We start from the raw sequence: 54,105 nt of genomic DNA, 5'->3' as shown, positions 1-54,105 counted from the left end.
GCGCGCAGCGCTTCGAGCGTCGTCGCGGTGCCGAAGGTCGCGACGAGCAGATGCTCGCCGGGGTACGCGGCGCGCGCGCCGATCATTCCGCACCAGCGGTCGCTGCCGAGGCGCGACGGTTCGGCATAACCGTTGACCACGCCGCATTGCTCGGCCTTCGCGCGCACGACGGTGCGCGGCAGAGCAGCCCAGCGCGCGTCGATCAGGCGCTGGATGCGGTTTTGCACCGGCATGCCCGCAACGTTCGAAATCCATGCGCTCGCCGGCGTCGCCAGATCCGACCAGGCCTCGAGCGCGGCGTCGTCGGCGGCGCTCGAATGGTGAGCGTGCTCGAATGCGCCGTTCGCCAGCGCGGCGCCGTCTTCATCGACGAGCGACCACTTGATGCGGCTGTTGCCCGCGTCGATCAGCAGATACCGTGTATCGCTCACGGACGCTCCCTGGCCAGCCGCAGCGTCAGTTCGCCGCTCGCGATGGTGCGCGGGCCCTCGGGGGCGTCGATCAGCAACTGGCCGCTGTCGTCGACACCCGACGCGATGCCGTGCGTCACTTCCCTGCCTTGATCGAGCAGCGCGACTTCGCGTCCGGCCCAGGCGTGCGCGTCGAGCCAGCGCTGGCGGAATGGCTTGAAGCCCTCGGTTTCGAAGCGCGGGAGCGCGGTGTCGAGCGCGTTGAGCAGCGCGGCGAGCGTGTCGGTGAGATTCGCATCGGGCCACGCGCGCGCGAGCGCGGCGGGCGCGGCGCCCGGCGCGGACGACGCGGCCAGCCGGTTCGCATCGTCGACCCGGGCGGCAAGCTGCTCCGCGCCATGCAGGTTCATGCCGATGCCGATTACCACGGCCGTCGCATTCGGCGTGTTCCACGCGGTCTCGATGAGGATGCCGGCGAGCTTGCCGTCGTCGAGCAGGACGTCGTTCGGCCATTTCAGCGCGGGCCGCGCGGACGGCGTGAGCGGCAGGCGCGCGAGCGCATCGAGCACGGCGGTGCCGATGGCGAGGCTCAGGCCCGACAGCCCTTCGATGGGCCGCTTCAGCACGCACCCGACCGACATCAGCAGCGCGTTGCCGGGCTCGGCGAACCAGGCGCGGCCGCGTCGTCCGCGTCCGGCGGTTTGCGAATACGCGATGCGGACCGTGGGCGCGGCGGCGCTGTCACGCGGCAGGGCGCGCAGTTGCTCCACCAGGTCGGCGTTGGTGGAGCCCGTCTCGTCGACGATGTCGATGGTCCAGTCGCGCGCGGGACGCTCGGCGAGTGTCACGAGCCGCGTGCGGTCGATGCGCCAGGGGGCGTCGGGGGCGAAGGGAGAGGGTGGGTTCATGGCGGGTATTGTAGCGGCGCGATGAGCATCGCTACCTCCGCGAGAATGTCACACGAACGCGATGCGCAGCGTCTTGCCGCAAGCCGTAGCGTATCTGTCGAGGATATCGAGCGATGGCGAATGCTTCTCGCTGGTGATCGACTGTTCAATCTGGTTCACCGCGGAGGTGGTCATACGTCGTTGTCCGTTGGATAACGACGCCGCGCGTGCAACACATTAAGAACGATGATGCGATCAGTCACGCGGTAAATCACGAGGTAGTTTGGATGAACAATCATCTCCCGGGTGTTCGAAACGCGTCCGCGTCGGTAGATGTACGGGTTTTCCGCCAGTGTCGTGACTGCTTCCCTGATTAAACCGACCAGATTTTCAGCTGCCTGTGGGTCACGTTCTTCGATGTACTCGTAGATTTCCTTGAGCCGCCTACGTGCACGCGGCCGCCAGTCAACGAGCATTTCTCGCCTTGCGTTTTGCTGCGATCAGCGCATCCATTTCAGCAAACACTTGATCGTGTGCGATGGATGGTGCAGGGTCCGACAGGGACGCTTCCACCTCGGCCCGAAACCATTTGTCATAGCGATCTGCGTCTTCCAGGGTGTCGAACTCGTGAATCAGAGGATCCAGTCTTGCGTCCATTGCTTTCGCACCAGAATTGTTGGATTCATCATAGCGCAACGACTTGAATGCAGCGCAAGGCGGAAATTCCTATCTTGGATCTTGGATCTTGGAACTTCGGAATGATTTCCGCTCGTCCCGCCATCCCCCGCCCCCAAACCAACCTTCGCTACAATGTCCTTTCCCCTTTAACCGCGTCTCACCGCGCCATCGATCCTTGGACTTCGACACGCCGCCGCGCCTAAGAGTGGAAGCCGGTCAGCAGGGCAAGGTGGTCCGGCTCTCGGGCCAGTGGACCGCGCTCGCGCTCGCCCGCGACCGCGCCAAGAGCGGCGTCACGCGACGGCTGCGCGCCATCGGGCGCGAGGCGATCGGCCAGTGGGATCTGCTTTCCGTCGAGCGGCTCGATCACGTCGGCGGCCAGGCGCTGTGGCGCGTCTGGGGACGGAAGATGCCCGCAACCATCGCGCTTTCCGATACGCAGCGCGAAATCTTCGAGCGCGTCGCGCTGCTCGATGCCGAGCGCGAGGAGCCCGAGCCCGTCGATCGCGTCGATCCGGTCACGCGCCTGGGCCAGCTGATCTTCACGTTCTTCGATCATCTCTACGGCGGCCTCGCGATGTTCGGCGGCTTCATGCTCGATCTCTTCGGGCTCGTGCGGCGTCCGACGCGCATTCCCTGGACCGAGATCTCCGCCAACATCTATAGCGCCGGCGCGCAGGCGCTCGCGATCACCGCGCTCGTCGCGTTTCTGATCGGCATCGTGCTGAGCTACCTGTCCGCGCAGCAGTTGCGCGTGTTCGGCGCGAACCAGTACATCGTGAACATCCTCGGGCTGTCGGTGATCCGCGAGCTCGGGCCGGTGCTCTCCGCGATTCTCGTGGCCGGGCGCTCGGGCTCCGCCATCACCGCGCAGATCGGCGTGATGCGCGTCACCGAGGAGCTCGACGCGATGCAGGTCATGGGCATCCCGCACGGCCTTCGGCTCGTGCTGCCGCGCGTGATCGCGCTCGGCATCGCGATGCCGCTGCTCGTCATGTGGACCAACATCATCGCGTTGACGGGCGGCGCGCTCGCGGCGAAGCTCGTGTTGTCCATCGACATGAATTTCTTCATCCGCTCGCTGCCGTCGGTCGTGCCGATCGCGAATCTCTGGATCGGGCTCGGCAAGGGCGTCGTGTTCGGCATGCTGATCGCGCTCGCCGCGTGTCACTTCGGCTTTCGCATCAAGGCGAATTCGCAGAGCCTCGGCGAAGGCACGACGACGTCCGTCGTTACGTCGATCACCATCGTGATTCTGGCGGACGCGGTGTTCGCGATCCTGTTCCAGAACGTGGGGCTATAAACGAATGTCGACCACGCTCGCCACCGCCGTTCGCCACCAGCCGCCGCCCGTCATCGCGGAGCCGGTGATCGAGGTACGCGATCTGACGAAGCGCTACGGACGCACGGTGATCCACGAGCATCTGAATCTCGACGTGCGGCGCGGCGAGATCGTCGCGTTGCTGGGCGGCTCGGGTTCGGGCAAGACGACGCTCGTGCGGCAGATTCTCGGGCTCGAATCGCCGACTTCCGGCACCATTCGCGTGCTCGGCGAGGAATGGGCGCGCATGGACGACGAAACCGCGAAGATGCTGCGCACGCGCTCCGGCATGATGTTCCAGCAAGGCGCGCTGTTCTCGTCGCTGACTGTGTACGACAACATCGCGCAGCCGTTTCGCGAGCTCGGCAAGATTCCCGAGGACCTGATCCGCGAGTTCGTGATGCTCAAGCTCGAGATGGTCGGCCTGTCGTGCAAGCACGCGAGCAAGATGCCTTCGGCGCTGTCGGGCGGCATGGTCAAGCGCGTGGGCATCGCGCGGGCGATCGCGCTCGAGCCCGAGCTGCTGTTTCTCGACGAGCCCACGGCCGGCCTCGATCCGAAGGCCTCCGACGAGTTCGTCGATCTGATCGCCACGCTGCATCGCGCGCTCGGCCTGACCGTCGTGCTGGTCACGCACGATCTCGATACGATGGTCGCGCTTTCCACGCGCGTCGCCGTGCTGGCGGAGAAGCGCGTGCTCGTCGCGGCGCCGGTGGAGGAGGCCTGCGCGGTGGATCATCCGTTCATTCGCGAGTATTTTCTCGGGCGGCGCGGACGCCGCGCGCTGCAGGCGTTGCCGCCCGAGCGCCGCGCGAAGCTGCCCGCGGCCGCGCTCGAGGACGCGCCGATCGCCGTCAACAAGTAGCCGCGTCACGCGGCCCGGGGCCGACGCTGCCGGGAAGTCAAAGGAACCTGCCGATGGAAAACAAATCACATGCGTTCTGGACCGGGCTTTTCACGATCGTCCTCGTGCTGGCCATCGCGTTCGCCGTGTTCTTCTTCAACGTGGATCGCACCGTGCGCGTGCCTTACGACCTGATCGCGCGCACCAACGTCACCGGGCTCTTCACGGACGCCGCCGTGCGCTATCGCGGTCTGGGCGTCGGCAAGGTGGAATCGATCCGCTTCGATCGCGCCCATCCAGGGCAGATCCGCATCCGCATTCTCGTCGACCAGAACGCGCCGATGACGCACTCGACCTTCGCGACGCTCGGCTTTCAGGGCGTGACCGGCATCGCGTTCGTGCAGCTCGACGACACCGGCAGCAACCCCAGCCCGCTCGCGTCGTCGCCACAGCACGTCGCCGAGGTGCCGATGCGTCCGGGCCTGTTCGAGCAACTGCAGCAGCGCGGCGACATCATCCTGAAAAAGTTCGAGCGCCTGTCCGACGACGCCGACAAGTTCCTCTCCGATGACGTGCGCGATCAACTCATGGAAACGACGAAGAGCCTGAAGGGCGCGGCGGACGGCATCGCGACGCTCGCGAGCCAGGTCCAGCCCGCGACGGCGCAATTGCCGCAGACGCTGAAGCAGATCAACACCACCCTCGCATCGACCAATCAGCTCGTGCAGAACCTGAATCGTCCGGACGGCCCGTTCGTCACCAATCTGAACAAGGCGGGCAAGGCCGCGGAGGACGCGAGCGCGGCGCTCTCGGACATGAACGAATCGCTGCGCTTCGTGACGGCGCGCGTGGGCTTCGAGGCGCTGCCGCGCTTCTATTCGTTCAGCGACGACGTGAGCGCCGCCGCGCGCTCGATCGACCGCGCCGCCGACGCGTTCAGCACCAATCCGCGCAGCGTGCTGTTCGGCGCGCCGCAGCAGGCGCCCGGGCCGGGCGAGCCGGGTTTCGCATGGCCCGCGCAGCCGGCGCATTGATCGAGAAAACGACATGGCAAACTTCGATTTGAAACTAGGAATCGCGGCGTGCGCGCTCGCCTGCGTCACGCTGCTCGCAGGCTGCGGATCGACGCCGAGCGCGATGCCCAACGCGCACTACGACCTGGGCGCGCCGCCCGCCGCGAACGCGACGGCCAGCGCCTTGCCGATGCCGCCGGTGAAAGTGCTGGCCGTGGCCGCGCCGCGCAGCCTCGAAACCGATGCCTTCGCGTATCGCCTGAGCTACGTGGACGCGCAGCGCACCGGCAGCTATTCGAACAGCCACTGGACGATGCCGCCCGCGCAACTGCTGACACAGCGCCTGCGCGAGGCGCTCGCGGCGCGCGGCCCGATCCTGTCGGGCGCCGATCCGGTGCGCGCCGTGCCGCTGCTCGAAGTCGAACTGACGAGCTTCGAGCAGGTCTTCGATGCGCCCGAGCAGAGCCACGGCCTCGTGTCCGTGCGCGTGACGCTCACGCAGCAGGGGCGCGTGGTCGGCCAGCGCAGCTTCGCCGCGAGCGCGCCCGCGCCGACCGGCGACGCATCCGGCGGGGCGCGGGCGCTCGCCGCCGCATCGGACGACGTCATCGCTCAACTCAGCGCGTGGCTCGCCGCGCAACCGCTTTCCGCGTCCCGATGATATTGGGTTGTTTTACCATCCGCACAGGGCGGAGGCGTCCGGGCGGCTCATGACGATCAAGCAATGGCAGCGCCGCCCGTCGGCGTTTTCCCGGCAGGCGCTCGGCGCATACGCGGCGCTCGTCGTCTATGGATCGCTGTATCCGTTTTCCGGCTGGCGCTCGCTCGGGCTCAGCCCGTTCGCGTATCTCACCGATCCGCTGCCGCAATATCTGACGGTCTTCGATGTCGTCACCAACGTGCTCGGCTACATGCCGCTCGGCGCGCTGATCGTGCTCGCGCTTTATCCGCGCTTTCGCGGCACGCCCGCCGTGGGCGCGGCGCTGCTCGGCGGCGCGCTGCTTTCCGGCACGATGGAGGCAATCCAGACTTATCTGCCGACGCGCGTCGCCTCGAATCTCGATCTCGCCGCGAATGCGTTCGGCGCCCTTGTCGGCGGCGTGCTGATCGCGCCCGCGACCAGCGCGCTGCTCGACAGAGGCTTGCTCAGGCGCATCCGCTTCACGTGGTTCGAGCGCGACGCGGCGTATGTCATCGGCCTGTCGGCGCTGTGGCCCTTCGCGACGATGTTCCCCGCGCCCTATCTCTTCGGCGGCGGCGACCTGCCGCGTGCGCTGTGGGACGGGCTCGATCCAGCGATGCAGGACGCGATCCTCGCGTGGACGCCCGCCGCGTGGGACGTCGAAAGCTGGCCGGACCGGCTCGGCGCGCTCCTGCCCGACGACGCGTGGGAAGCGCTCATCACGTCGAGCAGCCTGTTCGCCGCGCTCGTGCTCGCGACGCTGCTCACGCGCAGGCGCGCACCGCGCATCCGGCTGATGCTCGGCCTGATCGCGATGACGCTCTTCGCGAAAGCGGGCGCCGCGTTCCTGCAATCGCGCGCGGGCCTGACCTTCGACTGGGCCACGGACGGCGCGCTGGAAGGCATCGGCATCGCTACGGTGGCGGGCGTGCTGTCGGTGTCGCTGCCGCGCGGGCTGCGCGCGGCCCTCGCGGGCGCCGCGCTCGTGCTGTCGCTCGCGCTCGTCAATCTGCTGCCGGTGAATCCGTACTTCGACATCGTGCTCGCCGACTGGCGACAGGGGCGCTATCTGCACTTCAACGGGCTCGCGCACTGGCTCTCGTGGGTGTGGCCCTATGCGGCGCTCGGCTGGCTCGCATCGGCGGCGGAGCATGCCTGGCTCGCGCGCCGGCGCGCCCGGCGCTCCGCGTGAAACCGGGGCAAAGCGCCGAAGCGCCCACTCTGGTCGCAGCGGGCACGAACATCGCTCGCTATAATCGACCGACACTCTCATCGCATCGCGCTCATGGATTCCTTCTACAAGTATCACGTGTTCTTCTGCCTGAACCAGCGTGACGCCGACGCGCCGCGCCCGAGCTGCGCGAACTGCAACGCGCAGGCCATGCAGGAGCACGCGAAAAAGCGCGTGAAGCAGCTGGGCCTCGCGGGCGAGGGCAAGGTGCGCATCAACAAGGCGGGATGTCTCGACCGCTGTGAGCTGGGGCCGGTCGTGGTCGTGTATCCGGAAGGCACGTGGTACACGTATGTCGATGAAACCGACATCGACGAGATCGTCGATTCGCATCTGGTCAACGGCAAGGTCGTCGAACGTCTCCTCATCGATCAACCGGCATGAACGCGCAAACCGAAAAATTCCTGATCGACGGTCCCGTCGGCAAGATCGAAGTCGCGCTGGATCGCACGGAAGGCGCGCCGCGGGGCATCGCGCTCGTCGCGCATCCACACCCGCTGTTCGGCGGCACGATGGACAACAAGGTCGCGCAGACGCTCGCGCGCACCTTCGTGCAGCTCGGCTACACGACTTACCGCTCGAATTTCCGCGGCGTCGGGCAGACCGCGGGCGAGCACGACAACGGCACCGGCGAACAGGACGACCTGCTCGCGGTGATCGACCACATGCGCGCGCAGCCGGGCCAAGCCGACGTGCCGATCGTGCTCGCGGGCTTTTCGTTCGGCACGTTCGTGCTGTCGCATGTCGCGAAGCGCATGCACGAGGCGGGCAAGCCGATCGAGCGCATGGTGTTCGTCGGCACGGCGGCGAGCCGCTGGGACGTCGTGCCCGTGCCCGAGACCACGCTCGTGATTCACGGCGAAGTGGACGACACCGTGCCCATCCAGTCCGTGTACGACTGGGCGCGGCCGCAGGAACTACCGGTCGTCGTGATTCCGGGCGGCGAGCACTTCTTCCACCGCAAGCTGCATATCCTGAAGCGCGTGATCGTCGATGCGTGGCGCTGACGCGTCATCGACTCGTTCCCGAGCATTCCCCGCGGCGCAAGGCTTTCGAAGGCTTGCGCCGCGTTGCTTTCGACGTACCGAAAAGCATCGATTCGCGCGACATGTAGGCAGATTCGCAGGAATCCGGCGGCGCGCGACGCGTATAATGGCGCAGAATTTTTTCGCCGCAGCCTTTGTTTCGCTCGAGCGGCGTCGCGCGATGCGTCGTTCGACGCCGATGCGCCGGCCCCGAGCGCCGGTCCACGCGACGAACGCCCAAGCCAAACGTTTGAGAACCGTTTGAGAACCGATAGCGCGGCCGTCTGTCGAATGAGCGCTTCTTCGCCGCGGCACCGCGCGTGCCGCCCTTCTGGCGAAGTGCGCGGACGGCATCGACGGTCCGCCTGTTCAACCCGCGTTTCGCCGACCCAGATCCCCGATCATCGACGAAGCGCCGATGCTTTTTCTGCCGATCGATCCTATGCGCTTTCTCCCTTCCGGCCTGTCTGTTCCTGCTGTTTCCATGTCCACTGCTTCCGCCATTCATCGCCGCGCCTTCAAGGCCGCACTCGTGCTGCCCGCCGTACTGGCAGCCGCAAGTGCGTTCGCGCAAGTCCCGCCGCCCGACGTGACGGCGCGCTCGTGGGTGCTCGTCGATGCAACCAGCAATCAGGTGCTCGCATCGGGCAATCCCGATGAGCGCGTCGAGCCGGCATCGCTCACGAAGCTGATGACCGCGTATCTCGTCTTCGACGCGCTGAAGACGAAGAAGATCAACATGGATCAGACCGTCATGCCGAGCGAGGCCGTGCGCCGCGTGAGGACGGACGAGTCGCGCATGTTCATCGAGGCGAACAAGCCGGTCACGGTGCACGACCTGGTGTACGGCATGATCGTGCAGTCGGGCAACGACGCGGCCATCGCGCTCGCGGAACTCGTCGGCGGCAGCGAAGGCAACTTCGTGCAGCTGATGAACGCGGCGGCGAAGCGCATCGGCATGAAGAACACCAACTTCGCCGATGTCAACGGCATGCCCGATCCGCAGCATTACACGACCGCCGGCGACCTCGCCGTGCTGTCGACGCGCCTGATTCGCGACTTCCCCGAGTACTACGGCATCTTCTCGGTGAAGGACTTCACGTACAACAAGATCAAGCAGCCGAACCGCAACCGCCTGCTGTGGCTCGATCCGACCGTCGACGGCCTGAAGACCGGCCACACGAAGGCCGCCGGCTATTGCCTGATCGCGACCGCCAAGCGCTCGCTCGTCGGCGTGCCCGACGCGAGCCGCCGTCTCGTCGCCGTGATGATGGGCGAGCCGAAAGAGCACAACCGCGTGCAGGACAGCCTGAAGATGCTGAACTACGGCTACACCGCGTACGACGCGCTGCGCCTCTACAAGGCCAATCAGGTGATCGACTCGCCGCGCGTGTACAAGGGCGCGACCAACAACGTGCAGGCCGGCGTCACGACCGATCAGTACATCACCGTGCCGAAGGGCCTGGGCGACAAGGTCAAGCCGACGGTCACGCACAACGACCTGCTCGTCGCGCCGATCAAGAAGGGCCAGCAGATCGGCACCGTCAAGATGATGGCGGACGGCAAGGAAATCGCTCAGTTCCCGCTCGTCGCGCTGCAGGATGTGCCGGAGGCGGGCCTGTTCGGTCGCCTGTGGGATTCGGCGCTGCTGATGTGGCAAAAGCGCAGCAAGTAACCGATGGTCTGAAAAAGGAGCGGTCTCGATGAGCCAAGCCGAAGTGTTCGATCCGACGGTCTATCTGAACGGTGAGTGGGGGCCGCTTTCCGAAGCGCGCATTCCCGTGCTCGACCGCGGGTTCATCTTCGGCGATGGCGTGTATGAAGTCGTGCCGCTCTACGCGCAAGCCGATGGCGCGCGCCTGCCGTTCCGGCTGAAGCAGCATCTCGCGCGGCTCGATCGCAGCCTCGGCAAGATTCGCATCGACAATCCATTCGACGACGCCGGCTGGCGCGCACTGATCGATCGCGCGATCCGCGAAAACGCGGGCGAGGGCGACGCGCTCGTCTACATCCAGGTGACGCGCGGCGTCGCGAAGCGTCGCGGGCACGCGTTTCCGGCGGACATCACGCCGACCGTGTTCATCATGATCAGCAAGCTCGTCTTCCCGAGCGTGGAAGAGCGCTCGCGCGGCGCGGTGGCCGTGACCGCGGAGGACAAGCGCTGGCTGCATTGCGACATCAAGTCGGTGTCGCTGCTCGGCAACGTGCTGATGGCGCAGCACGCCGTCGAAAACGAGGCGCTGGAAACCATCCAGTTGCGCGACGGCTTGCTTACCGAGGGTTCGTCCTCAAATGTGTGGGTCGTGAAGAACGGCACGCTGCTGGGCGCGCCGCGCGGGCCGCGCATTCTGGAAGGCATCCGCTACGGTCTGGTCGAGGAACTGGCGCAGGAGGCCGGCATCCGGTTCGAGGAGCGCGACATCACCGAAGCCGAATTGCGCTCGGCCGACGAAATCATGATCAGCTCCGCGACCAAGGAAGTCATGCCGATTACCACGCTCGACGGCAAAAGCGTCGGCGACGGCCGACCCGGTCCGGTCTATGCTGCACTGTACGACGCCTACCAGCAAGCCAAGGCGCGGGAGTTCACCGAAGAGGCGAAACGCGCGAAGTGAAGGAGAAAACCATGTCCGATTCCAAATCCGACTCGAAAGCTGACTCCAAGCCGCAATCCACCGATCCGACCGACGCCGCCGCGCACAGCGCCGACGAGCTGTTCGAGTTCCCCTGCGATTTCCCGATCAAGGTGATGGGCAAGTCGCATCCGGACTTCCACGACACGATCGTCAATGTGCTCAAGGAGTTCGACAAGGATTTCGACGTGTCGCGCGTCGAGACGCGTCCGTCTTCCGGCGGCAACTACACGGGGCTCACCTGCACCGTGCGCGCGCAGAATCGCGCTCATCTCGACGACATCTACCGCGCGCTCACCGGCCATCCGATGGTCAAGGTAGTGCTTTGATCCTGCCCGCGGGCGCATCGCACACCGCCGGCGTGCGCTCGTAGAGCAACCTGAACTGCTCGGCCTCGCCGACGATCCACTCCCTGAATGCCTGCACGCGCGCTGTTTCGAGCAGCGCGGGCGGGCACACGAAGTAGTACTTCCACGGGCTCGGCCCGTCGACGTTGAATAGCCGCACGAGGCGCCCCGCGAGAATCTCCTGCATCGCGAGCGAGCGCCGCACGAGCGCGATTCCCTGGCCGTCCATGGCCGCCTGGAGCAGGTTCGACGAATCCTCATACAAGACGCCGCGCTTCGGTTCCGCCAAATCCGTGAGCCCGGCCGCGTCGAACCATGGCCGCCACAATTCCTCGTCCGAGCGCAAGAGCGGCACGTTCGCCAGATCTTGCGGCACGCGCGGCAGTTCGCCGCCCCGGAAATTCGGCGAGCACGCCGGAAAGAACACTTCGTCCAGCAGTTCCTCGGTATGCAGGCCGGCGTACTTGCCGTAGCCGAAACGGATTGCGACATCCACGTCGTCGCGATTGAAGTCGGTGAGCGCGTTGGTCGACAGCAATTCGAGGTCGATTTCCGGATGCTTCTCGATGAACCGCCCCACGCGCGGCGTCAGCCACCGCGCCGAGAACGACGACAGCATCGACACGATCAGCCGCCGGTCGCGATCGCCCGAGCGGATGCGGCGCGTCGATTCCGCCAGCGCCACGAGCGCCGCGCGCACCTCGGCGGCGTACTGCCTGCCGCGATCGGTCAAGCGCACCCGCTTGCCGTCGCGCGCGAAAAGCGACACGCCGAGCTCCGCCTCCAGCGCGCGAATCTGATGACTGACCGCGCCGTGCGTGACGAACAGTTCGTCGGCGGCGCGGGAGAAGCTTTCGTGACGGGCGGCGGCCTCGAAGGCGCGCAGCGCGTTAAGGGCAGGAAGCTGGCGGAGGTCCATATGGATGGTCGCGGGTGTGGTTGTCAATACAGCTCACATAGCGGTGAAAATTGATCGTTTTGCCCAATGCCTTGCCACGCCTAGGATTGTAGTCACCGAAACGTTCCCTTGGCGGAGTGGATCATGCGAGAAATATCAACAAGTGTCACCTTCGAAATCAAGCCCGGCGAAACCGTGCCGATGCGCATTGCCCGCGGCACGCGCCTGACGGTGCACGGCAACCCCGTCTGGGCGACACGCAGCAACGACATCGAGGATTACTGGCTCGCGCCCGGCGACGATCTGAAGCTGCGCGAGCGCGAGCGGCTGTGGCTTTCGGTCGAAGGCGACCGGCCGGCGTACGTCGTCTTCACGATCCTGCCGCGTTGCGACGAACGCGCGATGCGCTGGCTCTCGACGCGCATCGAGCGTCTCGGGCAGCGCTTGCGCTCCGGATGGCGGACGGTCTGACGCAACTATTCGAATTTGCCATCGACAGCATGCGAATTCACCATCGGCGGGCATGGGTCGATTTCGGTAAACTACCGGGACCATGCCCGCCACACCGCTCGCACTCCCACAAGACATCGACGACGCGCCCGACACTGTGCTCAGTTCCGGTGACTATCCGGTCGCGTTGCGCTGGCGAGGCCTCGAACCCTATCAGCAAAGCTTCGACGCGATGCGCGCGTTCACCGACGCCCGCACGGCCGACACGCCCGACGAAATCTGGCTCGTCGAACATCCGCGCGTTTTCACGCTCGGCTTGGCGGGCGATCCCGCGCATTTGCTGCTGGCTGACAGCGGCATCCCGCTCGTCAAGGTGGATCGCGGCGGGCAGATCACGTATCACGGACCGGGGCAGATCGTTGCTTATCTGCTGATCGACCTGCGTCGCCGCAAGCTGATGGTGCGCGAGCTGGTGCGGCGCATCGAAGAGGCTGTGATCGAAACGCTCGCATCGTATAATCTCGCCACCGATCGCAAGGCTGGCGCCCCCGGCATTTATGTCGCGCAGCCCTCGGCGCAGCAGGTGCAAGAAGGCGCGAACGTTCGTTTGCACGGCCTGCATCTGGGCGCGAAGATCGCCGCGCTCGGGCTCAAGATTCGCAACGGCTGCAGCTATCACGGCGTGAGTCTCAATGTGAGCATGGACTTGCAGCCGTTTCTCGCAATCAACCCGTGCGGCTACGCGGGACTCGAAACGGTCGACATGGCGACGCTCGGCGTCGCGGCCGGCTGGCGCGACGTAGCCCTCCTGCTGGCCGAACGGCTGGCACATCAAATCGGTGGCCTCCCCGCAAGCGCCGCTCAACCGCAAGACGGCACGACGGTGGAAGACCGTCCCGCTGCAACAACCGGATCGACCGAATGACTGACGCAACCGCAAACCTGGCTGGCGATACCGCTCCCGTCTCGTCGACTTCATCGGCTACGCCCGCTGCTTCCTACGACGCCACCGCGAAGCAGAAGGCGCAGGCGAAGACCTCGCGCATTCCGATCAAGGTCATCCCGATCGAGAAGCTCAAGAAGCCGGACTGGATTCGCGTGCGCACGGCGACGGGCAACTCGCGCTTTTACGAGATCAAGCAGATCCTGCGCGAGCACAACCTGCATACGGTGTGCGAGGAGGCGAGCTGCCCGAACATCGGCGAATGCTTCGGCAAGGGTACGGCGACGTTCATGATCATGGGCGACAAGTGCACGCGCCGCTGCCCGTTCTGTGATGTCGGACACGGCCGCCCCGATCCGCTCGATGCGGACGAGCCGCTGAACCTCGCGCGCACGATCGGCGCGCTGAAGCTGAAATACGTGGTGATCACGTCCGTCGACCGCGACGACCTGCGCGACGGCGGCGCGGCGCACTTCGTCGAGTGCATCCGGCAGGTTCGCGAGCATTCGCCGGAAACGCGCATCGAGATTCTGACGCCGGACTTCCGCGGCCGGCTGGACCGCGCGATCGGCATTCTGACCGCCGCGCCGCCGGACGTGATGAACCACAACCTCGAAACGGTGCCGCGTCTGTACAAGGAAGCGCGTCCGGGGTCGGATTATCACCATTCGCTCAAGCTCCTGAAGGACTTCAAGGCGCTGCATCCGGAAGTCGCGACGAAGTCGGGCCTGATGGTCGGCCTCGGCGAGACGGAAGAGGAAATTCTCCAGGTGATGCGCGATCTGCGCGCGCACGACGTCGACATGCTGACGATCGGCCAGTATCTGCAGCCGTCGGAGCACCATCTGCCGGTACGGGCTTACGTGCATCCGGATACGTTCAAGATGTACGAGGAAGAAGCGTACAAGATGGGCTTCACGCACGCGGCCGTCGGCGCGATGGTGCGGTCGAGCTATCACGCGGACCTGCAGGCGCATGGGGCGGGCGTGGTTTGAGCGCTTCCTGCTCTTGCGCGACGAAAACCCGCGGGCGACCGTGGGTTTTTTTTCGGACGTCGTGCAGCCAATTCGAACCTGCCAGCAACGCTTGATAGTTGGCGAAAGCCGGTATGCAAGCAAGACTTGACCTCTGCCCCGGATGAGCGGGCCTTCCAGATCGCCGGACGCCCGAATTCCGGATTTCCGGAAAGTCGGATTCCGCCTAAGCGTTCGACCAAAAATATCCCATCGAATCAATGGTCTGCAATCGAATAAAACTGGCATCGCCCTTGCAATAAGAAAGCCACGGCCTGCGAGCCGCCCATAAAAGTCAAGGAGACAAGCCGATGACCCCTCTCGCATCCAAACGTCCCTGAATCCGTCGACGAAGCGGCTATCGCTTACGCGGCGCGATTCGACGTGCGCATCCCACGGACTCACCGCGCACCACAACGCTCCCACGCGTCAAGGCCTGCCGCTGGCTGTACCTTTGCCAACTGCTTGTTATCGCCTGGAACCATCGTGAAAAAACCTATCCATAAAGTCCTGTACGTGCAGGTGATCATCGCGATCATCATCGGCATCGCGCTCGGGCATTTCTATCCCTCGCTCGCCACGGACATGAAGCCGCTCGGCGACGGGTTCATCAAACTCATCAAGATGGTGATCGGGCCGATCATCTTCTGTACCGTCGTGACCGGCATCGCCGGCATGGAGGACATGAAGAAGGTCGGGCGCGTCGGCGGCAAGGCGCTCCTGTATTTCGAAATCGTCTCGACGTTCGCGCTGATCCTCGGCCTCGCCGCGACGCACATTCTCAAGCCCGGCGTCGGCTTCAACGTCGATCCGGCCACGCTCGACCACAAGGCCGTCGATTCCTTCGCGACCAAGGCGCACGGCCAGAGCACGGTCGATTTCTTCCTGCACATCATTCCGGACACGCTGGTTTCGGCGTTCGCGCAGGGTGAAATCCTCCAGATTCTGCTGATCGCGCTGCTGTTCGGCGCAGTGCTCGCGCACATCGGCGAGCGCGGCCGCGTGGTGACGACGTTCATCGAAGGCCTGTCGAGCATTCTGTTCGGCATGGTGGGCATCATCACGAAGCTCGCGCCGATCGGTGCGTTCGGCGCGATGGCGTTCACCATCGGCAAGTACGGCATCGGCTCGCTCCTGCCGATGCTCAAGCTGATCGGCACGTTCTATCTCACGTCGATCGTGTTCGTCGTCGTGGTGCTCGGCGCGATCGCACGCATGGTCGGCTTCTCGATCCTGCGCTTCGTCGCCTACATCAAGGAAGAAATGCTGATCGTGCTCGGTACGAGCTCCTCGGAAGCCGCGCTCCCGCAACTGATGCTCAAGCTCGAAAAGCTCGGCTGCTCGCGCTCGGTCGTGGGCCTCGTCGTGCCGACGGGCTACTCGTTCAACCTCGACGGCACCAACATCTACATGACGATGGCGGTGCTCTTCATCGCGCAGGCGACCAACACCGACCTCACGTGGGGCCAGCAGCTGACGCTGCTCGCGGTGACGATGCTCACGTCGAAGGGCGCGAGCGGCGTGACCGGCGCGGGCTTCATCACGCTCGCGGCGACGCTCGCCGTGGTGCCGACCATTCCGCTCGCCGGCATGGTGCTGATCCTCGGCATCGACCGATTCATGAGCGAGTGCCGCGCGCTGACGAACATCGTCGGCAACGGCGTGGCGACGGTGGTCGTGTCGGCGTGGGAGCATGAGCTGGACCGCGCGAAGCTGAAAGCGGCGTTGTCGCGCGAAGTCGACGTGACTGACACCGAAGAAGTGAAGTCCGTCTAAGCAACGTCACCATCCGGAAGCGATCATGCAAGCGGCGAAGCCTCAGTCTGCGAGCGCTTCGCCGCAGTCGTTTCCGGCCGCTTCCCAGCCTTACCCGGAAGGCGCGTATGCCACAATGACAGATCCTCATTCGCGGGAATCTGCTCACGTGACGCGCCGCATCCTCGTGTTCTTCGCGCTCTTCGCCGCGCTCGTGGCGTGCTGCGCGCTCACCTGGCACGTCGCGTGGCAGCGCGGCATCGACGAATTGCGGCTCAATGCCGCGAGCCGCGTCGATCGCACGACGAGCACGCTCAAGAGCACGCTCGACCGTTACGAATATCTGCCGTATCTGCTCTCGCATCATCCGGTCGTGCAGAACGTGCTCGACCATCCCGATCGGGCCAACGTCGATCGCGCGAACCGTTACCTGGAAGATCTCAATGCGCGCGCGCACGCCACGGTCACGTATCTGATCCGCGCGAAGGGCATCTGCGTGGCCGCGAGCAACTGGAACGGCGCGGACAGCTTCGTCGGCGTGGACTACAGCTTCAGGCCATATTTCGTCGATGCCGTGAACGGCGGCGTGGGCCGGTTCTTCGGGATCGGGACGATCTCGACCGAACCCGGCTATTACATCTCGCAGCCCGTGTATCGCGAAGGCACGCACGAGATCCTCGGCGTGGCGGTGGTGAAGCTCAATCTCGAATGGCTGCAAGGCGCCGATGCGTCCGAGCCGCTCATCGTCACCGACGATCACGGCGTGATTTTCCTGTCGTCGGTGCCCGCGTGGAAATATCACACGGTGCGGCCGCTGCCGCAGAACATCGAGGCGTCCGTCTATGCGACGCGCCAGTACGCGCAGCAAGCCATCACGCCCTTGCCGATGACCATCGTCAAGACGCTCGAAGGCGGTGCGCAGATCGTGCGCGTCGGCGGCGGGCGCAATGCGCCGGCGTTTCTCGCGACGCATCGCGCGATCGGCGAGCCGGACTGGCAGCTCATCACGATGGCGCCGCTCGATCCCGTCGAAAGCGCCGCGCAGAACGCGGTGATCGTGACGGCGCTCGTGTTCGTGTCGCTGTGCCTGCTCGCGTTCTACTGGCGCATGCGGCGCGCGCGCGTGCGCGAGATGATCCGCAGCCGCGAGCTGCTGCAAACGGCCTATGCCGAGCTGAATCAGCGCGTCGCGGAGCGCACGGCGGATCTGTCGGAGGCGAACGCGCAGCTCACGAGGGAAGTGAACGAACGCACGCGCGCCGAACAGGATCTGCGCGCCGCGCACGACGAGCTCATCCAGGCGAGCAAGCTCGCGGCGCTCGGCCAGATGGCGGCGGGCATCACGCACGAACTGAATCAGCCGCTCGCCGCCTTGCGCAGTTTCTCCGACAACACGCGCGTCCTGATCGAACGCGGCGATCAGGCGGCGGCGCGCGAAAATCTCGAAGCAATTGCGTCGCTGACCGAGCGCATGGGCAACATCACGAACCAGCTCAAGCTGTTCGTCACGAAGGCGCGGCCGAAGAACGCGCGCGCGGACGTCGCGCGGGCGCTGCGCAACGTGTTCTCGATGCTGCGTCCGCGCATGAGGAATGTCGTGGTCGACATCGCGCCCGAGCTCATGGGCGATAGCGCGCCCCTCTACGCGCGCTGCGAGGACTTGCGGCTGGAGCAGGTGCTGATCAACCTGGTCGGTAACGCGCTCGATGCGGTCGCTTCGTGCGACAAGCCGCGCATCGTCATCGAACTGGATGCGCGCGCGGACGCCATCGAGCTCATCGTGCGCGACAATGGTCCGGGCATTCCCGCCGACGCGCTGCCGCGCCTTTTCGAGCCGTTCTTCACGACGAAGGAAATGGGCCACGGACTGGGTCTGGGACTTGCGATTTCATCGGCGATCGCGCGCGACTACGGCGGCACGCTCGTCGCGCGCAATCGCGAGGCGCCGATCGTCGCGGACGGGCCCGAAGGCGGCACGCAGGCCGACGCCGATCACTCTCATGGCGCGGAGTTCGTGCTGACGCTGCGTCGCGCGTAAAACATAGTCGAGGCAAGACCATGACCACCGGTTTGCAGGTGATCTTCATCGAAGACGACGAACTCGTGCGGCGCGCGAGCGTGCAGAGCCTGCAGCTCGCCGGCTTCGACGTGACCGGCCACGGCAGCGTCGAATCCGCCGAGCGCGCGATCGACGCGAGTTTTCCGGGCGTTATCGTGAGCGACATCCGCCTGCCGGGCGCGAGCGGCCTCGATCTGCTCGCGCAGTGCCGCGAGCGCGCGTCCGAAGTGCCGGTGATTCTCGTCACGGGCCACGGCGATATCTCGATGGCCGTGCAGGCGATGCGCGACGGCGCGTACGACTTCATCGAGAAGCCGTTCGCATCCGAGCGGCTGATCGAAGCCGTGCGCCGCGCGCTGGAGCGCCGCAAGCTCGTGCTGGAGAATCAGGCGCTCAGGCGCGAGCTGGCGGAACAGAGCAGCGTCGCGCCGCGCATCATCGGGCGCAGTCCGGCCATCGAGCAGGTGCGGCGGCTGATCGCCAATGTCGCGCCGACGGACGCGTCCGTCCTCGTCAACGGCGATACCGGCGCGGGCAAGGAGCTGATCGCGCGCAGCCTGCATGAAATGTCGCCGCGTCGCGACAAGCCGTTCATCGCGGTGAATTGCGGCGCGCTGCCGGAGCAGATGTTCGAGTCGGAAATGTTCGGCTACGAGGCGGGCGCGTTCACCGGCGCTCAGAAGCGGCGCATCGGCAGGCTGGAGGCCGCCTCGGGCGGCACGCTCTTTCTGGACGAAATCGAGAGCATGCCGCTCTCGTTGCAGGTGAAGCTGTTGCGTGTATTGCAGGACGGCGTGCTGGAGCGGCTCGGCTCGAATCAGCCGGTACGCGCGAACCTGCGCGTCGTCGCCGCCGCGAAGGGCGACATGAACGAGCACGTCGCCGATGGCACGTTCCGGCGCGACCTGCTGTACCGGCTGAACGTCGTGACCATCACGCTGCCGCCGCTCAATGAGCGCCGCGAGGACATCGTGCCGCTCTTCGAGCACTTCCTGCTCGATGCCGCCGTGCGCTACGAGCGCCCCGCGCCGCTCATCACGGACCGCCAGCGCGTGGAGCTGATGCAGCGCGACTGGCCCGGCAACGTGCGCGAGCTGCGCAACGCCGCGGATCGCATGGTGCTCGGCATTCTCGATGACGGCGGCGCTGCGTCGCTCGACACGTCGACGCAATCGCTCAAGGAACGCGTCGAGCAGTTCGAGCGCGCGGTGATCGGCGAGACCCTCGAGCAGTGCGGCGGCGCGGTCGCGGTGGCGGCGGATCGCATGCAGCTCGGCAAGGCGACGCTGTACGAGAAGATCAAGCGGTATGGAATCGTCGTGAAAGGCGATTCGTCCGAGCGCTAAAGCAAAACGCCCGCTGGAATCAGCGGGCGTTTGGTTTGATCGGCCTTCGGCGCTTATGCCGAGCCTAGCGCCTTGTCGAGCAGTTGATCCAGTTCGGCGAACGTCGGCTCGCCGACATAGCGCTTCAGGATCTTGCCTTTCCTGTCGATGACGAAGGTCGTCGGCGTCAGCTGCACGTTGCCGAACTGCTTGGCGGCGCTGCCGTCATCCATCGCGACCTTGAACGGCAGGTTGCGCGTCTGTGCGTAGTTGCTGACGTACATCGGCGCGTCGTAGTTCATCGCGACCGCGACGAACTCCAGGCCGCGGCCCTTGAACTTGTTGTACGTGTTGATCATCTCGGGCATTTCCTTCATGCAGGTCTCGCAGCTCGTTGCCCAGAAGTTGACGAGATACACCTTGCCTTTCAGATCGCTCGCGGTGGAAATCTTCTGTCCCGACAGCAGCGTGAATGTCGCGTCCGGCACTTTCTGCTGGCCGCCGAAGGCGAAGTAGCCGGTGCAGGCGATCACGCCGGCGACGAGCGCCGTCACGATATAGCGCAGCGGGCTCTTGGCGCGCGTGGATGTTTCTTGCGTGGCTTGGGACATGTGAAACCTCGGATTGCCGGGCCGGCGCGGCGAATGGGCGCAACCGCACGGGTAAGTGCTGCACATTTTAGCGCCGTTTTCGGGATGAAGTCGTGACGCGCTGATAAGGCCGGCATTGCAGCGCGATAATGATGGTTTTCACGCAGTGGTCCCTCATGAAGCGCGCTTTCTCTTTCTCCCCCAGACCTTTCGTCAGGTGTTTTCGTCCGATCAATGCTTTATCCGCCGCCGTGCTGCGCGCGGGAGTGTGCGCATCCGTCGCATGCGGCGCGCTGCTGGCATGCACGCCTGCTTACGACTGGCGCACCGTGATGAACAACGACGACGGCTACGAAGTGACGCTGCCCGCCAAGCCGCGTTCGGACGAACGCAAGATCGAGATCGCCGGCCAGCCGATGACGATGCGCATGCAGACCGCGGAAGCCGGCGATGCCGTGTTCGCCGTCGGCACGGTGGTGCTGCCGAGCGCCGATCCGGCCTTGCAGCGCGCGACGCTCGAGTTTCTGCAACATGGTCTCGCGCGCAACGTGAACGCGAAGCCCGAGGCGCGCGAGACGCAGATCGACCTGGCGGCGGGCGGACGGGTGCCGGGCAGCGAGATCGAGGTGAAGGGGCAAGGCGGAGAGAAGCGGGAGTCGCGGACCATTCACGCGCGGTTCGTCGCGCGGGGGACGCATGTCTATCAGCTCGCGATCGTGTCGGACAAGATGCCGCCGCCGGAGCAGGCAGACCAGTTCTTCGCGTCCTTCAAACTCTTTTAGAGGAAGTCCTCGAATTCTGCGAGTATTGACTTAAGAAACACCTTAGTCGCGCTTGAGGACTAAAAGTTCCTTCGCAGGTTGCGCGGCTAATCCACGGATTCATATAGACTTTTTTCACTATCCACAATGTCTGTGGATAACTATGTGGAAAAGAGTGTGTGGCAGCGCGCAAAAGCCCAGTTCATGCGGTTTACGTTAGTTTGCCTGCGTTCGCGGCAAGTTAAATAATCTAATAAAATCAATGGTCTGCGAAATAACGCTGGATCAGGGGTTTGATCGGATGAAAAAGCGCCCCGGATCGTCTCAGTGTGCATAAGTCAAGTCTTGACAAGCATTTTTCCGCCTAGCAGGGCGTGGACCACGCCCGAGTCAGGCCGCGTTCACGCACCCGGGAGCGCCCGGCGATACTGCACGGCCTCGGCCACGTGAGATACCTGGGGTGTTTCGGCGCCCGCGAGATCGGCGATGGTCCGCACGACCTTGAGCACGCGGTAGTACGCGCGCGCCGACCAGCCGAAGCGCTCGCCCGCCGCGCGCAGCAACGCCTCGCCTGCCGAATCCGGGCGGCAGACGTCGTCGGCCTCGCGGCCGTCGAGTTCGCGATTGGTCTTGCCCTGACGCTGCGTCTGAATGTCGCGGGCTGCCGCGACGCGAGCCGCGACCACCGCGCTCGACTCGCCGCGCTCCGCGCCCCGCGCCGACAATTCCGCGGGCGTGAGCGCGGGCAGTTCGATCTGAATGTCGATGCGATCCACCAACGGCCCCGACAGCTTGCGCAGATACCGTGTCGCGATATCGGGGGAGCAGCGGCAGCGCCCGCCCGGATCGCCGCGCCAGCCGCACGGGCATGGGTTCATCGCCGCGACCAGCTGGCACGCCGCGGGAAAATCCGCCTGCTGCGCGGCGCGCGAGATCGTGATGTGCCCGACTTCGAGCGGTTCGCGCAGGGTCTCGAGAACCTTGCGGTCGAACTCCGGGAGTTCGTCGAGAAAGAGCACGCCGAGATGCGCGAGCGTGATCTCGCCCGGCTGCGGCGGATTGCGGCCGCCGACGAGCGCCGCCGGGCTCGACGAGTGATGCGGCGCGCGAAAAGGCCGCCGGCGCCATTGCTCGGGCGTAAAGCCGATCGAACTGGCGGAGAGAATCGCGGCCGAGGTGAGCGCTTCGTCGTCGCTCATCGGCGGAAGAAGGCCCGGCAGGCGCGCCGCGAGCGTCGATTTGCCCGCGCCGGGCGGCCCGACCATCAGCAGATGGTGCCCGCCCGCCGCCGCCACTTCGAGCGCCCGTCGCGCGGCGGGATGGCCGATGACGTCGGCGAGATCGGGGGACGATACGGCCATGCGGGGAAGGGCCACGGCGTGCACCGGTTTGAGGCGCGCGTCGGGTACGCCGTTCAGATGCGCGCAGAGCGCCGGCAAGTTCGCCGCGCCGAATACGTCAATGCCCGGCACGAGCGCCGCTTCCGCCGCGCTCGCGAGCGGCACGTAGATCTCCGGCACGCGCTGGCCACGTTCGCTTGCCGACGCGTAGTGGCGCGCCGCGCCGCACACCATAGCGAAGGCGCCGCGCATCGGACGCAGCGCGCCGGTGAGCGAAAGCTCGCCCGCGAACTCCCGATGCTCGAGTGATTCGGCCGGAATCTGTCCGCTCGCGGCGAGGATGCCGAGCGCGATCGGCAGGTCGAAACGGCCGGACTCCTTCGGCAGGTCGGCGGGCGCGAGGTTGACGGTGATCCGGCGGACAGGAAAGTCGAAGCCGCAGTTCTGCAGCGCGGCGCGCACGCGCTCGCGGCTTTCGCGGACTTCGAGATCGGGCAGGCCGACGATGGAAAACGACGGCAGCCCGTTGGCGAGATGAACTTCGACGACGACTTCGGGCGCGCGCCCAGGAGCGGGCGCGCGGCTGCGTACCACGGCAAGCGACATGATTTCACCTGAAACGGCGCGGGATGGCGCCGGCAACAAAACCAGAAACTCACGGCTCGCTAGCCGAGGTAGACGATAGGGCGGTTCGGAACCTTAGTCTTGCGCGGCGCCGGCTCCGCCCGCGAGACGTTGCTCCAGCTGCACGACGCGCTTCTCGAGTTCTTCCAGGCGGGCGCGGGTGCGCACGAGCACCTGCGTCTGCGTGTCGAACTCCTCGCGCGTGACGAGATCGAGCTTCGAGAAGCCCTGCGCCAGCATCGCCTTCATGTTCCGTTCGACGTCTTTCGCGGGCGAGTTCTTGAAGAGATCGCTCATCTTCTGCTGCAGATCGTTGAAAACGTCGTTGGGCTGCTTCATCGTTTCTCCCTTCTTGCACAAAAAAAGTGCATTCGTTGTTAGGTCAGTGCCACGAATTATCGAATGTTCGATATTGGTGCGCGCCGGCGGCGACGCCGACGCACCTCGAAGCACCTTTGAGGCGCCGCGATTTTAGCGCCGCCGCGCCCTCGCGTTTTCTGCCCATGCCCCTTTTTGCGGGACCTTGCGAGCACTCTAGCAACGAACCCAACCCGGCGCCAGCGGGCGTGGCGCACGTTGGCCGTTCGGCAGACCCTTTGCGCGAAGGTTTCACGAAATCGCGCAGACCCGCATGAACACTCGCATGGCATACGAGTTGCATAACAGGCGCGCACCTTTTCTGCACGCTTCTTTGAGCGGCCCGGCAGGGCGGACATGGCGGTAGCACCCAGCGCATCCCGCTTTAGAAGGCATCGAAGGATCAGCACACCACAGCGAGGGATACATGAAGCTCATTACCGCAATCATCAAGCCGTTCAAGCTGGACGAAGCGCGCGAAGCGCTGTCGGCCATCGGCGTCTCGGGCATCACCGTGACCGAGGTGAAAGGCTTCGGCCGGCAGAAGGGGCACACCGAGCTCTATCGGGGCGCGGAGTACGTCGTCGACTTCCTGCCGAAGGTGAAGATCGAGGCCGCCGTGTCGGACGACATCGTCGATCAGGCGATCGAGGCCGTCGAGCGCGCCGCGCGCACGGGCAAGATCGGCGACGGAAAGATCTTCGTCACCGCGATCGAGCAGGTCATTCGCATTCGCACCGGGGAGACCGGCGCGGACGCTCTTTAAGAAGAAATTTGCTAAGTAATTGGCGATAAGAGGAACCAGAAGAATGCGCAACTTTTTGATGTCACTGATGGTAGCCGCCGCGCTGACAGGCGCGAATGTCGGCACAGCCCTCGCTCAGGACGCGTCCGCTCCGGCCGCGGCCTCCGCACCGGCGCCCGACGCCGCTGCTTCCACATCGGCAAGCGCACCTGCCAGCGCCAACACGGCGATGGCGTCTTCGGCTGAAGCCGCGTCGGCGGCCGCGGCTTCGGGCGCGTCGGAAGCCGCGCCCGCTGCGCCGACCGAGCCGGTCATGGTCGATTCGTCGAAGATCAGCGCGGGCGACACCGCCTGGATGCTGACCTCCGTCGCCCTTGTGCTGTTCATGACGATTCCGGGTCTCGCGCTCTTCTACGCCGGCATGGTCCGCAAGAAGAACGTGCTCGCCACGGCCATGCAGAGCTTCGCGATCTGCTGTCTCGTGACGATTCTCTGGACGGTGGTCGGCTACAGCATCGCGTTCACGCCGGGCGGTTCGTTCATCGGCGGCTTCTCGCGCGTGTTCCTGCACGGCCTGGCCTACATCAAGGGCGACAAGGCGACCACGCTCACCGTGAGCCACCTCGCCACGACGATTCCGGAGTCGGTCTACTTCGCGTTCCAGCTGACCTTTGCGATCATCACCCCGGCGCTCATCACCGGCGCGTTTGCTGACCGCATGAAGTTCTCGGCGATGCTCGTGTTCATGGCGCTCTGGTCGCTGATCGTCTACTCGCCGATCGCGCACATGGTCTGGGAACCGACCGGCTGGCTGGCGTCGGCTGGCGTGCTCGACTTCGCGGGCGGCACGGTGGTTCATATCAACGCCGGTATCGCGGGCCTGATGTGCTGTCTCGTGCTTGGCAAGCGCGTCGGCTATGGCCGCGAAGTGATGGCGCCGCACAACCTCGTGCTCTCGCTGATCGGCGCATCGATGCTGTGGGTGGGCTGGTTCGGCTTCAACGCGGGCTCGGCGGTCGCCGCCGACGGCCGCGCCGGCTTCGCGATGCTCACGACGCAGATCGCCACCGCGTTCGCCGCGTTCGGCTGGATGTTCGCGGAGTGGATCACCAAGGGCAAGCCGTCGGTGCTCGGCATCATCTCGGGCGCGGTCGCGGGTCTCGTGGCCGTGACGCCGGCTTCGGGCTTCGTCGGCGTGACGGGTGCGATCGTGATCGGCATCGTCGCGGGCGTGGTCTGCTTCTGGTCGGCCACCTGGCTCAAGCACAAGTTCAACTACGACGACTCGCTCGACGCGTTCGGCGTGCACGGCGTGGGCGGGATCATCGGCGCGCTGCTGACGGGCGTATTCGCGGTGAAGGACATCGGCGGCTTCGACGGCAGCGTGCTCGTGCAGGCGAAGGGCGTGCTCGTCACGCTGGTCTACAGCGGCGTCGTGAGCTTCGTCCTGCTCAAGGTCATCGACATGGTCATCGGCCTGCGCGTCACGGAAGAGCAGGAGCGCGAGGGCCTCGACGTCACGCTGCACGGCGAGCACGTCGAATGAGGTTTCGCCGCAGCCGGGGCGCCGCGAGAGGGCGCTTCGGCGCGGCGTGAAGAACGAGCGCAGCGACTTTGCCCGCCTCCAAGGCGGGCATTTTTTTAGCTGCTGCGTTTTCGTCGTGCTTTCGTCCAGCGTGCGTCGCGGCTGCTGCATGACTCGCGCGGACCCTATCGGACCGATAGACGATATTGAACGCAGGGCCCGTGCGGCAAGGCCCGGGAAACCTTGGTAATTGGCGGTTCATCCCCAATTAGGCAAAGCAATTGCTCTACAATCTTTCCTCCCAGTCCGCGAGAAATCAATGGTTCCGCACCTAGTTACGGCGTTAAGTGGTCCGCTGCTCGACCTCGAGCGGAAAATTCTCGAGGCCATGCCTGCCATCGAACGGTGGTTCCGTCTCGAATGGCAAGAGCACACGCCGCCGTTCTACTGTTCAGTCGATCTGCGCAACGCGGGGTTCAAGCTCGCGCCCGTCGACGCCAATCTCTTCCCGGGCGGCTTCAACAACCTGCCGCAGGAAGTGCTTCCGCTCGCGGTGCAGGCGGCGATGGCGTCCATCGAGAAAATCTGTCCCGATGCGAAGAATCTGCTCGTCATTCCCGAGCGCCACACGCGCAACGCGTTCTACCTCGAGAATGTCGCGCGGCTCGCGCTGATCATGCGGCAGGCCGGACTCAACGTCCGCTTCGGCACGCTCGACGAGAACATTCACGGCCCCGTGACCATCGCGCTCGCCGACGGCCAGAAGATCGTGCTCGAGCCGCTCGAACGCACGCCGCGGCGTCTGGGCCTGAAGAACTTCGATCCGTGCTCGATCCTGCTCAACAATGATCTTTCTGCGGGCATTCCGCCCGTGCTGGAGAATCTGCACGAGCAGTATCTGCTGCCGCCGCTGCACGCGGGCTGGGCTGTGCGCCGCAAGTCGACGCACTTCTCCTGCTATGACGACGTCGCGAAGAAGTTCGCGAAGCTCGTCGAGATCGACCCGTGGATGGTGAATCCGTATTTTGCGCACGTCGAAGGCGTCGATTACGAAGCGCGCACCGGCGAGGAAGCGCTCGCCGAGGCCATCGACGGCGTGCTCAGGAAGATCGCGAAGAAATATCGCGAGTACGGCATCAGCGAGAAGCCGTATGTCGTCATCAAGGCGGATGCCGGCACTTACGGCAAGGGCGTGATGACCGTGCACGACGCGAGCGAGGTCGCGGCGCTGACCAAGCGCGAGCGCACGAAGATGAACGATGCGAAGGAAGGCCTGCAGGTGCACGACGTGATCGTGCAGGAAGGCGTGCACACTTTCGAGCGCGTGGAGAATGCGGTCGCCGAGCCGGTGGTGTACATGATCGACCGGTATGTCGTCGGCGGCTTCTATCGCGTGCACGAGTCGCGCGAGCGCGATCAGAACCTCAACGCGCCGGGCATGCACTTCGTGCCGCTCGGCTTCGAGCACACGGCGCTTCCGGACACGCACGCGAAGCCGGGCGCGGCGCCGCCGAACCGGTTCTACATGTACGGCGTGGTGGCGCGGCTCGCGCTTCTGGCCGCATCGGTCGAGCTCGAGAAGACCGATCCGGAAGCGATTCAGGTGTGAGTCGGCGGCTTGCGGTAAGCTCGCAAGCCGCGCACCGAACAAGCGAATTCACATGAACCTCCTCTTTATCGCCGACCCGCTCGATCGCTTCAAGATCTACAAGGACACGACCTACGCGATGATGGCCGAAGCCGCGCGGCGCGGCCACGTGCTCTACGCGTGCGAACCGCAGCATCTCGCGTGGACGGGCAGCAAGGTGGAAGCGAGCGCGCGGCGCATCGCGATCGTCGGGGATGAAGCGAACAGCGACCGCTGGCCGTGGTATGCAGCCGAGCAGGCCGAGCATCTGCCGCTCGCGCATTTCGATGCCGTGCTGATGCGCAAGGACCCGCCGTTCGACATGGAGTACGTGAACGCCACCTGGCTGCTGGAGATCGCCGAGCGCAACGGCGCGCGCGTCTTCAACAAGCCGCAGGCGATCCGCGATCATTCCGAGAAGCTCGCTATCGCGGAATGGCCGCAGTTCGTCGTGCCGACGCTCGTCACGCGCGACGCGGCGCGCCTGCGCGCCTTCCACGCCGAGCATGGCGACGTCATCCTCAAGCCGCTCGACGGCATGGGCGGCATGGGCGTGTTCCGCGTGAAGGCGGACGGCATGAATCTCGGCTCCATCGTCGAGATGCTGTCCGAGGACGGCGCGCGAACGGTCATGGCGCAGAAGTTCATCCCCGAGATCAAGGACGGCGACAAGCGCATCCTCGTGATCGGCGGCCAGCCCGTGCCGTACTCGCTCGCGCGCATTCCGCAGGGCAGCGAAGTGCGCGGCAATCTCGCGGCGGGCGGCCTCGGCCGCGCGCAACCGCTCTCGGCGCGCGACCGCGAGATCGCGGAGACGCTCGGGCCGGTGCTGCAATCGCGCGGCCTGCTGCTGGCCGGCCTGGATGCGATCGGCGATTACCTCACTGAAGTCAATGTCACGAGCCCGACCTGCTTCCGCGAGATCATGGATCAGACCGGCTTCGACGTCGCGGGCATGTTCATCGACGCACTCGAGCGCGCGGCGAACTGAGTTCGCCAGCCGACGGAGCGCGCACGGACATTGCGTCAAACTCATCGTATCGGGACTGTTACAATTGATCTCCCGGCGCCTGCGGTTTTGGGGCGCGATGGCGTCTTAAAGCCGGGTTAAGAATGCGGGCGCAAGCTGAAGCTAACGGGTTTGACGGTTCACGCAGGCGATCGCGCGGCGGTTGATTTCCAGCCCCCGCGCGCTCATCTACGTGTTACATACTTTTGTCGCTGAGGCAGCAATCCTGACATGGCTGGCATTCTGATCATCGCGCACGCCCCTTTCGCCACCGCGCTACGCGAATGCGTGGCTCACATCTACGGCGGCTTGCCCGCGCGCATCGGCGTCATCGATGTGACGCCCGACTGCGATCCGGTCGAAGTCCGCGCGTTCGCACGCTCCGAAATCGATCGTCTGAAGGAAGACAACGGCGCCATCGTGCTGACCGACGTTTTCGGGGCCACACCGGCGAACATCGCGGCGAGCCTGCACGACACCGACGTGCGCGTGCTCGCCGGCTGCAATCTGCCGATGCTGGTGCGCGCCGTCTGTTACCGCGCGACGCCGCTCGACACGCTCACCGAAAAGATTCTCCAAGGCGGCTCGAAGGGCATCCAGGAACTGGATTCGTCCACGCCGCTCAACCCGTGCGCGCTCGCGACGAAGGCGGCCGGCTCGCCCGACCCGGCCTGCTCCGCAAGCGCCGATCTCGTGAGCGCCAAGGCTGCCGCCAGCCACTGACACCGCTCGATTCATTCACCTAGCGTTTCGGAGCATCATGCAGCAACAAGAAACAACGATCGTGAACAAGCTGGGGCTTCACGCGCGCGCTTCGGCCAAGCTCACACAACTGGCGGGCAATTTTCAATGCGAGATCTGGATGAGCCGCAACGGCCGCCGGATCAACGCGAAGAGCATCATGGGCGTGATGATGCTGGCCGCGGGAATCGGCAGCACGGTGACGATCGAAACCGAAGGCGCCGACGAAGCCGAGGCGATGCAGGCGATCCTCGCGCTGATCGCCGACAAGTTCGGCGAAGGGCAGTAAGCGCTTCATTGCGTCACCGAGTCAAAGAGCCGCGCACCGACGCGGCTTTTTTGCGTCCGCGCCCCGTGCGGGCTTGATCTCGCGCAACCGTTACGGCCTCGCCGGAACAGGGTGTTCAGGGACTTCTGTCACCATTCGAATTTATAATGTTCGAGCGGCTTGCGCCCGCCGCGGGGCCTGAGAGACCGCGGACATCACAACTAGAGGAGGTGCGCGTGTCATTCACGCTGCATGGAATTCCCGTCTCGCGCGGCATCGCCATTGGACGCGCCTATCTGATCGCGCCGGCGGCGCTCGACGTAGACCACTACCTGATCGAACCCGATCAGATCGACGCGGAAATCGCCCGGTTTTACGCGGCGCAGGCGGCCGTGCACGCGGAGCTCGAGGCGCTGCGCGAAGACCTCGCCGCCGACGCGCCGAGCGAGATGGGCGCGTTCATCAACGTCCATACGATGATCCTGAACGACGCCATGCTCGTGCAGGAAACCATCGACCTCATCCGCACGCGCCGCTACAACGTCGAGTGGGCGCTCACCGAGCAACTGGAGATCCTCGGCGGCTATTTCGACGACATCGAGGACGAATATCTGCGCGAGCGCAAGGCCGATATCGAGCAGGTCGTCGAGCGGCTGCTGAAGGCGCTCGCGGGGGCGCCGACGGCCGCGTCGCTCGTCGCGCATACGGCCGCGAGCAACGGCCACAACGAAATGATCGTCGTCGCGCACGATATCGCGCCCGCCGACATGCTCCAGTTCAAGACGCAGGCGTTCAAGGGTTTCGTGACGGACTTGGGCGGCCGCACGTCGCACACGGCGATCGTCGCGCGCAGTCTCGGCATTCCGGCGTCGGTCGGCGTGCAGCAGGCGAGCGTGCTGATTCGTCAGAACGATCTGATCATCGTCGACGGCGACCACGGCATCGTGATCGTCGATCCGGCGCCGATCGTCCTCGAAGAATATTCGTACCGGCAAAGCGAAAAGCTGCTGGAGCAACGCAAGCTCCAGCGCCTCAAGTTCTCGCCGACGCAAACCCTGTGCGGCACGAAGATCGAACTGTGCGCCAACATCGAGCTGCCGGAGGACGCCCAGGCCGCCGTCGAGGCGGGCGCGATGGGCGTCGGCCTGTTCCGCACCGAGTTCCTCTTCATGAATCACAAGCACCAGTTGCCGGAGGAAGAGGAGCAGTTCGAGGCATACAAGCGTGCGATCGAACTGATGAACGGCAAGCCCGTGACCATCCGCACGATCGACGTCGGCGCCGACAAGCCGCTCGATTCGATGAGCGGCGGCGACGGCTACGAGACCGCGCCGAACCCTGCGCTCGGCCTGCGCGCGATCCGCTGGAGCCTGTCCGAGCCGCAGATGTTCATCACGCAACTGCGCGCGATCCTGCGCGCGTCGGCGTTCGGCCCGACCAAGATCCTGATTCCGATGCTCGCGCACGCGCAGGAGATCGACCAGACACTCGATCTGATCCGAGAGGCGAAGCGCCAGCTGGACGAGGCGGGCGTCGCCTACGACCGCAAGATCCAGGTCGGCGCGATGATCGAAATTCCCGCCGCGGCGATCGCCGTGCGCCTGTTCCTGAGCCGCCTCGACTTCCTGTCGATCGGCACCAACGACCTGATTCAGTACACGCTCGCGATCGATCGCGCGGATAACTCCGTCGCGCATCTCTACGATCCGCTGCATCCGGCGGTGCTGAACCTGATCGCGTTCACCTTGCGCGAGGCGAAGCGCGCGGGCGTGCCGGTTTCAGTCTGCGGGGAAATGGCGGGCGATCCTTCCGTCACGCGCCTGCTGCTTGGACTCGGGCTGACCGAATTCTCGATGCATCCGAGCCAGCTGCTCGTGGTGAAGCAGGAGATCCTGCGCTCGAATCTGAAGGCGTTCGAAAAGCCCGTCGCCGACGTACTGGCCTCCTACGAGCCGGCGGAACTGGCGGCCGCGCTCGGGCAATTGCAGCGGGCCTGATTCAACGCGTGTGTCGCGCGCCGCAGACCGGGCAATCCGGCTGCCGCGCGATCCTCATCGTGTTCCATTCCATGCGCAGCGAGTCGAGCATCATGAGCCGGCCCGCGAGCGTCTCGCCGAAGCCGCCGATCACGCGCAACGCTTCCGCCGCCTGCATCGCGCCGATGATGCCCACCGTCGGCGCGAACACGCCCATCGTCGAGCAGGCGACTTCCTCGAACGCCTGATCCGGCGGAAACACGCAGGCGTAGCAGGGTGAATCCGGCGAGCGGAAATCGAAGGTGCTGATCTGCCCGTCGAAGCGCAAGGCGGCGCCCGCAACGAGCGGCACGCCATGCGCGACGCACGCCGCGTTGATCGCGTGACGCGTCGCGAAGTTGTCGCTGCAATCGAGCACGACGCTTGCGCGCGGCACGTTCGCATCGAGCCAGGCGGCATCCGCTCTCAGATCGACCGCCTCGATCCGGACGTCGGGATTGAGCGCGTTGAGCGTCTGCTTCGCCGATTCCACCTTGAGCGTGCCGACCGAGCGCGTCATGTGCACGATCTGCCGCTGCAGGTTCGTGAGATCGACGGTGTCGGCGTCGACGAGCGTGATCTTCCCGACGCCGGCGGCCGCGAGATACATCGCCGCGGGCGCGCCCAGACCGCCCGCGCCGACGATGATCGCGTGCGCATCGAGAAAGCGCTGCTGCGCCTCGATGCCGATTTCATCGACGAGAATATGGCGGGAATAGCGAAGGAGTTGATCGTCGTTCATCGAGCTCGCGCCTGCGAATGCGCTGTGAGTGCCGCGAAGGGAACGCCGGGAAGACGGCGCGCTTGAGAGGAATATTCTAAGCGCGCGCGGGAGGAAAGGCTTCGCGGCGCGAGGCCGCGAAGCCGTGTTGCTGCGGAATTACTTCGATTGCTGCTGCGCCGTGGGCGACGAAGCCGGCTGCGCGCCCGAAGCCGGCGCCGAACCCGGCGTGGCCGGCAGCGCCGGCGGCGCGACGACCGGGGCGGAAGCCGAGCGCGGCGGCTTGTTCTGCGCGAGCTTGCGTTCGCTGTACGACTTCGACTCGACGACCGGCTTGCCTTCGAGCTTGTTCAAGGCCTGCTGGAGCATGAAGTCGTCCGAGCTGCCGAACTCGACCGGCTTGCGCTCGCGATCCTTGCGGCGCTGCTCGGGCGTCTTCTTGTCGTTCTGCTCTTCGAGAATGCGCAGTTGCTCCAGGCGATCCGCCTCGCGCTGCTCCTGCTCCTTCTTCTCGTTCGGATCCTGCGTGTTCGCGAGGTGGTTCGAGTAGTCCACTTCGCGCGTGACGAGCGCGTCGTCCGGATCGCCGTCCGAGTATTGGTCGACCGGCACGTCCGGGCGCACGCCCTGGTTCTGGATCGACTTGCCGCTCGGCGTGTAGTAGTAGGCCGTCGTCAGGCGCAGCGCGGTGTCGGCGGTCATCGGACGGACGGTCTGCACGGAGCCCTTGCCGAAGGTCGTCTTGCCGACGATCAGCGCACGATGATGATCCTGCAGCGCACCCGCAACGATTTCCGAAGCCGACGCCGAGTAGGCGTTGGTCAGCACGACCATCGGCACCTTCTTGAAGATATCCGGCACGCTCTTGAGCGGGTCGGAATCGAAGGACGGCAGGCGGTAGTTGTCGTAGGTGTCGCGGAAGGTCTGCTTCGCGTCCGCGATTTGCCCGTTGGTCGATACGACCACCGCGTTGTCCGGCAGGAACGCGCCCGCGACGCCGACCGCGCTCTGCAGGAGGCCGCCGCCGTTGTTGCGCAGATCGAGCACGAGACCCTTCAGGTTCGGCTGCTGGCGCGCGAGATCCTGCAGCTTCGCGGCGAGATCCGGCACCGTGCGCTCCTGGAAGCTCGTGATGCGGATATAGCCGTAGCCCGGTTCGGGCACCTTCATCTTCACCGACTGCACGCGAATCACGGCGCGCGTCACGGTGAGCGGGAAGGTGCGGTCGTCGCTCTTGCGGAAGATCGTCAGCGTGACCTTCGTGCCCGGCTCGCCGCGCATCTGCTTGACGGCCTTGTCCAGCGACATGCCGCGCACCGGCTTGTCGTTGATGCGCGTGATGAGGTCGCCCGGACGGATGCCTGCGCGGAACGCGGGCGTGTCCTCGATCGGCGAGATGACCTTGATGAGCCCGTCTTCCGACGAGATTTCGATACCGAGGCCCGCGAAGCGGCCCTTGGTCTGCTCCTGCAGTTCTTCGTAATCGGTCTTGTCGAGATAGGACGAGTGCGGGTCGAGACTCGACACCATGCCCTTGATGGCGGCGGTGAGGAGCTTTTTATCGTCGACCGGTTCGACGTATTCGTGCTTGATTTGCCCGAAGACTTCGGCGAAAAGCCTCAATTGGTCGAGCGGCAGAGGCGATGATGCGGCTTGCTGAGCGAACGCGGAAATCTGCAATGTTGCGAGTGCGCCGGCAGCAACGCCTGCGGCGACCAGGCCGAAGTTTTTCAGGTTCTTTCGCATAGAGAGTGCGGTCGGAATCGAGTGGGCTGCATCGTAGGTGACGGGCCAGTATACCCGGTCGTCTCGATTGACGACTTAAACGCAACTTAAATGCCTGAGGCTTTGGCGCCTGCCAGCATGGGGGTTGCGCACGTTTTTGAAAATCTGTCGACGCCGCCGGCGGCCCGTCAGCCGCGCGCCATATAACGCGAGGGCGCATCTGAGCGGACGGCGCCCTCGTGCGGCAAGACCGCGGCGGACCGGACGAAGCCCGGCCCGCGACGCTCGATCAGCCCGCCTTGCCCTGCTTGGCGACAGCGGCCTGCGCCGCGGCGATGGCTTCCGGATCGCCCAGATAATAGTGCTTGATGGGCTTCAGGTTCTCGTCGAGCTCGTACACGAGCGGCACGCCGTTCGGGATGTTCAGCCCGACGATGTCCTGGTCGGATATGTCGTCCAGGTACTTGACCAGCGCGCGGATCGAATTGCCGTGCGCCGAGATCAGGACCTGCTTGCCCGCCTTGATGGCCGGCGCGATCGACTCGTTCCAGATGGGCAGCACGCGCGCCACGGTGTCTTTCAGGCACTCGGTGAGGGGCAGTTGCTCGCGCGGCACCTTCGCGTAGCGCGGATCGTCGAACGAGGCTCGCGGGTCGTCCGGCTCGAGCGCGGGCGGCGGGATGTCGTAGCTGCGGCGCCAGACGAGCACCTGATCGTCGCCGTACTTCTTCGCCGTTTCGGCCTTGTTCAGGCCCGCGAGCGCGCCGTAGTGCCGCTCGTTCAGGCGCCACGAATGCACGACCGGGATATACATCTGATCCATCTCGTCCTGAACGTGCCACAGCGTGCGGATCGCGCGCTTCAGCACGGACGTGTAGGCGATGTCGAACGCATAGCCGGCTTCCTTGAGCAGCACGCCGGACTGGCGCGCCTCGCGGCTGCCCTGTTCGGTCAGGTCGACGTCGACCCAGCCGGTGAACCGGTTTTCCTTGTTCCACGTCGATTCGCCGTGGCGGATGAGCACTAGCTTGTACATGATTTCGGTCGGTCAGTTGGAAAAACGGTGCGCCGATCGCCCTCCGTGATCCTGCCCGTGCGCGCCGGGTGCCGCCATCGGCCGGACGGCGGAGGCCATCGCGGGAAACGGTTATTTTATAATGCCCCGATTGCCCTCATTTCCCTTTCTTCCTTTCCTACTCAATTTCGGCGGCCCTCGACGTGAAGTTTTTCACTGAATACCAGAACATCGCACTCATCGTCATCGCGCTCGTTTCGGGCGCGCTGCTCCTCTGGCCGGCCATCGCACGGCGCGGGCGCGGCGGCATTTCCGCCGCGGAAGCCACCACGCTCATCAACCGCCGCAACGCCGTGGTGGTCGACCTGCGGCCCGCCGCGGAATTCGCAAAGGGCCATCTGCCGTCGGCGCGCAATATCGAGGTCGCGGAGCTCCAAGCAAAAATCGGCCAGATCGCGAAGAATAAGAGCAATCCGGTCGTGCTCGTCTGCCAGACCGGTCAACAATCGCAACGCGCGAGCCGCACCGTGTCGGAAGCGGGCTATGCCGAGGTCCACGTGCTGGAAGGCGGCGTGGACGCCTGGCAGAAGGCCGGCATGCCGGTGGTGAAACAAGGAGCAGTCAAGTGAAGAAAGTCGTCATGTACAGCACGGTCGTGTGCCCGTATTGCCAGATGGCCGAACGTCTTTTAAAGTCCCGCGGGGTCGATGCGATCGAAAAGATCCTGATCGACCGCGAACCCGGCCGTCGCGAGGAAATGATGACGCGCACCGGCCGCCGCACCGTGCCGCAGGTCTATATCGGCGATACGCACGTCGGAGGCTACGACGATCTTTCCGCGCTCGACCGCAAGGGCGGCCTCATGCCGCTGCTCGAGTCGGCCTGACACGAAAAACGCCGCCCGGCATGACGCCGGGCGCACAGGCGCGGCGGCTCCGGTCGGGCCTCGCGCCGAATACCGAATCACTTAGGGAATCATTATGTCCGACGAGAACAACCAGCCGTTTTTCAACATCCAGCGCATCTACCTGAAGGACATGTCGCTCGAGCAGCCGAATTCGCCCGCCATTTTCCTCGAGCAGGAAATGCCGTCGGTGGAGGTCGAAGTCGACGTGAAGGCTGACCGCCTCGCGGAGAGCGTCTTCGAAGTGCTGGTGACGGGCACCGTCACGGCGAAGGTCTCGGAGAAGGTTGCGTTCCTGATCGAAGCCAAGCAGGCAGGCATCTTCGATATCCGCAATATCCCGGCCGAACAGATCGATCCGCTCGTCGGCATCGCGTGCCCGACCATTCTGTTCCCGTACCTGCGCTCGAATATCGCCGATGCGATCACGCGCGCCGGCTTCCCGCCGATCCACCTCGCTGAAATCAACTTCCAGGCGCTGTACGAGCAGCGCATCGCCCAGCTCGCAGGCGCGCAGGAAGGCGCGGCGAACGGCGCGACGCACTGATCCTCCCCGAATCTGCCGGACCGGAGCCGAGCATGAAAGTAGCCGTTCTCGGCGCCGGCGCGTGGGGCACCGCTCTTGCGGGCCACCTCGCAACCCGGCACGACACGAAGCTCTGGGCGCGCGACGCCGCGCTCATCGAATCGCTTTCCCGCACGCACGAAAACACGCGCTATCTCGAAGGCGTGAAGTTGCCGCAGGCGCTCGCCTTCGAGGCCGGCTTCGCGGCGGCGCTTCAGCATGCATCGGCGGACGACGCGTTGTGTGTCATCGCGACGCCCGTCGCCGGCTTGCGCGAACTGTGCCGCGCGATGCGGCAGGCCGGAGTCGTTCCGGCGCATATCGTCTGGCTCTGCAAGGGCTTCGAGGCCGACACGCAGTGCCTTCCCAATGAAGTCGTCGCGGCCGAATTGCCCGAGCATCGCAGCAACGGCACGCTCTCCGGTCCGAGCTTCGCGCGCGAAGTGGGGCAGGGCTTGCCGGTCGCGCTGACGGTCGCGAGCGCATCGGCGGAACTGGCGGCGCGCACGGTCGCGGCATTCCATCACGGCGCGATGCGCATCTATACCGGCGACGACGTCATCGGCGTCGAAGTGGGCGGCGCGGTGAAGAACGTGCTCGCGATCGCGACCGGCATTTCCGACGGCTTAGGCCTCGGCCTGAACGCGCGCGCGGCGCTGATCACGCGCGGGCTCGCCGAAATGTCGCGTCTGGGCGTCGCGCTCGGCGGCCGCGCCGAGACCTTCAACGGCCTGACCGGCCTCGGCGATCTCATTCTCACCGCGACGGGCGACCTGTCGCGCAACCGCACGGTCGGCATGCAGCTCGCGAGCGGCCGCACGCTCGACGAAATCCTCGCCGCGCTCGGCCATGTCGCGGAAGGCGTGCGCTGCGCGCGCGCCGTGCTCTCGCTCGCGCAATCGCGCGGCATCGAGATGCCGATCACGCAGGCGGTATGCCGCGTGCTCTTCGATAACGTGACGCCGCGCGACGCCGTGCAGGCGTTGCTCAGCCGGGACGCGAAGGCCGAATAGCATCGCGCTCGCGGCATTCACGTTTGCATGGAGGTGCGCGATGCATACGGTCGGTCACTGCAGGCTCGAAGCCCAGATCGCGGACATCACGACGCTTGAGGTCGATGCCATCGTCAATGCGGCGAACAAGTCGCTGCTCGGCGGCGGCGGTGTCGACGGCGCGATTCATCGCAAGGCAGGAAAAGGCTTGCTGCGCGAATGCGAGACGCTCGGCGGCTGCGAAACCGGCGACGCGAAGATCACCGGCGGCCACGATCTGCCCGCAAAGCACGTGATTCACGCGGTCGGTCCGCGCTGGAGCGGCGGCAAGCGCCGCGAGCCCGAACTGCTCGCGAGTTGCTACCGGCGTTCCCTCGAACTCGCCGAGGAAGCGGGCTGCAAGTCGGTCGCGTTTCCCGCGATCAGTTGCGGCATCTATCACTTTCCGGTCGAGCAGGCCGTTTCGATCGCGGTGCGAACGGTCATCGAGTCCTTGCCTTCCACGCCTTCGGTCGAGCACGTGATCTTCGCGTGCTTCCAGGATGAAATGCTCGCGCTCTATCAGGCCGCGCTCGACGCTCAGACGCCGCCTTCGAAGCCCGCCTGACGCCACGCCTCGAACGTCACGATCGCCACCGTGTTCGACAGGTTCAGGCTGCGGTTGCCCGGACGCATCGGCAGGCGCACGCGCTGTTCGATCGCGAAGCGCTCCAGCAGTTCGGGCGCGAGGCCGCGCGTCTCCGCGCCGAACACGAACCAGTCGCCGGGCCTGAACGCGTGATCGAAGAACGGCGTCGAGCCGCGCGTGGTGAACGCGAACATGCGCGTGATGTCGGGCGCTTCCTTTGCGATGAAGGCATCCCAGTTCGCGTGCACGTTCATTTCGGCGTACTCGTGATAGTCGAGGCCGGCGCGGCGCATCTTCGCGTCGTCGAGCGGGAAGCCGAGCGGCTCGATCAGATGCAGCCGCGCGCCCGTGTTCGCGCACAGGCGGATCACGTTGCCGGTGTTCGGCGGAATTTCGGGTTCGACGAGTACGACGTTGAACATGGATTGCTGAAGATGATGGAAGTTAGTCTTGCGGCGTCCGCAGCGCGACGAAGTTGGTGACACGCCGCGCGCCGGAAAGCTTGAGCGCGCGGGCGACCGCGTCGAGCGTCGCGCCCGAGGTCATCACGTCGTCGACGACGCCGACGTGCTTGCCGCGCACATCGCCCGAAATCGAAAAAGCGCTCGCGACGTTGCGGCGCCGCGTGTCCAGATCGAGCCGCGATTGCGCCGACGTGTGCCGGACGCGCGCGACGAGCGACGCATCGCTGCGCACGCCCAGGCGACGCGCAAGCGGACGCGCGATGGCCCACGCCTGGTTGTAGCCGCGTGCGACGAGCCGCTTGCCCGAGAGCGGCACCGGCACGATCACGTCCGGCAGGGGCACGTCGCTGTCTTCGAAAGCGGCGTGCAGATGCCGCGCGAACTCGGCGCCCGCCGCGAGCCTTGCCCGGAACTTAAGCTCGACGGCGAGCGTATCGAGAGGCGCGCGATAGTCGGCGAGCGCGAGCGTGTCGTTGAACGCGGGCGGCGACTCGAGGCACGCGGCGCAATGCGGGCGTGCGTCGTCGCGCTCGCGCCGCACATACGACGAAGCCAGCGGCAGCGCACAGGTCGCGCAGCGCAGCCGCGGTTCATTCCAGTACTGCGCGTCGCAACCATCGCACAGAAGTCCTTGCGACAAATTGCCGCATAACGCGCACTGGCCGGGCAGCGCCGCGCAGGCGAGCCGCTTCGCGGCCGCCGCGAATCTGCGAGCGCGCGCTGCCATGGGTGTTTGAAACGGAAGACGAATGCTGTCGGCTTTCACGGGGACTTGCTCGGAAAATTTGCGGTTCGAAGTGACTAAACATGCGCATTCATTGCGCTTCAGAAGGCCTTTATGCCTCGTATCAGCACTTCGCGCGGGTCCTTTTCGAGACGACCGAGTATACTTCGCACTCTCCGCAAATAGATCGACATGTCCTCAACGTCCTCCAAAACTAGCCGTCCGGCCTATGATCCGCGTCGTTTGCGCGAGATCTTCGATGGTCGCGCCGCCGCCTTCGACGAGGTCGCGTTCCTGCCGCGCGAAATCGCGGAGCGTATGCGTGAGCGGCTGGAATACATCAAGGTCGCGCCGATGCGCGTCCTCGATGCGGCGTGCGGCATGGGGGCGGACCTGGCCGGTCTGCGTGAACGCTTTGCCGAGGCGTCGGTGACCGGCGTCGACATTTCGTCCGCGATGCTCGCGCGCGCCCGCGCGGCCGAAGCCGCGGATGCCGAGAGCGGCGCGGGCTGGCGGCGCTTTCTGCCGTCGACGCTCGCGAAGGCCTTCGGCGCGCGCGGCCCGCAGCTCGCGCAGGCCGACTTTTCGGCGCTGCCTTTCGCATCGGACGCATTCGAGCTGCTGTGGTCGAACCTCGCGCTCCACTGGCATTCGCGTCCCGACCTCGTATTTCCAGAATGGCAGCGCGTGCTGAAGGTCAACGGCCTTCTGATGTTCAGCACGTTCGGCCCCGACACGTTGCGTGAGCTCGCCGCCGCGTACCGCGAGGCGGAGCGCACGCTCGGGCTCGCGCCCGTGCCGCACACGATAGATTTCGTCGACATGCACGATCTCGGCGACATGCTCGTGGAAAGCGGCTTCGAAATTCCGGTGATGGATCAGGAAGTGTTGACCATCACCTACAAATCGCCCGAATCGCTGATCGCGGACGTGACGCGCTGGGGCGCGTATCCGTTCGAGCGCGCGTACGAGGCAGGCCATGCGGAGTTGCAGGCGGTGCGCGGCGCGGTGCATCGGGCGCTGGAAGCGCTGCGTCGCGACGACGGCACGATCCCGTTGACCTTCGAGGTGATCTACGGCCACGCATGGAAGGCGGTGCCGCGCATGACGCCCGAAGGACACGGCATCGTGCGGCTGGAAGATATCGGCCGCGGTCCGAAAAGGAACAGGTGAACGGATTCGCAGCAGCGGTAAAGAGGGCGCTTGTTATGTCTGAAATTTGCGCGGAAAAGTCGCGCAAAAAGGTGCGTCAAAAAGGCGCAGAAGCTTGTGGCGCTTGGCTCTGCGCGGTTACGACCCTTGCTTGTGGATGCCACTTAAGACGCCTATAATGCGTCAGTTTGTCGCCCGGACTGGCACAAATTTGGGCGAAATCCGAGCAAAAGCATGTGATTGCGTGCGGATTGATGGAGGCAGCGATGCAAGCCAGCCAGACGCTGACGGATTCCGAGCCGGTCATCAAGGACTGGCTGATGAAGCGAAACTGCTCGGTATCGCCGCGTCAGTTCGTGGGCTTCTATCTGTCGCTCGCGCTGTTTTCGCTGGCAATCGCAACGCCGCTGTTTCTGAACGGCGCCTGGCTGGTGCTGCCGTTCACCGGAGTCGAGTTGGCGGTCGTGGGTGTCGCGTTCGTGATCTACGCGCGCCATGCCGTCGACTACGAACGAATCCGGCTGTATCAAAACCGGTTGTTGATCGAACAGATGAACGCCGAAGAGCTGACGCAGTTCGAGTTCAACCCGCGCTGGGTGCGGGTCGAAGCGGGGGCGACGCCGAGAGAGCCGCTCACGATCGTATCGCGCGGTCAATCGGTGAAAATCGGACAACACCTTGCACAGCATCGTCGCAAACAATTTGCTGCCGAGTTGCAGGCGTCGCTCAGATGCCTTTGAGGGGAGCCGGCAGGTGCGCGATGCCCACGGGGGGTCGAGGGTTTGAATGGAAAATTTGGGTAAGGATGCTATGAAAACAATCAAGCGAGCCCTCTCGGGCGTGCTGGCGGCAGGCGCACTGCTCAACGCCGGCGTAGCCCTGGCGGTCAACGACAGTCCTGGCGGTCCTCGTGTGAACGAGATCAACTTCCAGCAGCCTGTGACGAAGATCGCCGAGGAGCTCTACGGCCTCCATATCTTCATGCTCATCATCTGTACCGTCATCTTCATTGGCGTGTTCGGGGTGATGTTCTATTCGCTCTTCATGCACCGCAAGTCGAAGGGCTTCAAGCCGGCCAACTTCCACGAAAGCACCACGGTCGAAATCATCTGGACCATCGTGCCGTTCATCATCGTCATCCTGATGGCGCTGCCGGCGACCAAGGCCGTCGTCGCGATGAAGGACACGAGCAACGCCGACCTCACGGTGAAGGTCACCGGCTACCAGTGGAAGTGGGGCTACGACTACGTGAAGGGTCCGGGTGAAGGCATCAGCTTCCTCTCGACGCTCTCCACGCCGCGCAGCGAAGTGAACGGCCAGAAGCCGATCTCCGATCTCTATCTGCAGGAAGTCGACAACCCGCTCGTCGTGCCGGTCGACAAGAAGATCCGCATCATCACCACCGCGAACGACGTCGTGCACTCGTGGTACGTCCCGGCGTTCGGCGTGAAGCAGGACGCGATTCCCGGCTTCGTGCGCGACACCTGGTTCAAGGCGGAGAAGGTGGGCACGTATCGCGGCTTCTGTACGGAACTGTGCGGCAAGGAGCACGCGTACATGCCGGTGGTGGTCGAAGTGCTGTCGGCTGACGACTACGCGAAGTGGGTCGACGCGCAAAAGAAGAAGATGGCCGCCGGCGCCGACGATCCCAACAAGACCTACACGATGGACGAGCTGAAGACGCGCGGCGCGCAGGTCTACTCGTCCAACTGCGCGGTCTGCCACCAGCCGACCGGCAAGGGCGCGGGCCAGTTCCCGGCGCTCGACGGCAGCAAGATCGCGAACGGTCCGATCGCCGACCACGTGAGCATCGTGCTGCACGGCAAGGGCGCGATGCCGCCGTGGCAGACGACCCTGAACGATGTCGAGGTCGCATCGGTCGTCACGTATGAACGCAATACCTGGGGCAACCACACCGGCGACATCCTTCAGCCGAAGCAGGTGGCCGACGCGCGCAACGGCAAGATGCCGGAAGGCGGTGGTCACGCCACGGCGGCTGCGGGCGGCGAAGCGGCAAGCGCGCCGGAAGCGGCGAGCGGCGCGGCATCGGCTCCGGCCTCGGCGGAGGCGAGCGCACCGGCTGTGGCATCCGGCGAACAAGCCGCGGGCCTGCCGGCCAGCATCTACTTCGAGACGGGCAAGGACACGCTGCCCGCCGACGCGAATAACGCAGTGCAAGCCGCCGCAGCTTACGCAAAGGCGCATCCTGAGGCGAAGCTCGCCCTGTCGGGCTTCACGGATGCGACGGGCGGCGCCGACCTGAACGCCGATCTCGCCAAGCGGCGCGCGCAAGCCGTGCGCGATGCGCTGAAGGCAGCAGGCGTGTCGGAGGACCGCATCGTGTTGAAGAAGCCCGAGTCCATCACGGGCGGCACGAATGCGAAAGAAGCACGTCGCGTGGAAATCAGTCCGGCTGCTTGACATGTCCAACGTGCGCTCTTCATTCGCTGACTTGAAGCAACTGAAGAGCCCGCTTGATAAGCCAAGTGCCCCGAGTATTCGCTTTAGGAGATGATTGTCATGTCTAGCATCGGACACGATGTAGGCGCAGGCCACGACCACGCGCACGACCATGCGCACGAGACGCCGCATGGCTGGCGCCGCTGGCTTCTCGCCACCAACCACAAGGACATCGGTACGCTGTACCTGTTGTTCTCCTTCATCATGTTCCTCTCCGGAGGCGTGATGGCGCTCGGCATCCGTGCCGAGCTGTTCGAGCCGGGCCTGCAGATCATGCGCCCCGAGTTCTTCAACCAGCTGACCACCATGCACGGCCTCATCATGGTGTTCGGCGCGATCATGCCGGCGTTCGTCGGCTTCGCGAACTGGATGGTGCCGCTGCAGATCGGCGCATCGGACATGGCCTTCGCGCGGATGAACAACTTCAGCTTCTGGCTGCTGCCGGCCGCTGCCGTGCTGCTCGTCGGCTCGTTCTTCGTGCCGGGCGGCGCGACCGCCGCGGGCTGGACGCTCTACGCGCCGCTCTCCACGCAGATGGGCCCGGGCATGGACTTCGCGATCTTCGCCGTCCACATCATGGGTGCGTCGTCGATCATGGGCGGCATCAACATCGTCGTGACGATCCTCAACATGCGCGCACCGGGCATGACGCTCATGAAGATGCCGATGTTCGCGTGGACGTGGCTCATCACCGCATACCTGCTGATCGCCGTGATGCCGGTTCTGGCCGGCGCGATCACGATGGTGCTGTTCGACCGCCACTTCGGCACGTCGTTCTTCAACGCGGCGGGCGGCGGCGACCCGGTGATGTACCAGCACATCTTCTGGTTCTTCGGTCACCCCGAGGTGTACATCATGATCTTGCCGGCGTTCGGGATCGTGTCGCAGGTGATTCCGGCGTTCTCGCGCAAGCCGCTGTTCGGCTATAGCTCGATGGTGTACGCAACGGCATCGATCGCGATCCTGTCGTTCATGGTGTGGGCGCACCACATGTTCGCGACCGGCATGCCGGTGACGGGCCAGCTGTTCTTCATGTACGCGACCATGCTGATCGCGGTGCCGACGGGCGTGAAGGTGTTCAACTGGGTGGCGACGATGTGGCGCGGCGCGCTCACGTTCGAAACCCCGATGCTCTTCGCGATCGGCTTCCTGTTCGTGTTCACGATGGGCGGCTTCACGGGCCTGATCCTGTCGATGGCGCCGCTCGACATCCAGATGCACGGCACATACTACGTGGTGGCGCACTTCCACTACGTGCTGGTGGCGGGTTCGCTGTTCGCGCTGTTCGCGGGCTGGTACTACTGGTCGCCGAAGTGGACCGGCTGGATGTACAACGAAATGCGCGGGAAGATCCACTTCTGGGCGTCGATGATCTTCTTCAACATCACGTTTTTCCCGATGCACTTCTTAGGTCTCGCGGGCATGCCGCGCCGCTATGCGGACTACCCGGCGCAGTTCACGGACTTCAATCAGGTCGCGACGATCGGCGCATTCGGCTTCGGCCTCGCGCAGGTGTACTTCCTGTTCGCGGTCGCGCTGCCGACGTATCGCGGCGGCGGCGAGCTCGAAAAGGCGAGCGACAAGCCGTGGGATGGCGCGGAAGGCCTCGAATGGACCGTGCCGAGCCCGGCGCCGTTCCATACGTTCGAGAACCCGCCGACGGTAGAGTAAGTCGATTCATCGGTCTGCAAGGCTTCGAAAGCCGAAGCCTTGCAGGCATCAAACCAGAAAAGCATGGCCCCGGATCCACAAAAAAGACGCACGCCCGAGGAAATCCGCGCGGGCAACAAGCGGCTCGGAATCGTCATGGTGTTGATCGCCGCCGTTTTCTTTGTGGGTATCGTCGTCAGGCAATACCTGTTGTCGCGAGGGTAGGAAGACCAAGTGTCCACTCAGCAGGAAAATTCGCATGTCGACCGGTCGTTCAACCGGTCGATGCTGGTGAAGCTCTTCGTCGTGGCGGCGCTGATGTTCGGCTTCGGCTTCGCGCTCGTGCCGATGTACCGCGCGATTTGTCAGATCACCGGCATTAACAACCTCGTGCAGCGCGATGTCGGCGCGCGCGAGGCGAAGAACACGCAGGTCGACGCGAGCCGTACGGTGTCCATCGAATTCGATGCGAACGCGCGCGGCCCGCTGCAGTTCAAGCCGGAGCAGAACACGCTGGACATTCACCCCGGCGAAGTGATGACGGTGATGTACCAGGTGACCAACGAGCAGGGCCGCACGGTGAAGGCGCAAGCCATCCCGAGCTACGCGCCGAAGCAGGCCACCGAGTACTTCAAGAAGATCGAATGCTTCTGCTTCACGCAGCAGACGCTCGCACCGAACGAAACCAAGCGCATGCCGGTGGTGTTCGTCGTCGATCCGAAGCTGCCGAAGGACATCAAGACGATCACGCTGTCGTACACGTTCTTCGAGCTGGATTCGCCGAAGTCGGTGGCGAAAGGATCATAACGGGCATGAGCGCGGACAGGCCGAACAAGGGCGGTTTCTTCAAGCTCGTGAAAGCGGTGCTCTGGTCGTTCTTCGGTGTCCGGCGCCGCGCGGACCTGGAAAGCGACGCGGCGCAGTTGAAGCCGCTGCATCTGATCGCAGCGGGCATCATCGGCGCGGTGCTGTTCATCGTCGTGTTGCTGCTGGTCGTGCGCGCGGTAGTGGGATAGACGGAACGTCGGGCGTGTGTCCATCGCGCGACGGTAAAAGAAAATTCAAGCAACTGGATCGAAGTGGAGAATCAACAATGAGCGGTCAAAACGAGAGCCCGTACTATTTCGTGCCGCATCCGTCGCGGCATCCGATCATGACCGCGTGCGGCCTGCTGGTAATGCTCGCCTCGCTCGCGTCGTGGGTGAATGGCCATACCTGGGGACCGTTCGGCACGTTCATCGGCCTTCTGTTCGTGCTGTTCGTGCTGTGGCACTGGTTCGGCGACGCGATCTCCGAATCCGAAGGCGGCATGTACGGCAAGCGCGTCGACGTGTCGTACCGCTGGAGCATGAGCTGGTTCATCTTCTCCGAAGTGATGTTCTTCGCGGCGTTCTTCGGCGCGCTGTTCTATGCGCGCGCGATCGCGATGCATCAACTCGGCAGCCTCGACTACAAGCTGATCTGGCCCGACTTCGCCGCCGTGTGGCCGAACAACGGCCCCGCCGCGCTCGTGCCGCATTTCCGCGCGATGGTGCCGTGGCCGCTGCCGACCATCAATACCGCGCTGCTGCTTTCTTCCGGCGCGACGCTGACGGTGGCGCACCATGCGCTGCGCGAGGATCATCGTCAGAAGGCGATCATCTGGCTGGGCGCGACCGTTCTCCTCGGCCTGATCTTCCTGTTCTGCCAGGGCTACGAATATTTCCACGCGTACAACGAGCTGAACCTCACGCTCGCATCCGGCGTGTACGGCTCGACGTTCTTCCTGCTGACCGGCTTCCACGGTTTCCACGTGTTCCTGGGCGGCACGATGCTGACCGTGGTGATGATCCGCCTGATCCGCGGACACTTCACAGCGGAACACCACTTCGCATTCGAGGGCGCCGCGTGGTATTGGCACTTTGTCGACGTCGTGTGGCTGGGTCTGTACGTCGTCGTCTACTGGCTGTAAGCGGAATGTTCGAGCGGGCGCGCGCAGTGCGCCGTCCGCCATGCAAGACCGGCGTCGACGCCGCCCTCGATGTCTCAAGGGCGGCGTTGTCGTTTCAAGGGCGGTTTGCGCAAGCGCGAAAGTGCTCCGGCGCGACAATACGCCTCGTAGGGAAGAACCCGCGTGACGGGTTATCGTCCAAGAGGGATGCCCGTCGATTGAATCCAGCCCATCCAGTGCGCAAACAGGATGAAGAGGAAGAGGGAGATGGAAAGCCCGACGCGCGCGGCGAGGGACCACACCATCCGCTTCGTCCTGCCCCGGTCGGTCATCATGAAGTAGAGCGCCGAACCCAGGCTGCCGATGATGAGGATGAATGCGATAGCAACGATGATGTGCATGAAACCAGCCAGCGTTTTTGCCCAGGAACCACGTTGAGCAGTATTGAATTGAACCCTCTCATTATCTCACTCGATGGATTGCGCCGCGCGTCGCCCGAGCGGATCCCGGCGGTAGGGTTGGCGGCATGAAGATTCGCTTCTGGCCCACGCTCCTGATTCTGATCGTCGTGGCGGTCACGGTGCGTCTGGGCTTCTGGCAGCGCGACCGCGCGCATCAGAAGGAGGCGCTCAACGCGCGGATCGTCGCGTTCGAGAATGCGCCGGCGCAGCAAGTCGGCGTGGAGCCGCTGCCGCTCGGCTCGATCGAGTTTCATCGCGTCGAGGCGCGCGGCGAGTTCATGCCGGAGCGCGTCGTGTATCTGGACAATCGTCCGTATAACGACCAGCCAGGCTTTTATGTCGTGATGCCGCTTAAACTCGAGGGCGGCGGTTATGTACTCGTCAATCGCGGGTGGCTGCCGCGCAACTTGGCGGACCGCACGGGCATCGAGCCGTACGAAACGCCGAAAGGCGTCGTCGACGTGCAGGGCATCGCGCGCGCGAACGCGTCGCAGGCGTTCGAACTGGGCAGCGGCGGATCGGCCGCGCACAAGGAGATCCGGCAGAACCTGGACGTCAAATCGTATGCGGCGGAAACCGGGCTCGCCTTCCAGCCGTTCGTGATCCAGCAGACGAACGACACCGGCGACAAACTGGTGCGCGACTGGCCCGCGCCAACGCTCGGCGTCGAGCGCAATTACGGCTACATGTTCCAGTGGTGGGGCATGGCGGCCGCGGCCGTCGCGTTTGGCCTGTACGCCGCGCGACGCGCCGCGAAGAAAGGCGACGAGCGCGACGAAGAAGCCGGGAACCATGCTTGAAACACCGGGCGCACGCCGCGCCCGATCGACCGAACAGAGGCACGTTTTACCGATGCAATCACAACGCTCCACCGCCGCCGACGCCGACAAGACGCGCACGCGGCAACGAACGGCCTCGAAAGGCTCCTGGATCAGCGGCCGCTGGATGCTCCTGCTGCTGGCGCTCGTGTGCGCCGCGCCGGTGATCGCGTCGTACCTGATGTACTACGTGTTCAAGCCCACGGGCGGCACGACGAGCTATGGCGCGCTGATCGATCCGCAGCGGCCGATTCCGGCGCAACTCGTCGTCACTGACGAGAAAGGGCAGAGCCTGCCGTTCAAGTCGCTCGAAGGCAAATGGCTGATGGTCATGGTCAACGGCAGCGACTGCGACGAGCAATGCGTGACGCGCCTCTACTTCATGCGCCAGGTGCGCGCGTTGCAATCGGGCGAGCGCGATCGCGTCCTGAACGTGTGGCTGCGCACCGATGACACGCCCGTCGCGGACGTCATCAAGAGCGCGTATCCGCAGCCCGACACGCGCATGCTCGTCGCGGACGAAAAGGCGATTTCCGCGTGGCTGCCCGTCGATGACGGCACGAAGCTCACGGATCATATCTTCCTCGTCGATCCGAACGGCAATCTGATGATGCGCTTCCCGAAGAACCCCGATCCGAAGAAAATCAACGGGGACCTGGCGAAGCTGCTGAAGTGGTCACGCATCGGTTGAAGGTAGAAAAGCATGTTCGTATTGCAACTCGGTCTGATCGGCTTGTGCATCGCGCTCCTGCCGCTCTCCTACGTGTGGGTCAAGGCCGATGAAGACAAATTCCGCAAGCTCGTCTGGCTCACCACGTTCCTGACGCTCGACCTGATCATGTTCGGCGGCTTCACGCGCCTGACCGATTCCGGCCTCGGCTGTCCCGACTGGCCGGGGTGCTACGGCACGTCGTCGCCGTTCATCGCGCACGCGCAGATCGCGGCCGCGTATCAGGCGATGCCCACCGGCCCGGTCAGCATGGTCAAGGCGTGGATCGAGATGCTGCATCGCTATTTCGCGATGGCGATCGGCGTGCTGATCATCGCGCAGGTGGTCATCGCGTGGACGGCGCGCGTGAAGAAGCGTCCGCTACACGTGTCGCCGTGGTGGCCGACAGCCATCCTGCTTCTGATTCTGCTGCAAGGCGCGTTCGGCGCGTGGACCGTCACGCTGAAGCTGCAGCCGGTGATCGTCACGACGCACCTGCTGCTCGGCCTTGCGCTGCTCGGCGCGCTCGGCTGGCTCGCGGCGCGCATGACGCCGATTCCCTCGCTCGATCCCGCCGCCGCGCGCTGGATGCCGGCCGCCGCGCTCGGCCTGCTGCTGCTCGTCGTGCAGATCGCGCTGGGCGGCTGGGTCAGCACGAACTACGCGGTGCTCGCGTGCACGGATTTTCCGCTGTGCAATGGCCAATGGGTCCCGCCGATGAACTTCGAGCACGGCTTTCACCTGTGGCGCGCGCTCGGCATGACCGGCGACGGCGACGTGATCTCGCAGGACGCGCTGGTCGCGATTCACTGGACGCATCGCACGTTCGCGGTCGTCGTCGTGCTGTATCTGCTCTGGCTCGCGACCAGGCTGCGACGATTCGAATCGCTGCGAAAGCCCGCAAACGGCGTATTGTTGATGATCGTGATCCAGTTCCTGACCGGCATGTCGAACATCGTGCTGCAATGGCCGCTGCCGATCGCCGTCGCGCACAATGGCGGGGCCGCGATCCTGTTGCTGCTGCTCGTTATGCTAAACTTTCGAATCTCTTCCAGCCGTCCCGGCCGCGCCGCTGTTCCCGCGCGCGACGTCGTTTCAGCGTGACTCCACATCATGGATAGCACGACACTTCATTCCCCCCTCGGCAGCCGCGTATCGCAATATCTGGCGCTGACCAAACCGCGCGTCACGCAGCTCGCCGTGTTCTGCGCCGTCATCGGCATGTTCCTGTCCACGCCGGGCATGGTGCCCTGGGACAAACTGATCGGCGGCGTGGTCGGCATCTGGCTGCTGGCCGGCGCCGCGTTCGCAATCAATTGCCTCGTCGAGCAGAAAGTCGATGCGAAGATGCGCCGCACCGCGTGGCGTCCGTCCGCGCGCGGGCAGATCACCCCCGCGCAGATCCTGATCTTCTCGGCCGTGCTGGGCGGCATCGGCATGTGGACGCTCTATACGTTCACCAATCCGCTCACGATGTGGCTAACCATCGCGACGTTCGTCGGCTATGCGGTCATCTATACGCTGCTGCTCAAGCCCTATACGCCGCAGAACATCGTGATCGGCGGCGCGTCCGGCGCAATGCCGCCGGCGCTCGGCTGGGCAGCCGTGACGGGCACGGTGCCCGGCGATGCATGGATCCTCGTGCTGATCATCTTCGTGTGGACGCCGCCGCATTTCTGGGCGCTCGCGCTGTATCGCCGCAAGGACTACGAGAACGCCGGCCTGCCGATGCTCCCGATCACGCACGGCGAGCGCTACACGCTGCTGAACATCTTCCTGTATACGCTCGTCCTGTTCGCGGTCACGCTGATGCCGTATATCTCCGGCATGAGCGGCGTGGTGTATCTGGCGAGCGCGATTGCGCTCGGCGCGGGCTTCATCGGCTACGCATGGAAGATGTATCGCGATTATTCCGATGCCCTCGCGCGCAAGACCTTCCGTTACTCGATCGTGTATCTGTCGCTGCTGTTCGGTGCGCTGCTCGTCGATCATTACGTGCGCACGGTGATCGGCGCATGATCGCATTGCTTCGCAAGACGCTTGGGCCGCTCGCGCTCCTGCTGGCGTGCGCCGCGCTGCTTTCCGCGTGCGAGAAAGCGCCGGATTTCAAGAATCTCGACATCACCGGCAACAAGCAGTTCGGCAGCGACTTCTCGCTGCCCGATACGCACGGCAAGACGCGCACGCTGGCGGACTTCAAGGGCAAGGCCGTCGTGCTGTTCTTCGGCTATACGCACTGCCCGGACGTGTGCCCGACCACACTCGCCGAGCTTTCCCAGGCAATGCAGCAACTCGGCGACAAGTCGAAGGACGTGCAAGTGCTGATGGTCACCGTCGATCCGGCGCGCGATACGCCCGACCTGCTCGGTCAGTACGTGGCGGCGTTCAATTCGTCGTATATCGGCCTGCGGCCCGCGAACGACGCGCAGCTCGCGCAACTCGCCAAGGACTTCCGCGTCTATTATGCGAAGTCGCCGGGCAAGACAGCGGACGATTACACGATGGACCACACCGCCGCGAGCTACGTGTTCGACAAGGACGGCAAGCTGCGTCTTTTCGCGCGCGACGGCCAGGGCGTCGAGCCGTGGGTTCACGACCTCAAGCTGCTGATCGACTGATCGATCTCGCTGCGTCATGCGAAGGCGGCCCGCTCTGGGCCGCTTGTCTTTTCAGCTCTCCGAGGAAGGCACCGGCAGATTGAGACCGGGCGCGAGCCGCGTCGCCTTGAATTCGGTGATGTCGTAGTGCGCGAGTTTTTGCCGGGCGAACGGATCTTCCGCGATGATCTCGTCGAGCCGCTCGCGCTCGATGCCCGACGCCAGAATGATGCCTCCGTCGCGCGGCACCTTAGGCCCCGCGATGACGAACACGCCGGCCGCGAAATAGCGCTCGAGAAAGACGCGATGCGCCTCGAGCGCATCGTCGATCTCGGCGAGCGCGCCGGTATAACGCAGATTGATCATGTACATGATGACGTTCGCCTCTGGCGTGCGGGAGTTGTGATGTTCTGTCGCGATTCTATCCGCACCGTGCCGCGCGTGATATCGACATGAGCATTCTGTATTTCCACTCGCACCAAAGCTGTGCGAACATCCGTCGCCTCGGTTTGTGTCGCTGACCGAAGACGAATCAGGCAACCCCGCAGCAAGAATGCATCATCGAAACAGGAACACCATGCAGCGCAGAAATTTGCTCAAAGCCATTACCGCCGTTGCGGCGTCCGCCGCTTTTTTCACGAGCTTCGCGGCTCATGCCGATGACAAGGTGATCAAGGTCGGCACGATCAGCGGCCCCGACGCGCAGATCTGGCAAGTCGTGCAGAAGGTTGCGAAGCGCGAAGGGCTCAACGTGAAGGTGATCGAATTCAACGACTACCTTCAGCCGAACGCAGCTCTCGACGCCGGCGGTCTCGACGCCAACAGCTTTCAGCATCAGCCGTATCTCGACAGCCAGATCAAGCAGCGCGGCTACAAGATCGTCAATGCCGGTCTGACCTATATCTCGCCGCTCGGCGTGTATTCGAAGAAACTGAAGTCGCTGAAGGATCTGCCGCAAGGCGCGAAGGTTGCGGTGCCGAACGATCCGTCGAACGAGAACCGCGCGCTCTTGCTGCTGCAGGCGCAAGGCGTGATCAAGCTCAAGGCGGGCGCAGGCACGAACGGCAGCAGCGCGACGGCCCTCGACGTCGCGGATAATCCGAAGAAGATCAAGATTCTCGAGCTCGACGCAGCGCAACTCCCGCGCACGCTTGCCGACGTCGACGCCGCCGCGATCAACACAAACTTCGCGCTGGCGGCCGGCTTGCAGCCGACCAAAGACGCGATCGCGCTGGAAGACGTGCACAGCCCGTACGCGAACCTGATTGCCGTGCGCGCGAAGGACAAGGATCAGCCGTGGGTGAAGAAGCTCGTCGCGGCCTATCAGTCCGAAGACGTGCGCCAGTTCCTGAAGAGCGAGTTCAAAGGCTCGGTCGTGCCTTCGTTCTGATCGCGCAGGCGGCCAACTGTTCGACAGCGTCCTACGGGACGCTTTTTTTTGCCGCAGTGGTCAGTCGACGCACATCTGCTGCAGTTCTCTTTGCCACACCACGCCCGATCCTTCCTGAACAGGCGTAAAGCCTGTGCGCGTGAATAATCCGCACAGATCATCCTGAGGTTCTTCGAGGCGGCAGATCACTTGCTCGTAGCGAGCGCCGTGCGCAAAGTTCGTGCAAGCGGCGACGAGCCGCTCACCCAAGCCGCGCCGGCGCGCGCCCGGTTCGACGAACAGCAACTCGATGCGCGCCTGCGTTTCGGACTCCGCAGTAAGGAGGGCCGCGCCGACACGTGTGGCGCTTTCCTGTTCGGCAACCCAGCACGCGATACGCGGCGTACTCGCCTGCATGGCCGCAAGGAAGCGGGACACGAGTTTCGCGGCAGACGCTTCGCTCTGGAACTTTGGCCGGCTGCCCGAATGGAGATGCGCGTGCCGCTCGATCATCCAGCCGAAATCTCCGCCGCGCGGCACGCGCAGCCGCGTTTCCGCATCGCCGCACACCGGCGACAGCAGCCTTTCGATGTCAGCCATCGCCGTGCACAACTGCTCGATCTCCGCGGCGCTCAGCTTCTTGAGCAGCATTGCGGTTTCGACGGACACGTGCAGATCGATTTCGTCGACTTTCGCTTTTGCCTCGGACGTGATCGAAAGCAGGTGCGCGCGGCCGTCTGACTCGTTCTTTCGTCGCGCGACGAGGCCGAGTTTCTGAAAGTTGTTGATCAAGCGGCTCAGATATCCCGTATCCAGCCCCAGGTTGCGCGACAGGTCAGCGGCCGTGCTGGCACGCTCCTGCGCCAGTTCGTGCAGGATGCGTACCTCCGTCAGGGAAAGGGAACTCTTGTGGAGCCGCTCGTGAAGCGCGCCCGTATGGCGCGCATAGAAACGATTGAAGCGGCGAACCGCTTCGACGGCCCGGCTCGGATCAGGATGGCCCATTACGTTAGTCTCTCAAGTTTTGATTGAATTAATTGCGAATCCGAACTAATGAGCGCATTTTGCCAAAGGAGCACGAGCGTGCGAATACGAAAATGCCCGAAAAGTGGGTAATCAGGCAAGTAAGAAACCAATTCGGCAAGTGGACTGCATGTACGGGTAAGTCCTGATAGCCGTCATGTTTCCGACAAGCCGGCTAAACACATTTTAACCCATTGATTTTCAACAAATTTTGATGGTTGTTCTGAGGTCTTGCTTTAGCGTTGACTGGTATTATGTTGGTTATATAATGGGCTCCACTTCGACAAGCGAGGGCGTTCGATGGAGCACCGCTGGCAGGATCTGACGCCCGACGCGCAAAGCGATACGCCGCTCTATCTGCAGTTGGCCTCGCGGCTCGCCACGGCGATCCACGCGGGTACGTGGACGGCAGGAGAGGCGCTGCCATCGGAGCGCACGCTGTCGGAGCGTGTCGGGGTATCGCGCATCACGGCGCGAAAGGCAATCGCGCTGCTCGTCGAGCAAGGTTTGATCCGGCGCGTGCGCGGCGCGGGCAGCTTCATCACCCCGCGCACCGAAGATCCGCTTTCCCGCCTCACCGGATTCACCAGAAAGATGGAGCAGCGCGGCTTCAAGCCGGATTCGATCTGGCTCGATCGCGGACTGCGCACAGCGAATCGCGATGAAGTCGTGCGTCTTGGCTTGTCTCCAGGCGCGGCCGTTGCGAGCCTCAGACGACTGCGGCGCGCGGACGGCATCGTGATGGCGGTCGAGCATTCGACCTTGCCGGTGGCCGTCGTGCCGGATCCCCTCGCGATCGGCGCATCGCTGTATCGCCATCTGGAGGAGCGCGGGGTGTCGGTGGTGCGCGCATTGCAACACTTCCGCGCAGTGAACGCCGGTGTGGAAGTCGCGCGGCTGATGGGCGTGGCGCCGCGCGCCGCGCTGCTCGTGATCACGCGCATCGGCTATTCGGCGGATCAGCGCGCGATCGAATTGACGGATACCTATTGCCGCGACGACTACTACGACTTCGTCGCGGAACTGCACCGATAAACGCCGGGAATCATGTCGGACCCGGCGCATGACGTAACGAAGCAGCA

General features: G+C 64.6%; 62 protein-coding genes (1 of these 62 running past the window's edge). 44 read left to right on the top strand and 18 right to left on the bottom strand.

The features are described from left to right. The 5 genes in view from AWB83_RS23035 to relB are tightly spaced (at most 48 nt apart) and all read right to left on the bottom strand, a layout consistent with a single transcriptional unit that may run on beyond the window. Positions 1–431, bottom strand: the 5' portion of a protein-coding gene (locus tag AWB83_RS23035) for a type III pantothenate kinase (RefSeq protein ID WP_087047927.1). Its footprint begins 379 nt before the window's first position; 431 of the gene's 810 nt are visible here — the first part of the coding sequence; it begins with the start codon at positions 429–431; its stop codon lies off the left edge, out of view. Further along, on the bottom strand, positions 428–1,318 hold the full coding sequence (locus AWB83_RS23030) for a biotin--[acetyl-CoA-carboxylase] ligase (protein ID WP_087047926.1): 891 nt from the start codon (positions 1,316–1,318) through the stop codon (positions 428–430). Before AWB83_RS23030 ends, AWB83_RS23035 begins: the two co-directional genes overlap by 4 nt. Before the next feature lie 48 nt (positions 1,319–1,366). Further along, positions 1,367–1,492 carry a hypothetical protein gene (locus tag AWB83_RS37545; protein ID WP_279629095.1) on the bottom strand — a complete coding sequence of 42 codons (126 nt, stop codon included), beginning with the start codon at positions 1,490–1,492 and terminating at the stop codon, positions 1,367–1,369. Further along, entirely contained in the window at positions 1,489–1,773 is a 285-nt protein-coding gene (locus AWB83_RS23020; RefSeq protein ID WP_087047925.1) for a type II toxin-antitoxin system RelE/ParE family toxin, read from the bottom strand. Before AWB83_RS23020 ends, AWB83_RS37545 begins: the two co-directional genes overlap by 4 nt. Continuing rightward, entirely contained in the window at positions 1,763–1,954 is a 192-nt protein-coding gene (gene relB / locus AWB83_RS23015; RefSeq protein WP_087047924.1) for a type II toxin-antitoxin system RelB family antitoxin, read from the bottom strand. The genes AWB83_RS23020 and relB overlap by 11 nt, the downstream gene beginning before the upstream one ends. Positions 1,955–2,150: 196 nt before the next feature. Between relB and AWB83_RS23010 the strand changes: the two genes are divergently transcribed. The 10 genes from AWB83_RS23010 to AWB83_RS22960 all read left to right on the top strand — a co-directional run bounded on the left by AWB83_RS23010 (position 2,151) and on the right by AWB83_RS22960 (position 11,053). After that, complete coding sequence (locus tag AWB83_RS23010) at positions 2,151–3,278, top strand: MlaE family ABC transporter permease (protein WP_087047923.1); 1,128 nt, start codon at positions 2,151–2,153, stop codon at positions 3,276–3,278. 4 nt (positions 3,279–3,282) lie between these two features. Then, positions 3,283–4,161, top strand: a complete 879-nt coding sequence (locus tag AWB83_RS23005) for an ABC transporter ATP-binding protein (RefSeq protein WP_087047922.1) — start codon at positions 3,283–3,285, stop codon at positions 4,159–4,161. Between the two features lie 53 nt (positions 4,162–4,214). After that, complete coding sequence (locus tag AWB83_RS23000; protein ID WP_087047921.1) at positions 4,215–5,174, top strand: MlaD family protein; 960 nt, start codon at positions 4,215–4,217, stop codon at positions 5,172–5,174. Between the two features lie 13 nt (positions 5,175–5,187). After that, positions 5,188–5,814, top strand: a complete 627-nt coding sequence (locus tag AWB83_RS22995) for an ABC-type transport auxiliary lipoprotein family protein (protein ID WP_087047920.1) — start codon at positions 5,188–5,190, stop codon at positions 5,812–5,814. Positions 5,815–5,863: 49 nt separating this feature from the next. Next, the gene (locus AWB83_RS22990) at positions 5,864–7,027 is read left to right on the top strand and encodes a VanZ family protein (protein WP_087047919.1); all 1,164 of its coding nucleotides are present in this window, start codon (positions 5,864–5,866) and stop codon (positions 7,025–7,027) included. A 93-nt stretch (positions 7,028–7,120) separates the two neighbouring features. After that, positions 7,121–7,450, top strand: a complete 330-nt coding sequence (locus AWB83_RS22985; RefSeq protein ID WP_062609073.1) for a (2Fe-2S) ferredoxin domain-containing protein — start codon at positions 7,121–7,123, stop codon at positions 7,448–7,450. Continuing rightward, entirely contained in the window at positions 7,447–8,073 is a 627-nt protein-coding gene (locus AWB83_RS22980; protein ID WP_087047918.1) for an alpha/beta hydrolase, read from the top strand. Before AWB83_RS22985 ends, AWB83_RS22980 begins: the two co-directional genes overlap by 4 nt. A 460-nt stretch (positions 8,074–8,533) precedes the next feature. Next, a complete protein-coding gene (locus AWB83_RS22970) occupies positions 8,534–9,766 on the top strand; it encodes a D-alanyl-D-alanine carboxypeptidase family protein (protein ID WP_087047968.1) in 1,233 nt (410 codons plus the stop codon). 28 nt (positions 9,767–9,794) lie between these two features. Beyond that, on the top strand, positions 9,795–10,706 hold the full coding sequence (locus AWB83_RS22965) for a D-amino acid aminotransferase (RefSeq protein WP_087047916.1): 912 nt from the start codon (positions 9,795–9,797) through the stop codon (positions 10,704–10,706). 11 nt (positions 10,707–10,717) lie between these two features. Further along, a complete protein-coding gene (locus AWB83_RS22960) occupies positions 10,718–11,053 on the top strand; it encodes a DUF493 family protein (protein WP_087047967.1) in 336 nt (111 codons plus the stop codon). Here the strand turns inward: AWB83_RS22960 and AWB83_RS22955 are convergent. Beyond that, the gene (locus tag AWB83_RS22955; protein ID WP_087047915.1) at positions 11,037–11,990 is read right to left on the bottom strand and encodes a transcriptional regulator GcvA; all 954 of its coding nucleotides are present in this window, start codon (positions 11,988–11,990) and stop codon (positions 11,037–11,039) included. The genes AWB83_RS22960 and AWB83_RS22955 overlap by 17 nt on opposite strands. A gap of 123 nt (positions 11,991–12,113) precedes the next feature. On the opposite strand from AWB83_RS22955, the gene AWB83_RS22950 reads away from it, so the two are divergent. From AWB83_RS22950 to AWB83_RS22925, 6 genes are all read left to right on the top strand, one after another. Continuing rightward, positions 12,114–12,440 carry a DUF2917 domain-containing protein gene (locus AWB83_RS22950; RefSeq protein WP_087047966.1) on the top strand — a complete coding sequence of 109 codons (327 nt, stop codon included), beginning with the start codon at positions 12,114–12,116 and terminating at the stop codon, positions 12,438–12,440. An 82-nt stretch (positions 12,441–12,522) separates the two neighbouring features. Then, entirely contained in the window at positions 12,523–13,344 is an 822-nt protein-coding gene (gene lipB, locus AWB83_RS22945; RefSeq protein ID WP_244197853.1) for a lipoyl(octanoyl) transferase LipB, read from the top strand. Beyond that, positions 13,341–14,357 (top strand): lipoyl synthase, encoded by a 1,017-nt coding sequence (gene lipA, locus AWB83_RS22940; RefSeq protein WP_087047914.1) that lies wholly within the window; start codon positions 13,341–13,343, stop codon positions 14,355–14,357. The genes lipB and lipA overlap by 4 nt, the downstream gene beginning before the upstream one ends. Positions 14,358–14,861: 504 nt before the next feature. Further along, positions 14,862–16,151, top strand: a complete 1,290-nt coding sequence (locus AWB83_RS22935; protein ID WP_087047913.1) for a dicarboxylate/amino acid:cation symporter — start codon at positions 14,862–14,864, stop codon at positions 16,149–16,151. Between the two features lie 25 nt (positions 16,152–16,176). Then, positions 16,177–18,168: a sensor histidine kinase gene (locus AWB83_RS22930; RefSeq protein WP_167389152.1), complete on the top strand. Its 1,992-nt coding sequence runs from the start codon at positions 16,177–16,179 to the stop codon at positions 18,166–18,168. 20 nt (positions 18,169–18,188) lie between these two features. After that, entirely contained in the window at positions 18,189–19,535 is a 1,347-nt protein-coding gene (locus AWB83_RS22925; protein ID WP_087047911.1) for a sigma-54-dependent transcriptional regulator, read from the top strand. A 53-nt stretch (positions 19,536–19,588) separates the two neighbouring features. On the opposite strand, the gene AWB83_RS22920 is transcribed toward AWB83_RS22925, so the two are convergent. Together AWB83_RS22920 and AWB83_RS36850 are read right to left on the bottom strand one after the other, a co-directional pair. Beyond that, positions 19,589–20,125, bottom strand: coding sequence for a TlpA disulfide reductase family protein (locus AWB83_RS22920; protein ID WP_087047910.1), 537 nt, complete (start codon positions 20,123–20,125; stop codon positions 19,589–19,591). A gap of 67 nt (positions 20,126–20,192) precedes the next feature. Further along, a complete protein-coding gene (locus AWB83_RS36850) occupies positions 20,193–20,411 on the bottom strand; it encodes a hypothetical protein (RefSeq protein WP_167389149.1) in 219 nt (72 codons plus the stop codon). Here AWB83_RS36850 and AWB83_RS22915 point away from each other — a divergent pair. Then, complete coding sequence (locus AWB83_RS22915; protein WP_087047909.1) at positions 20,356–20,886, top strand: hypothetical protein; 531 nt, start codon at positions 20,356–20,358, stop codon at positions 20,884–20,886. The two genes, AWB83_RS36850 and AWB83_RS22915, sit on opposite strands and share 56 nt — an antisense overlap. Before the next feature lie 380 nt (positions 20,887–21,266). Here AWB83_RS22915 and AWB83_RS22910 read toward each other — a convergent pair whose 3' ends face one another. Next, positions 21,267–22,811: a YifB family Mg chelatase-like AAA ATPase gene (locus tag AWB83_RS22910; protein ID WP_087047908.1), complete on the bottom strand. Its 1,545-nt coding sequence runs from the start codon at positions 22,809–22,811 to the stop codon at positions 21,267–21,269. Between the two features lie 93 nt (positions 22,812–22,904). Next, complete coding sequence (locus AWB83_RS22905; protein WP_087047964.1) at positions 22,905–23,168, bottom strand: accessory factor UbiK family protein; 264 nt, start codon at positions 23,166–23,168, stop codon at positions 22,905–22,907. A gap of 445 nt (positions 23,169–23,613) precedes the next feature. On the opposite strand from AWB83_RS22905, the gene AWB83_RS22900 reads away from it, so the two are divergent. The 7 genes from AWB83_RS22900 (at position 23,614) to ptsP (ending at position 31,098) form a co-directional block, all read left to right on the top strand. Then, the gene (locus AWB83_RS22900) at positions 23,614–23,952 is read left to right on the top strand and encodes a P-II family nitrogen regulator (protein ID WP_014190273.1); all 339 of its coding nucleotides are present in this window, start codon (positions 23,614–23,616) and stop codon (positions 23,950–23,952) included. Between the two features lie 43 nt (positions 23,953–23,995). Then, entirely contained in the window at positions 23,996–25,477 is a 1,482-nt protein-coding gene (locus AWB83_RS22895; protein ID WP_087047907.1) for an ammonium transporter, read from the top strand. Between the two features lie 298 nt (positions 25,478–25,775). Then, positions 25,776–27,065 (top strand): glutamate--cysteine ligase, encoded by a 1,290-nt coding sequence (gene gshA / locus AWB83_RS22890; protein WP_087047906.1) that lies wholly within the window; start codon positions 25,776–25,778, stop codon positions 27,063–27,065. A 52-nt stretch (positions 27,066–27,117) separates the two neighbouring features. Further along, a complete protein-coding gene (gene gshB / locus AWB83_RS22885; protein WP_087047905.1) occupies positions 27,118–28,074 on the top strand; it encodes a glutathione synthase in 957 nt (318 codons plus the stop codon). A gap of 249 nt (positions 28,075–28,323) precedes the next feature. Further along, positions 28,324–28,815: a PTS sugar transporter subunit IIA gene (locus tag AWB83_RS22880; protein ID WP_087047904.1), complete on the top strand. Its 492-nt coding sequence runs from the start codon at positions 28,324–28,326 to the stop codon at positions 28,813–28,815. Between the two features lie 37 nt (positions 28,816–28,852). After that, positions 28,853–29,122 carry an HPr family phosphocarrier protein gene (locus AWB83_RS22875; protein ID WP_087047903.1) on the top strand — a complete coding sequence of 90 codons (270 nt, stop codon included), beginning with the start codon at positions 28,853–28,855 and terminating at the stop codon, positions 29,120–29,122. Between the two features lie 215 nt (positions 29,123–29,337). After that, on the top strand, positions 29,338–31,098 hold the full coding sequence (gene ptsP / locus AWB83_RS22870) for a phosphoenolpyruvate--protein phosphotransferase (protein ID WP_208636798.1): 1,761 nt from the start codon (positions 29,338–29,340) through the stop codon (positions 31,096–31,098). A 1-nt stretch (position 31,099) separates the two neighbouring features. Here the strand turns inward: ptsP and AWB83_RS22865 are convergent, their stop codons facing one another. From AWB83_RS22865 to gpmA, 3 genes are all read right to left on the bottom strand, one after another. Next, entirely contained in the window at positions 31,100–31,858 is a 759-nt protein-coding gene (locus AWB83_RS22865) for a HesA/MoeB/ThiF family protein (protein WP_087047901.1), read from the bottom strand. 138 nt (positions 31,859–31,996) lie between these two features. Then, a complete protein-coding gene (locus tag AWB83_RS22860; RefSeq protein WP_087047900.1) occupies positions 31,997–33,583 on the bottom strand; it encodes a S41 family peptidase in 1,587 nt (528 codons plus the stop codon). 268 nt (positions 33,584–33,851) lie between these two features. Then, positions 33,852–34,598 (bottom strand): 2,3-diphosphoglycerate-dependent phosphoglycerate mutase, encoded by a 747-nt coding sequence (gene gpmA / locus AWB83_RS22855; protein ID WP_087047899.1) that lies wholly within the window; start codon positions 34,596–34,598, stop codon positions 33,852–33,854. Positions 34,599–34,780: 182 nt separating this feature from the next. Between gpmA and AWB83_RS22850 the strand changes: the two genes are divergently transcribed. The 5 genes from AWB83_RS22850 to AWB83_RS22830 all read left to right on the top strand — a co-directional run bounded on the left by AWB83_RS22850 (position 34,781) and on the right by AWB83_RS22830 (position 37,645). Then, the gene (locus AWB83_RS22850) at positions 34,781–35,206 is read left to right on the top strand and encodes a rhodanese-like domain-containing protein (protein WP_087047898.1); all 426 of its coding nucleotides are present in this window, start codon (positions 34,781–34,783) and stop codon (positions 35,204–35,206) included. After that, on the top strand, positions 35,203–35,463 hold the full coding sequence (grxC, locus tag AWB83_RS22845) for a glutaredoxin 3 (RefSeq protein WP_087047897.1): 261 nt from the start codon (positions 35,203–35,205) through the stop codon (positions 35,461–35,463). Before AWB83_RS22850 ends, grxC begins: the two co-directional genes overlap by 4 nt. A 94-nt stretch (positions 35,464–35,557) precedes the next feature. Beyond that, positions 35,558–36,028 carry a protein-export chaperone SecB gene (gene secB / locus AWB83_RS22840; RefSeq protein ID WP_087047896.1) on the top strand — a complete coding sequence of 157 codons (471 nt, stop codon included), beginning with the start codon at positions 35,558–35,560 and terminating at the stop codon, positions 36,026–36,028. Between the two features lie 32 nt (positions 36,029–36,060). Then, positions 36,061–37,059: an NAD(P)H-dependent glycerol-3-phosphate dehydrogenase gene (locus AWB83_RS22835; RefSeq protein ID WP_087047895.1), complete on the top strand. Its 999-nt coding sequence runs from the start codon at positions 36,061–36,063 to the stop codon at positions 37,057–37,059. Between the two features lie 40 nt (positions 37,060–37,099). Beyond that, positions 37,100–37,645, top strand: coding sequence for an O-acetyl-ADP-ribose deacetylase (locus AWB83_RS22830; RefSeq protein WP_087047894.1), 546 nt, complete (start codon positions 37,100–37,102; stop codon positions 37,643–37,645). On the opposite strand, the gene trmL is transcribed toward AWB83_RS22830, so the two are convergent. Then, positions 37,618–38,088, bottom strand: a complete 471-nt coding sequence (trmL, locus tag AWB83_RS22825) for a tRNA (uridine(34)/cytosine(34)/5-carboxymethylaminomethyluridine(34)-2'-O)-methyltransferase TrmL (RefSeq protein WP_087047893.1) — start codon at positions 38,086–38,088, stop codon at positions 37,618–37,620. The two genes, AWB83_RS22830 and trmL, sit on opposite strands and share 28 nt — an antisense overlap. Positions 38,089–38,110: 22 nt before the next feature. Next, positions 38,111–38,857 (bottom strand): ComF family protein, encoded by a 747-nt coding sequence (locus AWB83_RS22820; RefSeq protein WP_167389151.1) that lies wholly within the window; start codon positions 38,855–38,857, stop codon positions 38,111–38,113. Between the two features lie 189 nt (positions 38,858–39,046). Between AWB83_RS22820 and AWB83_RS22815 the strand changes: the two genes are divergently transcribed. The 8 genes from AWB83_RS22815 to AWB83_RS22780 all read left to right on the top strand — a co-directional run bounded on the left by AWB83_RS22815 (position 39,047) and on the right by AWB83_RS22780 (position 46,067). Next, on the top strand, positions 39,047–40,027 hold the full coding sequence (locus AWB83_RS22815) for a methyltransferase domain-containing protein (RefSeq protein ID WP_087047891.1): 981 nt from the start codon (positions 39,047–39,049) through the stop codon (positions 40,025–40,027). A gap of 245 nt (positions 40,028–40,272) precedes the next feature. Continuing rightward, positions 40,273–40,746 (top strand): DUF2244 domain-containing protein, encoded by a 474-nt coding sequence (locus AWB83_RS22810; protein WP_087047890.1) that lies wholly within the window; start codon positions 40,273–40,275, stop codon positions 40,744–40,746. Between the two features lie 46 nt (positions 40,747–40,792). Further along, positions 40,793–42,427, top strand: coding sequence for a cytochrome c oxidase subunit II (coxB, locus tag AWB83_RS22805; protein ID WP_087047889.1), 1,635 nt, complete (start codon positions 40,793–40,795; stop codon positions 42,425–42,427). A 99-nt stretch (positions 42,428–42,526) separates the two neighbouring features. Continuing rightward, the gene (ctaD, locus tag AWB83_RS22800) at positions 42,527–44,137 is read left to right on the top strand and encodes a cytochrome c oxidase subunit I (RefSeq protein WP_087047963.1); all 1,611 of its coding nucleotides are present in this window, start codon (positions 42,527–42,529) and stop codon (positions 44,135–44,137) included. Between the two features lie 63 nt (positions 44,138–44,200). After that, positions 44,201–44,341 carry a cytochrome oxidase small assembly protein gene (locus AWB83_RS36845; protein WP_087047888.1) on the top strand — a complete coding sequence of 47 codons (141 nt, stop codon included), beginning with the start codon at positions 44,201–44,203 and terminating at the stop codon, positions 44,339–44,341. 9 nt (positions 44,342–44,350) lie between these two features. Beyond that, positions 44,351–44,923 (top strand): cytochrome c oxidase assembly protein, encoded by a 573-nt coding sequence (locus AWB83_RS22790; protein WP_087047887.1) that lies wholly within the window; start codon positions 44,351–44,353, stop codon positions 44,921–44,923. 5 nt (positions 44,924–44,928) lie between these two features. Next, positions 44,929–45,132 carry a DUF2970 domain-containing protein gene (locus AWB83_RS22785; RefSeq protein ID WP_087047886.1) on the top strand — a complete coding sequence of 68 codons (204 nt, stop codon included), beginning with the start codon at positions 44,929–44,931 and terminating at the stop codon, positions 45,130–45,132. 77 nt (positions 45,133–45,209) lie between these two features. Continuing rightward, positions 45,210–46,067, top strand: a complete 858-nt coding sequence (locus AWB83_RS22780) for a cytochrome c oxidase subunit 3 (protein WP_087047885.1) — start codon at positions 45,210–45,212, stop codon at positions 46,065–46,067. Positions 46,068–46,237: 170 nt separating this feature from the next. Here the strand turns inward: AWB83_RS22780 and AWB83_RS22775 are convergent, their stop codons facing one another. Continuing rightward, the gene (locus tag AWB83_RS22775) at positions 46,238–46,447 is read right to left on the bottom strand and encodes a twin transmembrane helix small protein (protein WP_061172680.1); all 210 of its coding nucleotides are present in this window, start codon (positions 46,445–46,447) and stop codon (positions 46,238–46,240) included. Between the two features lie 125 nt (positions 46,448–46,572). Between AWB83_RS22775 and AWB83_RS22770 the strand changes: the two genes are divergently transcribed. Genes AWB83_RS22770 through AWB83_RS22750 form a run of 5 tightly spaced genes read left to right on the top strand, consistent with a single transcriptional unit; the run spans position 46,573 to position 50,652 of the window. Further along, positions 46,573–47,307 (top strand): SURF1 family protein, encoded by a 735-nt coding sequence (locus AWB83_RS22770; protein WP_087047884.1) that lies wholly within the window; start codon positions 46,573–46,575, stop codon positions 47,305–47,307. Between the two features lie 52 nt (positions 47,308–47,359). Beyond that, the gene (locus AWB83_RS22765) at positions 47,360–48,016 is read left to right on the top strand and encodes an SCO family protein (protein WP_087047883.1); all 657 of its coding nucleotides are present in this window, start codon (positions 47,360–47,362) and stop codon (positions 48,014–48,016) included. Positions 48,017–48,028: 12 nt separating this feature from the next. Continuing rightward, on the top strand, positions 48,029–49,138 hold the full coding sequence (locus AWB83_RS22760; RefSeq protein ID WP_087047882.1) for a COX15/CtaA family protein: 1,110 nt from the start codon (positions 48,029–48,031) through the stop codon (positions 49,136–49,138). A gap of 9 nt (positions 49,139–49,147) precedes the next feature. After that, a complete protein-coding gene (gene cyoE / locus AWB83_RS22755; protein WP_087047881.1) occupies positions 49,148–50,053 on the top strand; it encodes a heme o synthase in 906 nt (301 codons plus the stop codon). Beyond that, a complete protein-coding gene (locus AWB83_RS22750) occupies positions 50,050–50,652 on the top strand; it encodes an SCO family protein (RefSeq protein WP_087047880.1) in 603 nt (200 codons plus the stop codon). Before cyoE ends, AWB83_RS22750 begins: the two co-directional genes overlap by 4 nt. 51 nt (positions 50,653–50,703) lie before the next feature. Here AWB83_RS22750 and AWB83_RS22745 read toward each other — a convergent pair whose 3' ends face one another. Continuing rightward, positions 50,704–51,003, bottom strand: coding sequence for a YciI family protein (locus tag AWB83_RS22745; protein WP_087047879.1), 300 nt, complete (start codon positions 51,001–51,003; stop codon positions 50,704–50,706). A 205-nt stretch (positions 51,004–51,208) separates the two neighbouring features. Here AWB83_RS22745 and AWB83_RS22740 point away from each other — a divergent pair, with 205 nt between their 5' ends. Further along, positions 51,209–52,021, top strand: coding sequence for a MetQ/NlpA family ABC transporter substrate-binding protein (locus AWB83_RS22740; RefSeq protein WP_087047878.1), 813 nt, complete (start codon positions 51,209–51,211; stop codon positions 52,019–52,021). Positions 52,022–52,081: 60 nt separating this feature from the next. Here the strand turns inward: AWB83_RS22740 and AWB83_RS22735 are convergent, their stop codons facing one another. Then, entirely contained in the window at positions 52,082–53,005 is a 924-nt protein-coding gene (locus AWB83_RS22735) for a bifunctional helix-turn-helix transcriptional regulator/GNAT family N-acetyltransferase (protein ID WP_087047877.1), read from the bottom strand. 318 nt (positions 53,006–53,323) lie between these two features. Between AWB83_RS22735 and AWB83_RS22730 the strand changes: the two genes are divergently transcribed. Next, entirely contained in the window at positions 53,324–54,058 is a 735-nt protein-coding gene (locus AWB83_RS22730) for a GntR family transcriptional regulator (protein WP_087047876.1), read from the top strand. The last annotated feature ends 47 nt before the right edge of the window (positions 54,059–54,105 follow it).

This window comes from Caballeronia ptereochthonis (assembly GCF_001545075.1).
GTDB lineage: Bacteria > Pseudomonadota > Gammaproteobacteria > Burkholderiales > Burkholderiaceae > Caballeronia > Caballeronia ptereochthonis.
The sequence above is the reverse complement of the archived record's forward strand: the minus strand, read 5'-3'. Positions and strand labels throughout refer to the sequence as shown.

Bases quoted from the DNA above. Each gene is read 5' to 3' on its own strand.
- AWB83_RS23030 (WP_087047926.1), bottom strand. From the start codon at position 1,318: ATGAACCCACCCTCTCCCTTCGCCCCCGACGCCCCCTGGCGCATCGAC.
- AWB83_RS37545 (WP_279629095.1), bottom strand. From the start codon at position 1,492: ATGACCACCTCCGCGGTGAACCAGATTGAACAGTCGATCACCAGCGAG.
- AWB83_RS23020 (WP_087047925.1), bottom strand. From the start codon at position 1,773: ATGCTCGTTGACTGGCGGCCGCGTGCACGTAGGCGGCTCAAGGAAATC.
- relB (WP_087047924.1), bottom strand. From the start codon at position 1,954: ATGGACGCAAGACTGGATCCTCTGATTCACGAGTTCGACACCCTGGAA.
- AWB83_RS23005 (WP_087047922.1), top strand. From the start codon at position 3,283: ATGTCGACCACGCTCGCCACCGCCGTTCGCCACCAGCCGCCGCCCGTC.
- AWB83_RS23000 (WP_087047921.1), top strand. From the start codon at position 4,215: ATGGAAAACAAATCACATGCGTTCTGGACCGGGCTTTTCACGATCGTC.
- AWB83_RS22995 (WP_087047920.1), top strand. From the start codon at position 5,188: ATGGCAAACTTCGATTTGAAACTAGGAATCGCGGCGTGCGCGCTCGCC.
- AWB83_RS22990 (WP_087047919.1), top strand. From the start codon at position 5,864: ATGACGATCAAGCAATGGCAGCGCCGCCCGTCGGCGTTTTCCCGGCAG.
- AWB83_RS22985 (WP_062609073.1), top strand. From the start codon at position 7,121: ATGGATTCCTTCTACAAGTATCACGTGTTCTTCTGCCTGAACCAGCGT.
- AWB83_RS22980 (WP_087047918.1), top strand. From the start codon at position 7,447: ATGAACGCGCAAACCGAAAAATTCCTGATCGACGGTCCCGTCGGCAAG.
- AWB83_RS22970 (WP_087047968.1), top strand. From the start codon at position 8,534: ATGCGCTTTCTCCCTTCCGGCCTGTCTGTTCCTGCTGTTTCCATGTCC.
- AWB83_RS22965 (WP_087047916.1), top strand. From the start codon at position 9,795: ATGAGCCAAGCCGAAGTGTTCGATCCGACGGTCTATCTGAACGGTGAG.
- AWB83_RS22960 (WP_087047967.1), top strand. From the start codon at position 10,718: ATGTCCGATTCCAAATCCGACTCGAAAGCTGACTCCAAGCCGCAATCC.
- AWB83_RS22955 (WP_087047915.1), bottom strand. From the start codon at position 11,990: ATGGACCTCCGCCAGCTTCCTGCCCTTAACGCGCTGCGCGCCTTCGAG.
- AWB83_RS22950 (WP_087047966.1), top strand. From the start codon at position 12,114: ATGCGAGAAATATCAACAAGTGTCACCTTCGAAATCAAGCCCGGCGAA.
- lipB (WP_244197853.1), top strand. From the start codon at position 12,523: ATGCCCGCCACACCGCTCGCACTCCCACAAGACATCGACGACGCGCCC.
- lipA (WP_087047914.1), top strand. From the start codon at position 13,341: ATGACTGACGCAACCGCAAACCTGGCTGGCGATACCGCTCCCGTCTCG.
- AWB83_RS22930 (WP_167389152.1), top strand. From the start codon at position 16,177: ATGCAAGCGGCGAAGCCTCAGTCTGCGAGCGCTTCGCCGCAGTCGTTT.
- AWB83_RS22925 (WP_087047911.1), top strand. From the start codon at position 18,189: ATGACCACCGGTTTGCAGGTGATCTTCATCGAAGACGACGAACTCGTG.
- AWB83_RS22920 (WP_087047910.1), bottom strand. From the start codon at position 20,125: ATGTCCCAAGCCACGCAAGAAACATCCACGCGCGCCAAGAGCCCGCTG.
- AWB83_RS22910 (WP_087047908.1), bottom strand. From the start codon at position 22,811: ATGTCGCTTGCCGTGGTACGCAGCCGCGCGCCCGCTCCTGGGCGCGCG.
- AWB83_RS22905 (WP_087047964.1), bottom strand. From the start codon at position 23,168: ATGAAGCAGCCCAACGACGTTTTCAACGATCTGCAGCAGAAGATGAGC.
- AWB83_RS22900 (WP_014190273.1), top strand. From the start codon at position 23,614: ATGAAGCTCATTACCGCAATCATCAAGCCGTTCAAGCTGGACGAAGCG.
- AWB83_RS22895 (WP_087047907.1), top strand. From the start codon at position 23,996: ATGCGCAACTTTTTGATGTCACTGATGGTAGCCGCCGCGCTGACAGGC.
- gshA (WP_087047906.1), top strand. From the start codon at position 25,776: ATGGTTCCGCACCTAGTTACGGCGTTAAGTGGTCCGCTGCTCGACCTC.
- gshB (WP_087047905.1), top strand. From the start codon at position 27,118: ATGAACCTCCTCTTTATCGCCGACCCGCTCGATCGCTTCAAGATCTAC.
- AWB83_RS22880 (WP_087047904.1), top strand. From the start codon at position 28,324: ATGGCTGGCATTCTGATCATCGCGCACGCCCCTTTCGCCACCGCGCTA.
- AWB83_RS22875 (WP_087047903.1), top strand. From the start codon at position 28,853: ATGCAGCAACAAGAAACAACGATCGTGAACAAGCTGGGGCTTCACGCG.
- AWB83_RS22865 (WP_087047901.1), bottom strand. From the start codon at position 31,858: ATGAACGACGATCAACTCCTTCGCTATTCCCGCCATATTCTCGTCGAT.
- AWB83_RS22860 (WP_087047900.1), bottom strand. From the start codon at position 33,583: ATGCGAAAGAACCTGAAAAACTTCGGCCTGGTCGCCGCAGGCGTTGCT.
- gpmA (WP_087047899.1), bottom strand. From the start codon at position 34,598: ATGTACAAGCTAGTGCTCATCCGCCACGGCGAATCGACGTGGAACAAG.
- secB (WP_087047896.1), top strand. From the start codon at position 35,558: ATGTCCGACGAGAACAACCAGCCGTTTTTCAACATCCAGCGCATCTAC.
- AWB83_RS22835 (WP_087047895.1), top strand. From the start codon at position 36,061: ATGAAAGTAGCCGTTCTCGGCGCCGGCGCGTGGGGCACCGCTCTTGCG.
- AWB83_RS22830 (WP_087047894.1), top strand. From the start codon at position 37,100: ATGCATACGGTCGGTCACTGCAGGCTCGAAGCCCAGATCGCGGACATC.
- trmL (WP_087047893.1), bottom strand. From the start codon at position 38,088: ATGTTCAACGTCGTACTCGTCGAACCCGAAATTCCGCCGAACACCGGC.
- AWB83_RS22820 (WP_167389151.1), bottom strand. From the start codon at position 38,857: ATGGCAGCGCGCGCTCGCAGATTCGCGGCGGCCGCGAAGCGGCTCGCC.
- AWB83_RS22815 (WP_087047891.1), top strand. From the start codon at position 39,047: ATGTCCTCAACGTCCTCCAAAACTAGCCGTCCGGCCTATGATCCGCGT.
- AWB83_RS22810 (WP_087047890.1), top strand. From the start codon at position 40,273: ATGCAAGCCAGCCAGACGCTGACGGATTCCGAGCCGGTCATCAAGGAC.
- coxB (WP_087047889.1), top strand. From the start codon at position 40,793: ATGGAAAATTTGGGTAAGGATGCTATGAAAACAATCAAGCGAGCCCTC.
- ctaD (WP_087047963.1), top strand. From the start codon at position 42,527: ATGTCTAGCATCGGACACGATGTAGGCGCAGGCCACGACCACGCGCAC.
- AWB83_RS36845 (WP_087047888.1), top strand. From the start codon at position 44,201: ATGGCCCCGGATCCACAAAAAAGACGCACGCCCGAGGAAATCCGCGCG.
- AWB83_RS22785 (WP_087047886.1), top strand. From the start codon at position 44,929: ATGAGCGCGGACAGGCCGAACAAGGGCGGTTTCTTCAAGCTCGTGAAA.
- AWB83_RS22780 (WP_087047885.1), top strand. From the start codon at position 45,210: ATGAGCGGTCAAAACGAGAGCCCGTACTATTTCGTGCCGCATCCGTCG.
- AWB83_RS22775 (WP_061172680.1), bottom strand. From the start codon at position 46,447: ATGCACATCATCGTTGCTATCGCATTCATCCTCATCATCGGCAGCCTG.
- AWB83_RS22770 (WP_087047884.1), top strand. From the start codon at position 46,573: ATGAAGATTCGCTTCTGGCCCACGCTCCTGATTCTGATCGTCGTGGCG.
- AWB83_RS22765 (WP_087047883.1), top strand. From the start codon at position 47,360: ATGCAATCACAACGCTCCACCGCCGCCGACGCCGACAAGACGCGCACG.
- AWB83_RS22760 (WP_087047882.1), top strand. From the start codon at position 48,029: ATGTTCGTATTGCAACTCGGTCTGATCGGCTTGTGCATCGCGCTCCTG.
- cyoE (WP_087047881.1), top strand. From the start codon at position 49,148: ATGGATAGCACGACACTTCATTCCCCCCTCGGCAGCCGCGTATCGCAA.
- AWB83_RS22750 (WP_087047880.1), top strand. From the start codon at position 50,050: ATGATCGCATTGCTTCGCAAGACGCTTGGGCCGCTCGCGCTCCTGCTG.
- AWB83_RS22745 (WP_087047879.1), bottom strand. From the start codon at position 51,003: ATGTACATGATCAATCTGCGTTATACCGGCGCGCTCGCCGAGATCGAC.
- AWB83_RS22740 (WP_087047878.1), top strand. From the start codon at position 51,209: ATGCAGCGCAGAAATTTGCTCAAAGCCATTACCGCCGTTGCGGCGTCC.
- AWB83_RS22735 (WP_087047877.1), bottom strand. From the start codon at position 53,005: ATGGGCCATCCTGATCCGAGCCGGGCCGTCGAAGCGGTTCGCCGCTTC.
- AWB83_RS22730 (WP_087047876.1), top strand. From the start codon at position 53,324: ATGGAGCACCGCTGGCAGGATCTGACGCCCGACGCGCAAAGCGATACG.